Source organism: Agreia sp. Leaf244, assembly GCF_001422695.1.
Lineage (GTDB): Bacteria > Actinomycetota > Actinomycetes > Actinomycetales > Microbacteriaceae > Agreia.
In genome coordinates, this window is record NZ_LMLX01000001.1 from 1 (window position 1) to 57,671 (window position 57,671).

The following is a 57,671-nucleotide window of genomic DNA, read 5'->3' on the forward strand; positions in this document are numbered from 1 at the left end:
TCACGACCAAGGGCAAATACATCACCTGCGTCACCTCCATGCCCCTCGCCGGCAACGCCGCACCCGGAACCGTACTCGGCTGCACCACCCAGACCTACACACCCGTGGCTATCGCCCCGGTGGGAGCATACGAGAAGGCGACCGCCACGAACGGCACCCTCGCCCTCACCGGCTGGGCCGCCGACGCCACGTCACTGGCAGCATCCAACCAGGTCAAGATCGACGTCTACTACCCCAACGGGCAGGGCTCCGTCGCCACCGTCACCGCTTCGGTGCCGCGCCCGGAGCTGAACGTCGCCGTGCCAGGTCTCGGAGTGAACCACGGCTACAGCTGGTCCATGCCGATCACGCAGAAGGGCAAGTACGTCACCTGCGTCACCTCCATGCCCCTGCCGGGTAACCCNAGGTCTCGGAGTGAACCACGGCTACAGCTGGTCCATGCCGATCACGCAGAAGGGCAAGTACGTCACCTGCGTCACCTCCATGCCCCTGCCGGGTAACCCCGCACCCGGAACCGTACTCGGCTGCACCACCCAGACCTACACCCCGGTCTCGATCGCCCCGATCGGGGCATACGAGAAGGCGACCGCCACGAACGGCACCCTCGCTCTCAGCGGCTGGGCCGCCGACGCCACGTCACTCTCGAGCTCCAACCAGGTCAAGATCGACGTCTATCTTCCCAACGGCACCAACACCACCATCAGCACCACCGCCTCGGTGCCACGCCCCGAGCTCAACGTCGCCGTACCCGGCCTCGGAGTGAACCATGGCTACAGCTGGTCCATGCCCATCACGACCAAGGGCAAATACATCACCTGCGTCACCTCCATGCCCCTCGCCGGCAACGCCGCACCCGGAACCGTACTCGGCTGCACCACCCAGACCTACACMCCGGTCTCGATCGCCCCGATCGGGGCATACGAGAAGGCGACCGCCACGAACGGCACCCTCGCCCTCANGTCGCCGTGCCCGGTCTCGGAGTGAACCATGGCTACAGCTGGTCCATGCCCATCACGACCAAGGGCAAATACATCACCTGCGTCACCTCCATGCCCCTCGCCGGCAACGCCGCACCCGGAACCGTACTCGGCTGCACCACCCAGACCTACTGAGCGGGGGCGTCACGCCCAGTCGTCCGGGTCCTGCCCATATCTGCTGAGCACGAGGCTGCGGGCCACGGCGGCGTCGGGGAAGACGTCGGGATTGTCGATGAGAATCCGCTTAACGAAGGGGAAGCCGGCTTCGAGCAGGCGTGACCCTCCGATCGTCGTCGGATTTCCCCCCTCGGGGACGATCTGCTCGTGAGCGAACCACGGACGGCTGACGAAGCCTTCCGTCGCGAGAAGGCGGCTGAGACCGATCTCGTATCGCAAGACGATCGCATCCTTGTCGTCGAGGTCGCGAACGGTGCGCCAGAACGTCTGCACGGCCCGATGTCTCAGAACGCCCGTCTTGAAGCCGAGGAGGAAACTCTGCAGGTGCGGCAGGTATTCGAGTGTGTCCGTCGCCCCCCAGACGTCGCAGGGCGAGGCCTCGAAGTCCGCGACAAGGGGGGCGAGGGAATCGAACGGACCCAGAAGGCTGTCGTTCGCAAAGATCACGAACGGCTTGTCCGCGAGCTCCGGCACAACCGCGAGCGCCGTGGCCCACGAGCCAAAGTCGTAGCCGATATTGGGCTTCGTGATCACGAAGGACGGGCGACCCGCAGCGTGCGGCCACACCAGCGGCTCCGTGGCCTCGGACGCCCTCACCAGCAGCACGCGATAACCGTTCGACTCGAACTCCGCGACCAGCGTCGACAGCGAGCGGGAGACCCTCTGGTCGCTGCCATAGCTCGCGATCACGGCCACCCGGTCACCGCCGATGAGAGCCGCACGCTCGCCGGATGTCGTCACCACAGGGAGGATGGAATCGAGCGCCCGCACGGGCCTCGATGGCGCACGGCGGTCTGCGACGAGCCTGCGTGCGAAGTGCTCGGCACGACGTATCGGAGCACCGAGTCTCCAGCGCAGGGTGCGGCGCCGTCGACGTGCGCTTTCGAGTTGATCTGACACGACACGCCTCCCGGATGCGGACCCCCAAGAGGATACCTCGATCGAAGCCGTGGTCTAGAGTCGGGGGCAGTCGCTTCTGACAAGAGAGAGTATGCATTGAACGCCAAAGTCGCCATTGTCACCAGGACCAAGAACCGCCCGGTCATGCTCACCCGGGCATTGGACAGCATCACCGGGCAGAAATTCACGGACTTCGTTCTGGTCGTCGTCAACGACTCCTCAGAACGCGAACCGGTCGACCAGCTGATCGAGTCGCGTGGACAGGCGCTCGAGGGGCGCGTGGTGGTCATCCACAACGATTCTCCAGCGGGCCGCTGGGGTGCCATGGACAACGCGATCGCCGCGGTGGAGTCGGACTACGTCATCCTTCACGACGACGACGACACCTGGCATCCGGAATTCCTCGAGCAGACGGTGCGACACCTCGACACCACGCCGGATGACGCGGCGGTCGGCACCCGGACCGAGCTCATCTTCGAAGAGGTGCGATCGCACAAGATCGTCGAACTCCGCCGCCAGCTTCTCGCAACAGACCTCAACACCGTCTCTCTCCTCGAGATGCTCAAGCAGAACTACGTCCCTCCCATCGCGCTGCTGCTGCGCCGATCGGTCTTCGCGGAGATCGGCTCCTTCGACAACACCCTGCCAGTGCTGGCCGACTGGGACTTCACACTCCGACTCGTCAGCCGATTCAGCGTCGGCTTCATCGATGGCAAGCCGCTCGCCTACTGGCACCACCGCGAAACCTCGATGGGCGACGAGGGCAACAGCGTCGTGGCCGACGCTCAGAACCACCAGCGCTACAACCTGAGGATCCGCGACAAGTTCCTGCGCGAAGGCCTGCAGAACGGCGACAATCTCGGTCCGATGCTTCTCGCGGCAGAACTCTTCAGAGAGCTCGACACTCGCGCCACGCTGGCGCGGGCGGAACAGTCCCGCGTCTTCGACGAGACCCGGCGGCTCAGCGCGGACCACCTCGAGGTCGTCCACGCGAGCATCGTCACCGAGCTCTCCACCCTGCACCACGAGATCGCCGGCCTTCGTGCAGACGTCGCACGCATGATCAGCCTTCAGGAGACGCCGCCTGCGAAGCCCCGCTTCTCCGATCGTGCTGTGGGACGGATTCGTCGAGTACTCGGACGTCGGTGAGAGCGTCGCCGCAGCACTGAAGCCGGCCAGAGGTGCCTCTCGGCACCGCCGGGTATCCTTACGGCGCATCACATTCTCAAGGAAAGCCACGGCCCAGCATGCGACGAATCATCTTTTACCTGTTCTTCGATCCCCAGGGCGTTGTCGACGACTACATCACCCACAAGCTGTCCCGTCTGAAGAAGCAGGGCGACTACGTGTTCGTCGTCTCGAACTCCGCGCTCGACACGAACAACCGGGCGAAGCTCGAGGAGCTCGCGGACACGGTCTGGGAACGAGAGAACGTGGGCTTCGACGTCTGGGCCTACAAGGAGGCGATCGAGACCTTCGGTTACGACAAGCTCGCCGACTTCGACGAGCTCATCCTGATGAACTACACCTTCTTCGGTCCGATCACGTCCTTCGATCCGCTCTTCGAAGAGATGGATGCGAAGACGGTGGATTTCTGGGGAATCACGGACCACGCCGAGGTCATCCCTCATCCGCGAACGGGCACGGGGCGGATGCCTCGGCACATCCAGTCGCACTGGATCGCCGTGCGTCCCTCGATGTTCCTCTCCGACGCGTTCCGCGACTACTGGAGCACCATGCCGGCGATCACGTCGTACGACGAGTCCATCGACCTGCACGAGGCACGCTTCACCCAGCATTTCACCGATCTCGGATTCAGCTCCGACGTGGCCTTCCCCGAACACAACTACGCTTCGCAGCATCCGATCTTCGATGACGCCGTGCAGATCCTCCGCGACGGCTGCCCCATCATCAAGCGTCGAATCTTCTTCCACGACCCGCTGTACCTCGATCGCAACGGCATCATCGGCAAGGACGTTCTCGACGTGATCGAGGAACGCGGCTACCCCACCGACCTGATCTTCTCCAATGTCGTCCGGTCGTCGAAGCCACGTGTGCTGAAGACCAACTTCTCGCTGCTCGAGGTTCTGCCCGAGAACGATCTGGGCTACGACCCGACGCGTCCGCTCAGGGTGGCCGCCGTGGCTCACATCTTCTACGAGGAGATGGTCGACGAGATGGTCGATCGATTCGACACCCTCCCCGACGGCTTCGACCTCTTCATCACCACGTCATCCGAGGAGAAGAAGCGCTCGATCGAGGAGGCCCTCGGCAGGCGGGGAGTCAGCGGTGATGTCCGGGTCGCCGAGAGCAACGCGGGTCGCGACATCTCCGCATTCTTCATCGGTTGCCGCGACGTCATCGAGAGCGACGACTACGACCTCATCGTCAAACTGCACTCGAAGAAGAGCCTGCAGAACACTCCGGGCGTCGCGAACCTGTTCAAGCGGCATCTCTACGAAAATCTCCTGTCGTCACCCGGCTACACGAAGAATGTCCTGAGGCTGTTCCAGCAGCACCCGACGCTGGGAATGGTCTTTCCGCCGATTATCCACATGGGAGTCCCCACGCTCGGACACGCGTGGTTCGGAAACAAGTGGCCCGCACAGCAGGAGGCGGAGAGGCTCGGATTCACGATCCCCTTCGACGACTCGACCCCGCTGTCGCCATACGGGAGCATGTTCATCGCCCGCCCGAAGACGTTGCGCGCCATTGCCGCCGCCGGTTACACGTACGACGACTTTCCGAACGAGGGCGGGTACTCCGATGGCTCTCTCGCGCACGTGCTCGAGCGTCTGATCAGCTACGGGGCGCTCAACGAGGGATATCACATCCGAGAAGTGCTCACCACACGCTTCGCGAGCATCTACTACTCGTTCCTCGAGTACAAGCTGCAGGCGATCGCGGAGCACTTCGATTCCGGATATCCCGCAGAACAGATCCACGAACTCGTGACGCCCAGGGCCGAGCCCACGACCCTCGAGTTCCTCAAGGGCCGCTTCACGAAGCGCTTCCCGAAGGCCAAGGTCGCTCTGCGCCCCGTCTACACCATCGCTCGGATGTCAGCTCGACGTGCGCGTTCCGTCGTCCGTCGAACCCGCGCCTGAGTCGACCCCGCCGATCGTCCTGTAGATTTGACCACCATGCGCCGCGTTGTCTTCTACCTCTTCTTCGATCACGACGGGCAGGTCGACGACTACGTGCTCCACGCGCTCGAGAACCTCCGATCTCACAGCGAGCACATCTTCGTGGTCTCGAACTCCGAGTTGGACGCACACAATCGTGCGCGCCTGGAGACCGTCGCAGACACCGTCTGGGTTCGAGAGAACGTCGGATTCGACGTCTGGGGCTACAAAGAGGCGATGACGGAGTTCACCCAGGAGCGCCTGGTCGAGTACGACGAGATCATCTTGATGAACTACACCTTCTTCGGACCGGTGAAGTCGTTCGATCCTCTCTTCGAATCAATGGATGCGCAGCACGACCTGGATTTCTGGGGCGTGACGAATCACGGTGAGGTGGTTCCCCATCCCTTCAATGCCGATCTCGAGCGTATGCCGATGCATATCCAGTCGCACTGGATCGCCATACGGAAGTCGCTCTTCGCATCCGACGACTTCGTGACGTACTGGGCGACGATGCCCATGATCACCTCCTATAACGAGTCGATCGACTACCACGAGTCTCGTTTCACGAAGCATTTCTCCGATCTCGGCTACACGTTCGACGTTGCGTATCCCGAGTCGGACTACCCCTCGATCCACCCCGTCTTCGACAACGCGACAATGATCCTCCGCGCGGGGTGTCCGATCGTCAAGCGGCGCACGTTCTTCCACGACCCGCTCTACCTCGACAGAAATGCGATTCTCGGGCGAGAGATAGACGAGATCCTGATTGCGAACGGGTATCCGACAGAGCTCGTCTACTCGAATCTCGCCCGCACGACGCAGGCACGTGTGCTCGCGACCAACCTCTCACTCGTCGAGATCCTGCCTGAAGAAGATCTCGGCTATGACGAGTCGAACCCGCTCAGAATCGCAGCGGTCGTGCATCTCTACTACGAGGACATGACCGACGAGATCCTCGATCGGCTCCAGATGCTGCCGGGATCATTCGACCTCTACATCACGACGACCGACTTCTCCAAGAAGAGCATCATCGAGGCGACCCTCGCGCGACGCTCGGTCGTCGGTGAGGTGCGGGTTGTCGAGAGCAACCGCGGCCGCGCGGAGTCCGCGTTCTTCATCGGCTGTCGAGACGTCATCCAGAGCGATGCCTACGACCTGATCGTCAAGCTCCACTCCAAGCGGAGCCCGCAAGACGATTTCGCCAAGGCCGAGCTGTTCAAGAGGCACCTCTTGGAGAATCTGCTCGGATCGCCCGGATACACGGCGAATGTCCTCCGACTGTTCCAGCAGCATCCGACGCTCGGCATGGTCTTCCCTCCGATCATCCACATGGCGTACCCCACCCTTGGGCATGCCTGGTTCACGAACAGGGAGGCTGCGGCAGTCGAAGCGAAGAGACTCGGAATCACCGTGCCTTTCGACGAATCAACGCCTGTAGCCCCCTACGGCACGATGCTCATCGCCCGCCCGCAGGCGCTTCGCCGCATTGCAGACGGCGGTTACACCTACGACGATTTTCCCGATGACTCGAACTGGGGTGACAGCAATCTCCCCCACGTGCTCGAACGATTGATGGGGTACGCGGCACAACAGGACGGATTCCACATCCGTCAGACTCTCAACATCAAGTTCGCCTCGATCTACTACGCCTTCCTCGAGTACAAGCTTCAATCCGTCGCGGCGCTCATGCCGGCATACCCGGAAGAGCAGGTGGCGTTCCTCCGTGAGGTGCACAGACAACGAGCAGCCGGCGTGTTCCCTCATGCATTGACCGTGCATGACATCGCCGAAGTTCCGACCCTCGCGATCCTGAAGTATCGTGTGATGCGTCGTAGTCCCAGGCTCGGCATCGTTCTCCGTCCCGGCTACCAACTCGCGCGTGGAGCACTCCGACGGCTCAGGCGAGCAGTCGTTTCGCGCAGACACTAGATTCGAGCAACAACCCGCCATGCCACTGACCCTCCAAGAGGCGTTCAACCCTCGAGCCAACAGCATCGGGTTCCTGCGTTGGCTCATGGCGTTCCTCGTGATCTTCTCTCACGCCGGTCCTCTCGGCGGTTTCTACGACAGCCGCGACCTCGGGGCTGCAATCAGCACGGAACAATCCATCGGCGGCGTCGCCGTTTCGGGCTTCTTCTTCTTCTCCGGGTTCCTCATCACGAAGAGCCGAATGGGTCGGTCGACGATCTTCCGTTATTTCTGGCGTCGAGCCCTGCGCATCATGCCTGCGTTCTGGCTGGCGATGCTCGTGACGAGCCTCATTCTTGCGCCCATCGCGTGGATCAAGACCACCGGCAGTATCGCCGGGTTCTGGAACCCGCCAAGCGAGTCGCCGCTCACCTATTTCGTGAACAACATGTGGCTCTTCATGGGACAGCACAACATCGCGGGAATGGGTGCTTCCACTCCGCTGGGAGCGATCGGCGGCTTCGATTGGAACGGATCGGCGTGGACGCTCTACTACGAGTTCCGTGCCTACATCCTCGTGGGACTGATGGGCCTGTTCGGGCTGCTCGCACACAGGTTCCTCGCGTCCGGCATCGCCGTCCTGATCATCGTGCTGAACAGCCTGCAGTGGTCCGGAGTTCCCGTCGGCGCGCAGAATGCCTTCCTTGCCAATCCTTACAACATGATGCTCCTCGCTCCCTTCGCGTTCGGCATGCTGTTCGCTCTCTGGGGCGACAAGATCCGGATCGACGACCGGATCGCGGTGTTCGCGCTCGCCGTGTCGATCTTCACGTATTCGGAGGGCGGCTGGAACGTCCTCGGACAGTACTGCTTCCTCTACGTGCTCATGTGGGTCGCGATCCGAGCCACGAAGCTCAACAATTGGGAACGCTTCGGAGACTTGTCATACGGCATCTACATCTTTGCCTGGCCGGTGATGCAGTTCGGTGCGTACTTCCATCTTCAGGATCGCGGATGGTTCGTCTACCACCTGACCGTCGTCGTCGCGGTTCATATCCTGGCGTTCTTCAGTTGGCACCTCATCGAGAAGCCCGCCATGTCGCTCAAGAACTGGACGCCGAAGCCTCTCGAGGCCGCAATCGAGCGCGGCCGGCCCTTCGTCGATTCGCTCAAGCGTCGCGTCGTGAGCAGGCGGTTCTCCTCCTCGAACTTCGCCGCGAAGCTACGCCGTGAATCCGCTGTTCAGAGTGGGGCGGGCACAGAATGAGCGACAAAGGTGTTCGACCGCTCCCGGTGGAGGGGGCCCGAGGGCGCAGCGGTCTGCTGGTCTGGTACCGCTACATTCCGCTCGTGCTGCTTCTGATCGCTGTCGTGGTGATGGCCGGCGTGGGCATCACCACGAAGGCGCAGTCGACACCAGCTGCGCCCGCCGCGGTGGCCGAGCAGGTCGCACCACCAGGCCTTCCCGAGGTCTGCTCGCCCGGTGTCGATCAGGGGCTCGTCGCGGAGCCCTGGCTCGACCCGGCACTGCTCGACTCATCGGAAGCGCAATTCCAGGCGGCGACGCAGAACGCAGACCCGGTCTACGTGACGGGCAGAGACGGCTGGGCGTTCTGGAACGACGGCCAGGTCAACGACCTGTCCCAGTCGCTGGGACGCGTCAGCCTCGATCCCGCCGGAGTAGACGCGTGGGCCACCTACTTCTCGACGCTGCAGACCATCGCCGCCGAGAGCGGCAGCTCCTTCTACGTGGTCATCGCCCCCGCGAAGTGGGATGTCTATCCGCAGCAACTGGCCGACTGGGCCCAGCCCCTCCGAGGCACCGTCTCGTTCGACAAGCTTCTCGCGGCCCACCCCGAACTTCCCCTCATCGACACACGGACGGCCCTCCGGGAGGCGTCCGAGTCGACGAATACCTACACGCCGCTCAACAGTCATTGGAACGGATACGGTGCGTACGTCGCCTGGGATCAGATCACCCAGTGCCTCACGACGAACGAGACCGCCCTCGCCGGCATCTCGGCACCCGAGATCTCGGGCATCTCGGGCGGCCCCGACCACAATGAGTACGCAGCCCAAGGGCTGGTTGCTGCCGGTTCCGATGACTGGAAGACGCCGGATTACGAGCACCTGCCGACGACCGTGACCTCACTCGAGAGCGGCACCGCGATCGCAGACATCCCCGACAACATCGTCGACCTCACCCTGCTCCCCGTCAGAACCCACACCGATGGAGCCCAGAGCGACAAGGGGCTTCTGGTCATCAGCGATTCGACGTCGACGTCGTTGTCACCGTTGATGTCGCAGAGCTTCGCCGACACGGTGATGTACCAGCACAACGTCGGAGTCCCCGCGCGCGATGTCGACTTCCGCCGGATAGTCAGTCAGCACCCGTCCGATGTGACCCTCTTCGTGATGACGGAACGCTACCTCGGGTTTCCTCCGCCCATCATTCCCGGCGCTCCTGCGGTTTGAGACCTTCGAATCGGCACGTAGTACCCTTGTTCCGGCCCCACACCAAGAACCTGGCGTAGGCGGTCGCAATCACACGTCGTTCTAGGAGTTCTGATCTCATGACCACAACCGTTCTCGTCACGGGAGGTGCCGGCTTCATCGGCTGTGCGCTGTCGAAGCAATTGCCCGATCACTTCGACCGAGTGGTGGCATTCGACAATCTCCACCCGCAGATCCACCCGACGGCAACGCGCCCGGCCGACCTCGACGAGAGAGTCGAGTTCATCAAGGGCGACGTGACGGTCGCCGAGGACTGGGACCGGCTGCTGGCCGACGTCCGACCGAACGTCGTCATCCATCTCGCCGCCGAGACGGGAACCGGCCAGTCGCTGACCGAGGCCACGCGGCACGCGAAGGTCAACGTCGTCGGCACGACGGAGCTGCTCGACGCTCTGGTTCGCCACGAGGCCCTGCCCGAGAAGATCGTGCTGAGCTCCTCCCGCGCCGTCTACGGCGAGGGCGCCTGGGTCGACGCCGACGGAGTCGTGAGCTACCCCGGCCAGCGTTCCGACGCGATGCTGGAATCCGGTCAATGGGACTTCCCCGGACTCACGGTTCTCCCGTTCGAGTCATCGAAGGTCTCCCCCAACCCCACCAGCGTCTACGGCTCGACGAAGCTGGCGCAGGAGAACATCCTCCGGGCGTGGTGCCTGGCGCTCAACGTGACACCTGTTCTCTTCAGGCTGCAGAACGTCTACGGGCCGGGCCAGTCGCTCAGCAACCCGTACACCGGAATCGTGTCGTTCTTCGCGCAGAAGGCGAAGGCCCTCGAGGTGATTCCCGTCTACGAAGATGGCGAGATCATTCGTGACTTCGTCTACATCGACGACGTCGCGAACGCCCTCGTGCAGGGCGTGCTGCACTCGGGCGCGAACGAACATGCCTACGACATCGGGTCGGGTGAAGGCACGAGCATCCTTCGCATCGCGGGTCTGATCGCCGACTACTACGGCGCCCCCGCACCCCAGATCAACGGCAAGTACCGCAACGGCGACGTGCGAGCGGCAAGCTCCGAGATCGGTGCGTCAGAGGCCGCCCTGTCGTGGAAGCCCGAGGTCATGGTCGCCGACGGCGTCGTGCGGCTCTGCAAGTGGATCGACGCCGGAGCACCGGCCCTCGTATAAAACGGTCCGGGATGCTGCCAGCACGGCGGCATCCCGGCTGTCGCGGCTCAGCCGACGACGATCTCGGTCTCTGCGTGAACGGTGCCCACAGCAAGGCTGTAGTACGGCACATTGAACGACAACACCTGCACGAGGTCGTGCATGTGCACTCCTGATGTGTCCATCAAGGATGCGCTGATGAAGTACTTACCACTGCCGAAGTTCGAGTTCTTCAAGACGAACGTGACCGTCTGAGCTTCTCGGAGGGGACTGAGCTTTATTCCGGCTCGCTTTGTGGTCGACCCGTAGACGACCTGGCCGGAGACGCTGTCGATCTGGAGTGCCGCCATCCAGTTGGGCATGCCCGTGTCGTGCTCGAAGGTCATGGCGACCTCGATGTCGTCTCCGGGTTCTACGGCTGCGCCCTGCTCGCGCCCGACGACGGTCATTTTGACATCGAGAATACGACCCTGGTTGATGGGCTCGTCGGCGTGAGCCGCCACCTCTTCGAGACGCCTGTCTTCGAGGATGTCCCGGAACGTGGCCGTGGCCTTCTGCGGCTCCCCGTCGAAGACGACAGAACCCGCCTTGAGCAGCACGGCGCGATCGCAGAGCTCGTTGACCTGCCCGAGCGAATGGGTCACGAGGATGATCGTGCGGCCCTCTGCCTGGAACGAACGGATCTTGTCGAGGCACTTGCGCTGGAAGGCCTCGTCTCCGACGGCGAGCACCTCGTCGACGAGCAGGAGGTCGGGGTCGACGTGGATGGCGACGGAGAACGCCAGTCGCACGTACATGCCGCTCGAGTAGAACTTGACCTGTGTGTCGATGAAGTTCGCGATGCCGGAGAACTCGACGATGTCGTCGAAGTAGAAGTCGGTCTGCTTGCGGCTGAGGCCGAGAATAGAGGCATTCAGGTAGACGTTCTCTCGACCCGTCAGGTCGGGATGAAAACCGGCGCCGAGCTCGAGCAGGGCGGCGAGGCGTCCGCGCCGCAGGACCGAACCGGAGGTCGGCTCGATGATGCCTCCGATGGCCTTGAGCAGCGTGCTCTTGCCTGAGCCGTTCGACCCGATGAGGCCGATGGTGCTGCCCGACTCGATTTCGAGGCTGATGTCCCGGAGCGCCCAGAAGTCTTCTCTGAACTTCGCGGAGCGGCCCGCGTTGACGATGCGCTCCTTGAGGCTCTTCTCCTTGCGAATGACGAACCGCTTCGAGACGTTCGACAGCTGGACGACGGGTACTGACTTCACCATGTTCTAGAGCTCCTGAGCGAAGTTGCCCTGCAACCTCGAGAAAACGCGCTGCGCACCGAACAGAAGAGCCACTCCGACGACGCCGGCGATCAGCAGGCGAAGCGCGAGCAGTGGCAGCGGTTCAGCATCGCTGTTCGGGGCCCAGAAGGCCTCCTGGAAGCCGATCACCGCGAGGGTCACCGGGTTGTTGAGATAGATCTCGGCCAACCACGGGGGCATGCGGTCCGTGGCGAACGACCAGTGGTACAGGATCGGCGTGCCCCACATGAACAGCATCAGAACGACCTCCACGAGGTACTGCACGTCGCGCAGGTAGACATTCAGCGCAGACAGCAGGATGCCGATGGCTGTCGCGTAGATGAGCACCACCGCGAAACCACCGAGACCGTAGAGAAGATGAGGCCCGAAGGTGAGGGTGCCGAACACCGCCGCGGCGATGAGGAGAATGACGAACTGGATGAGGAAGTTGAAGATGGCGGAGCCCACCGCAGACAGGGGGAAGATCTCGCGGGGCAGGTAGACCTTCTTGACCAGGCCCGAGTTCGCGATGATCGACGACGTGGCGCCTCCGACCACCTCGCTGAAGAGGAGGTAGATCGTGAGACCGGCGAAGAGATAGATGGCGAAGTTCTCGACGTTGCGCGCCGCTCCGAGGAACTCCCCGACCACGATCGCGTAGATGAGCAACTGCGTGAGCGGTTTGATGAGGCTCCAGAAGAAGCCGAGGGTGCTGTCTTTGTAGCGGGCCTTCAACTCGCGGCGGGTCAGGAGACCGAGCAGCTCGCGGTGCCGCCAGATGTCGACCAGCTGCGAGGTGGTGCGCCCGATTCCGACGCCCGGAGATCCTGCGCCCTCCCAGGGAAGGGAGTCGAGACGTTCTATGCGCTGTGCAGGGGACTCTTGAATGCCAGCCATCTTGTTGCGGCCTCCAAGCCAATAAGTGCGTCAGCCCGGTGAGTAGGCCGCTTTAGAGGATACAACAGTCGAATGAGTGCATCGTCGAAGGCACGGGCACGACCATTCGCGCCGATTCAGGCCCGCAGAGAGGCGTAGAAATCAGGCTTGAGGCTTGCCTGGCTGTAGAACTGGTTCGTCTCATCCATCACGAAATCGATGTCGACGTCGAGCTTGGCCAGCGTGTAGCCGTGTCGGGTGGCGAAGTAACTCAGCCAGATGTCGTCGAGCATCCAGTATTTCTCGGGAATCGTCGTGAAGAACGTCTTGTCGGCGAAGATCCGCGACGAACAGATCATGCCGCCCGGCCCGATGTGGTCGACATGCTCACCGGGCTTCGCCTTCTGTCGTTCCCAGTAGGAGTCTCCGACGGTCCAGGCCCACCACGCCGAGATGGTGTCGGGCCGGTAGGCAGCGATCGCCTTCGAGACGAAGGTCGGCGCGATGTCCTGGTCGTCGTCGATGACGATGATGGGTTCACCATCGGCAGAGAGCTTGCGCGCCCAGTAGAAGCGGGCGATCGAGCCGAGGTTGTACGGCGTCTTGACGAGATCGACCGTCTTCAGCGCGCCCTTCGCGGTGAATTCGGCGATGGCCCGGCGATACACCTCATGCTCGCTCTTGTTGTTGTTCCAGAGGTACAGCCGGATGCCGGGGGCGAAGTCCTGGGAATCGAGAAGCTCCAGGATGTCGGTTATACGCGAAGACCTGTTCCACAGGCAGATGAGGACTCGCGCCTCGCCTCCTGCGACCGGGGCGAACTCCGTGGATTCGGAACGGAACCTGCCTGCCAGCAGTCGCCTCTTGATGACTCGCTTGACAAGGGTCTCCAGTGGCTGTCTTCCGATCACCCCCACAGCCTATTACGTCACCGCACCCGACGATCGAGGATCGAATCCGAGCAGCCGACGCGCACGGCCGATGTCTGCAACGCTCAAGCTCGGCCGCCCGGGCGTCGCCGAATAGTAGACCGGAGAGACCAGCGACAGGTTCTGCACCAGTTGACGGGAGGTCAGTCCGATGCCCGATCCGATATTGACCGTGGCATGCGGCATGCCGAGGTCGACCGACAACGAGAGCACGATCGCGTCGACGACGTCGTCGACGTGAACGTAGTCCCGCACGAACTCGTCCATCGCGCGGAGCTCGACAGGACGGTCGGGCGTGGACTGCCGCAGACGCTCGACGAGCGACGCATCGAACCCCGGCCCGAACACATTGAAGATGCGGAGCGCGACGGAGGTGAAAGACGCGTCGGATTCCCGGGCCGTGAGAGCCAAGAGTTCTTCCGCGCGCAACTTCTGCCGACCATAGGTGCTCGGAGGAGCAGTCACGGCGGACTCCGCAACAGGGCCGGAGAACCCGTCGCCGTAGACCGCAGCAGTCGAAGCGAAGACGAAACGCGTCTGCCCACGGCTGGCCAGAGAGCGGGCCAGAACGCCGGTGCCGTCGACATTGACGCGCGCCGCCATCTCAGGATCCTCATCGCAGCGAGCCCCGACGGCGGCCCCGAGATGCACGATCGCGTCTGGCCTCGCATCCTCGACCATCCGCCGCACGAGATCGGCGTCGGCAAGATCGACGCGCGGCAGCACGCCACTCCCGGACTCAGCCGTGCCGCCGACCGCCACCACGTCGTACTCGGGCTTCAGCCGAAGCGCTGCGACGACGCGGCGGCCGAGACGGCCGCTCGCGCCGGTCACCAGCACCCGGGTCGGCGTGGGGGGCCCGGCGGTCATTGGATGGCGAAGCCCAGTGACCGCAGTCGCTCCACCGTCTCGACCGAGTCGATCGAGTACGATCGCGTCGCTGCGAGGAGGTCGCCGACCTTGTTCATGAAGTCCACGGTGTCGAAATCCTGGGCATCCCTCACGACGAAGATCTTGCTGTTCGGTGTAGCCGCTACCTTGTCCGGCTCGTAACTGAGTTCCTCGAACATCTTCTCCCCCGGCCGCAGTCCCACGAACTCCACAGAGAGTGTGGGGTCGACGGCGTGGATGAGACTGGTCGCGAGGTCGAGTATCTTCACCGGCTCCCCCATGTCGAGCACGAAGATGTCGCTGGCTTCTCCCACGATCGCCGACTGGATGACGAGGTGGCTCGCCTCGTCGATGGTCATGAAGAAGCGCGTGATGTCGGGATGCGTGACCGTGAGCGGCTGTCGTTTCGCGATCTGGGAACGGAAGGTCTGCATGACGCTGCCGTTGCTCTGGATCACGTTGCCGAACCGCACCGCGTTGAAGGCCGTCTCAGGATGGTCTGCGGCGATGGCCTGCATCATCATCTCGCCGATCCTCTTGGTCGACCCCATGACGTTCACCGGATTGACTGCCTTGTCGGTGGAGACGTAGATGAAGTTCTCGACCGCGAACCGAGTGGCCAGCTGCATGAGGTTGAGCGTGCCCCAGACATTGTTGTTGACCGCCTCGATGGGGTTCGCCTGCATCAGCGGAACATGCTTGTACGCGGCCGCATGGAAGACGACCTGTGGGCGGTATCGCTCGAAGAGCTGGGTGAGAAGAAGGTCGTTCTTGATATCGGCGATGTGATATTCGATGCCGGATGCGGCACTGCCCAGCTCTTCGCTGAGGAAGAAGATGCCGTTCTCCCACCAGTCGACGCAGACGACGACCTCTGCCCCCATGCCGGCGAGCTGCTTCACGAGACGGGATCCGATCGAGCCGGCCGCGCCCGTGACGAGCACCCGTTTGCCTCGAACGAACGCCTGCGCCGACAGCACATCGTGTTTGACCGGCTTTCGACCGACGAGGTCGAGCACGTCGACATCGGTCAGGTCGTTGATGTCGACGGTATCCCTGGTCAGGATCTCGTGCGTGCGGGGAATGATCGCGATGTCGACCCGACTGACGTCGACGGAATTGATGAAGTCGCGCACGGTCGCCGCGTCCACCGAAGGGATGGCGAAGTAGGCGAGGTCGACGTCGTACCGTGCCACCACCTCGTTGACATCTGCCAGGGTGCCCAGCACGTCGGGGCCGGAGACCAGGTCGTCGAGGAATCCCACGACGGTGCCGCCTCGCTGGGTGATATCGGCGGCCAGCGCCTTGCCTGCTGTGCCGTGGCCAACGATCAGTATTCGACTATCCATCCCCACGACCCTAGTTCACGTGCGGCCACACGGCTGGCCTATACGCGCTCTCAGCAGCCGGTCAGCGATTCCACGTTTGCAGAGAGCGTGGCGGTGCCACCGAGCAGCGTGACCGAGGTCGTTCCCATCTTGGCGATGTCGGACAGCACGTCGACGGGAACACAGTCCTGGCGCACCATGTAGACAGGGGCGCCTTGCTTTCCCGCCAGGGCAGCGCCCGCGAGCGCGTCGGGGAAGTTCAGACCGGTGGCGAGATAGACCGTCGGTACAGGGGCGGTCTTGAACGCGTCACGGTTGATGTTGACCGATGCCTCGAACCGGTCGGCGCCGCTGAGACGGATGACGTCGCCCACCTCACTGGAGAGTCCGGCTTCGATGCCGGGCGACACCGATGCCGGGCCCCCGGCGATGCGGACGGACGACACACCGAGGTCGTTGATGAGCGCCATCGTGTCGGAGTCCACAGAGGAGGCGGCCCCGTTCACGAGAATCACCGGCGAACCGGACTTGCCGCCGGCTGCACTGGCCGAGAGGGCGTCGGGAAAGTTTGCTCCGGTCGAGACGTAGGCCATGGAGGCCGTGGTGAACGCGTACTCCACCAGCGCGCGCGACACGACATACCGGTCGGCACCGTCGACACGGTGGATCGAGTCCGACGCGAGAGTCCGCAGCTGCTCGAAAACGGCGGGAGAGACGGAGTTCGGCCCGCCGACCACAACGATCTTCGTCGGCTGGAGTCGCTGGATCTCGTCACGGACCACGTCGGGGAGGTCTCCGGGCCGAGTCAACAGCAGCGGCCCGCCCTCTTTCACCGCAGCCGGCGCCGCGCTGAGCGCATCCGGGTAGTTCGCACCTGTCGCGACGTAGACGACGCCGGCCTGACCGGCGAACGCCCTCTGCGAGATCGCCACGGCGACGTCGTAGCGATCCGCTCCGGCGATCCGATCGACCGCGGGCGCCGCGACGACCGTGAACGAGCCGGTGACGGTCGCCGACTCGGAATAGGTGTTCCATGTGGCGCGTGCGGTGTAGCTGTGCGAACCCAGCGAGAGCGACCCCACGGGAAGCTGCCACCGGCCGTCGGACCCGACGGACACCGTGCGGGTCGGCACGGTGTCGCCACTGATCTCGATCTTGATCCTGTTGGTCGCGTTCGCCTTGGCCAACGTGCCCCGCAGGCTGCCGCCCTGGCTGACGTTCTGACCGTTCGACGGGTTCGTCACGACGGGCGTCGCGACGGTCACCAGCGGCTCCCAGCCCGGCTGGTTCGAGTTGACGCTCGTCTTCTTCGCGCTGGAGACCATGGGGAAGTACGAGGAGAAGTAGTCGGAGCTGCCGCACGGGGTGACGGACGTGTCCGGGCCGGCAGACGTCAGTCCCACGGCGGTCGTGCCGGAAACGGCGGCACCGCCGCTGTCGCCGTGGTCGGCGCAGGTGTCCGCGATGATCGAATTGACGACCTTGCCCCCGACCGACAGGTCGTAGTCGACGGCCAGAATCGTTCCGCAGCTCCATCCGGTGCGCTCGCCGGACTTGCACAGGCTGGCTCCCGTCACTGCGGCGCGGCTGTCGGTCAGCGACAGTGGAGCCGAGGCGAGAGCGGCGCCCTTCGCCCCGCCCCACGTCACCACCTGCGGCTTCAGCGTCCATCCCGACTGAACGGTGACCAGACCCGAGTCGCTGCCGCCGCCGAAGCGGAACGAGGACGCGACCGGTGAGCCGACATCGGCTCCCTGACTGACATTCGCCCCGGCATTGCTCTGGTTCAGCACGAATGCCTGACCGGAGATGGTCGTTCCGGGAGGATAGCAATGCCCGGCCGTGACGAATTGATTGGTAGAAGCGGCTCTGCCTACGAAGCCGACCGAGCATGCCGACCCCTGGTTGGATGTGTCGAAGTAGCCCCAACCCTGACCCCCGTAGAGGTCGGCGAGGGGAACGGCGCCGGAGGTGTCGATCGAGAGAGCCGGCGGATCGCCGAACGCGACCGTGGCTCCCGTCGCTTCGACGGCGGCTGCGGCCGTCGAGTCGTCGGAGTCGACGTAGACCGTGAGCTCTGTGCCCTCCATCTGCGAGCCGCGGACGCCGTATCCGTCTTCGGTGAGGTTCTCGACCACGTACGACGCATCGGCGGCCGCATCCGCGTTCGCGAGGTACTCCTCGCCGCTCTCGCCGAGATCGCGGGCCACCGCATCGACGAGCCCGGGGTCAAGAGACGAGACGTCGGACGAGTAGGCCTCCGCGGGATACTCGCCCATCGTGGCCACCGGTGGAACGACCGGATCGGGGTCGACGGCCGCAGCCGGCGACAGACCCGCGGACAGAACGACGGCGCAGGCGAGAACCGCCACGCTGGAAGCAGAGAGAAAGCGACGCACAGAACGGCCCCTAATATTCACAGTGAATGGATCCCCTTGGCAGAATCATGGCGGCAGCCGCCGATAATTCCTAATCGGGTTTCCCGAAGACCCTCAGGGCTCCCGATCTACCTTGCGGCTGTGCTCCAGGGACCCCGCTCGGATCGCAGCGCCGTCGCTCAGGTCGACAAGCGTCGCGGCTCTGTAGGCGCGCCACTTCGCCCTGTGGAAGCGCGGATTCACGAGCAGCCAGCGAAGCGTACCGACCCGGGAGTAATCGTCGCGCACGATACGGATGCTGTCGGCGAGGATGCCTCGAACGGTCATGCGCAGCTGGGCGCGACGGCGCATGGGCGGGATCGGTTTGCCGATCTGGCGTAGCGCCACCGTCTCGTCGAACATGCGCTTGCCGTACTCGTCGAGCGTGAGGTCGTTGGAATGGATAACGGCTCCGCGGGGAGCATAGGCCTTCTTGTAGCCCGCCTCGATGATGTCCTGCCCGAACATCATGTCTTCTGAGTAGCGCACGTCTCGATAGGGAATCTCATTCCTCAGGAACGCTGTGCGCGTGGCCGAGTTGACGTCGGAGTAGAACGAGAGGGCATCGATGAGTCCTTGTTCTGTGGCCGTTCCGTCGTCGGAGAAGACCGTCGTTCCGAAGTCCGGCCCGAACCCGGCGAACACACCCTCGATCTCGTACTTGAGAAGGGGGAAACAACCCGGGCGGGGAATCTGCTTGCCCATGACCGCCTTGATGTCGGCGGCCGTGTCGCGCAGCGGCGCGAGCAGCTCGCGCAGCCAGCCGTCCGTGGCCGGGATCGCGTCGTGCGTGAGGTAGGCGATGAACTCGCCCCTCGCGAGGCGGGCCGCCAGGTTGCGTGTCTTGCCGTGCCCGAATTCGGAGTTCGGGATCTGGTGGAGCCGAACCGCGGGGTGCCTCGCCACGATGCCGAGGGTTCCGTCTGTCGATCCCGAGTCGATCACCAGGATGTCGACCTCGCCGTCGATGGCCTGGCCCTCTACGGCGCTCAGGATCTGCTCGAGGTACGTCTCGCCGTTGTAGGTGAGCACCGCGACGGTGGCCAGAACATCGGGCTCGACGTTCTCGGGCTGAGTGACGGTCATCGAGACTCCCCCGTCACGTGTCCCCAGGTATCGGCGATGCCGCGTTCGAGACTAACGAACTCGTCGTAGCCGAACTCCGACGTGAACCGACTCGTGTCGAGCACGACCCGGTCGAGAAAGGTCGAAGGAACAGGCTTCACCTCGATGTCGGGCTCGATCCCCGTGACCCTGCGCGCCACGTCGAGCAGTTCGCTCACGCTCGTGCCGGTGCCGCTGCCGATGTTGTAGACGCTCTCGTTCGAGTCGCCGCCGACGGTGTCGCCGATCATGCGCACTGCATCCCTCACATAGAGGTAGTCGCGCACCATCGAGCCGTCGCCGTAGACGGTGAGCGGGAGCCCCCTCGCCATGCGGGACAGGAAGATGGGGATGACGCCCTGCTTCTTGTTCGCGCGTTGCCGAGGTCCGTAGGGATTCGAGATGCGGAAGGAGATGGAGTCGAGTCCGTACTTCTTGCCGAAGTACCGCAGGTACCCCTCGATCGCGAGCTTGCCGATCGCGTAGGGCGATACCGGCAGGGGCGACACGGTCTCAGAGAAGGATGTGCGGGGCTGGTCACCGTAGATCGCCCCGCCGGTCGAGGCGAAGAACAGCTTCTGCACTCCGGCGTCGACGCAGTGCTGGAAGAGCTCGATGCTCGACGCGATGTTCGTTCGCACGTCGAGCGTCGGATCGTTCTCCGCGGTCACCGGAGTGGTCGTCGAGACGAAGTGGAAGACGAACTGCGCTCCCGCGACGGCCTCGGTCACGTCGGACTGGTTCATGAAATCGCCCGCGATCTGCCTGACGCCGAGGGCCGAGTACGCGGCCTGCTGGCTCGAGAACCGGTCGAAGGCCGTGACCTCGTGCCCGCGCGAGACGAGCTCGTCGACGAGGTGCGAGCCGAGGAACCCGTTGGCCCCGATGACCAGGCAGCTAGCCACGGACGGCGTCCTCGAAGAGCTTCACGAAGGTTGCGCCGGCGGCGTCCCAGTCGGCGCCCTGGACGCTCTCGGATGCGAGGCGTGCGTGCTCCGGCAGGTCGGCGCGATCGACGACCTCGATGAGGCGTCGGGCGAGCGCCTTGGGAGACGGGTCGGCGTACTCGATGAACGGGTTGTCGCTGACGAGACGGTTGTTCTCGCCGTCGTTCACCACGGGGATGACGCCCGAGGAGAGCAGCTCGAGGGGCAGCAGCGACATGTTGGTGAGCGAGATCACGAGACCGGCAGCGCACCGGTTGTACACGTCATTGAGCTGGTCGATGCGCAGGTCTTGAAGGTTCACGTATGGGAAGGGGATCTTGTACGTGCTCACGTCCCAGCCGGCGAGGTTGATCACGTAGTCGGGCCGCTCACGGGCGAAATGCGCCAGCGCGAGGATGCCCAGCTCGAAGCCGCGTCGCTCGGTGACCGGCCTCGCGTAGAAGAAGATCTCTTTTCGGCGGCCCTTGTTCGTGATGTTGTACAGCGACTTGTCGGCGCCGAAGTCGTAGTGCGCGGCGGTCATTCCGTACTCGGTCGAGAGCTTGTGCGAGAGGAACCCTCCGGCGGTGATGCCCTGGAAGCCGAAGCGGTAGGTGTTCTCGGCGAGCACCGAGGCCGAGCCCACCGGCGTGAAGTACGGCTCGAAGTCTTGAACGAAGTAGAAGCGGCGTGCGTTCGCCTGGTCGCGGAACGACGCGTAGGCGGTCTCCCACCCTGTGGCGAAGATGGCGTCGACGTCATCGCCCACGCTCTGGCCGGTGTGCGCCTCGATGCTCGCCTTCAGCTTCGGGTAGGAGGGCGACGACGCGAGCATGTCCTTGACGATCGCCACGGTGAAGGGATGCAGCGAGCTGTACAGGTAGATCTTGACCGTGTGCCCGGCCGCCTCGAGGTAGCTCATGAAGCGGAAGATGTTCTGGTGGCCGCCGCTCGACTCGCCGGGGGGCGACATGATCCAGGCGACGGTGAGCTTGTCGCCCGTGACGACGCGAGGGGCGACGACGGCCGGATGCGGAATGCTCCAGTCGACCTCGCTGGCGTCTTCGGTCTTCACCAGCAGACGGATCGGCACGGAGTTCGGCATCGGCTTGATCGACCGCGCTATGCCGCGCGCGACCCGGGCGAACAACGCCAGCGGCCCCTGTTCGCGCAGAACCTGCCAGACCCTCTTTAGTGAACTCACCGTGCCATGGTACTTGGCCCCTCGGCCATGGCCCGGTCGAAGGCCTCGATGAACATCACTCCCGGGTCGGCCCAGTCGATGCGCGCGACCGACTCGGCCATCTCCCGCGCGTGCTCCACCTGGCGGGCGTCATCCACGATCTCGATCATGCGGCGGGCCATCGCACCGGGTGACAGGGGCTGGTAGTCCATGTACGGGCTCTCGAAGATCTCGCGCGTGTTGGGCCCGTCGTTCACGACAGGCACGACTCCGCTCGACATGACCTCCATCGGCAGCAGCGACATGTTCGTGAGCGACAGGATGAGCCCGGCCGCGCAGCGGTTGTAGACCTCGTTGAGCTGCGAGATGTCGAGGGCGGTGTGGTTCACGTAGGGGAACGGCACCCAGTAGGGCGAGATGTCCCAGCCCACCATGTTGATCGTGATCTCGGGACGCAGGCGGTGCAGCTCGGTGAGCACGAGCCGACCGAACTCGAAGGCGCGGCGCGATGTGGGCGGGCGGGCGTAGAAGAGCACCTCGCCCCGGCGCGACGTGTTGGTGAACGAGTAGTGCTGCTTGTCGACGGCGTAGTCGTAGTGGTCGCCGGGCATGCCGTAGTCGTCGGTGAGCTTCTTCGACAGCCACTTTCCCGCCGAGATGCCGTGGAAGCCGAAGCGGTAGGTGTTCTCGGCCAGCACGTAGTCGCTGCCCGAGGCGTAGAACGCGGGCTCGAAGTCTTGCGTGAAGTAGAAGCGGCGGGCGTTCGACGGATGCCGGTGGGCCGGGTATGCGGTCTCCCATCCGGTCGCGAAGATGGCCTGGGTGTCGGCATCCAGCCCGACGGCCTGGTCGTAGATGCGCAGCTCGCCGCGAAGGTCGGGATACGCGCTGGTCGTCTGCAGCATCAGCCGGATCGCCGCGAGGTCGATCGGCTTCGACTCCGTCGTGTAGAAGTACACCGTCACCGAGTGGCCGGCCTTCTCGAGGAAGTCCATGAAGCGGAAGGCGTTCTGGTGTCCACCGCTCGTGCGGCCGGGAGGGGAGATGATCCACGCCGTCTTGACGTTCTCGGTGACAGGCTGCGGCGGGTCGGTCTCGAACAGGGCGGGCACCGTCCAGTCGACGGCGACGGCGTCGTCGGGGTGCACCAGCGACTCGCCGGGCTTGTTGGTGTTCAGATCGATGGCCAGTCGGTTGAAGACACGCGATGCGGCTTGGCGCGGACCTTCCGACTTCAGCGATGTGACAGCGCGAGAGAACAGGCTCACGAGGGGCTCCTTCGACAGTGTTCTCGTGCTCGGCCCCGATCGGCGGCCGCGGAACAGCTAGTAGCCTAACCATGTGCCGATCGACCGAGGAGAAGCCATGCCGCACGACACGTTGCGGGCGACCGTCATCGTCGTGAACTTCAATGGCGGCGCCTTCGTGCTCGAGTGCATCGAGTCCCTCTCGCAGCAGAAGACGCCGGGCGTCGACGTCGAGGTGGTCGTCGTCGACAACGCCTCGACCGACGGATCGGACCGCGAGATCGCGCAGTTCTACCCGGATGTGCGCATCATCCGCAGCCCGAAGAACATCGGCTTCGCAGGCGGCGTCAACCTCGGAATCGCGAATTCCACGGGCGACGTCATCGTGCTGATCAACAACGACGCCGTCGCCGCTCCGGGCTTCCTCTCGGCCATCGTGGCTCCCCTCGCCGACGACGGCAACGACCGCGTCGCCGCCGTGACCGCCCGCATTCTTCTGAGCGGGAGATTCGTTCCCGCACCGGGCTCCCCGACGGCGTACGTCTCGGCATCCGGCCAGCGATGGGAACGCGTGGCGCGCAATGCGACCCCCGGCTCGGGCATCGCCCTGATCAACAGCACCGGAAACCAGGTATCGCGCTCGGGCAACGGGCGGGACCGCTCATGGCTCGACACCACCGACGACGAGAACAGCCCGGTCGAGGTGTTCGGATTCTCCGGTGGCGGTGCGGCCATTCGACGAGCGGCGCTGGAAACGGTCGGCCTCTTCGACGAGCGGCTGTTCATGTACTACGAGGACACAGACCTCGCCTGGCGCCTGCGCCGGGCGGGCTGGAGCGTGCAGTACGCGCAGGGCGCCACGGTGTGGCACCGTCACGCCGCGTCGAGCGGCATCCGGTCGCCCTTCTTCCTGCGGCACAACGTGCGCAACCGCATCCTGGTCACCGCCCGCAACGGAACCCTGCGCATGCTCGTCTCGGCGGTCGCTCGCACGGGCGGCAGTCTTTTCAAGGCCATCAGGCGGGCCGTCGCGAACAAGGGCGACGCGGATGCCCGTGTGCAGGTCAGGGCAACGGCCCTCGGCCTCGTGCAGGCGCTGGCGATGATTCCCGGCTACGTCTCGGACGGTCGCCTGCGCGACGCCGGTTCACGACTTCCCCGCTCCTTCATCAAGAAGTGGACGGTCGACGATTGACGTCGGAGACCCGCCCGGCATGACCCTCGACATCCTCATGCCGTTCTACGGCCGCGTCGATCAGTTCCGAAGCGCGGTCGAGAGCGTGCGCGCGCAGACCTCGGCCGACTGGCGTCTGGTGATCGTCGACGACGTCTACCCGGACACCTCGGCGGGCGAGTGGGCGCTCGGGCTCGACGACCCTCGAATCAGCTACCTGCGCAACGAGCGCAACCTCGGCGTGAGCGGCAACTTCAACCGCTGCGTCTCACTCATCGAGAACGACTTCGCCGTGATCATGGGCTGCGACGACGTGATGCGGCCCGGCTATGTGGCGCGCATCGAGCAGCTGCGCTCCCGCTTCCCGGATGCCGACCTGCTCCAGCCGGGCGTCTCGGTGATCGACCAGAACGGCGATCCCGCGCTCCCGCTCGCCGACCGCGTGAAGACGGTTCTGCGCCCCCGAGGCCCTCGCCCGCGAGTCCTCGGCGGCGAGGAGCTCGCCGCCAGTCTCCTGCGCGGAAACTGGTGCTACTTCCCCTCGCTGTGCTGGCGCAGCTCTCGTCTGCGCGAGTTCGGCTTCAGGGAGGACCGCCGCGTGGTGCAGGACCTCACGCTGATCATGCAGATCGTGCTCTCGGGCGGCAGCCTCGTGCTCGACGACGAGGTCGTCTTCGACTACCGCAGGCACGCGGCGAGCGTGTCGTCGCAGGGCGGCGTCGACGGATCGAAGTTCGCCGAGGAGCGCGAGGTCTTCTACGAGGCCGCGGACCGCTGCGATGCCCTCGGCTGGCACCGCGCCGCCCGGGTCGCCCGGCGGCACGTGCCGTCGCGACTCAACGCGCTGTCGGAGCTGCCCGCCGCCCTGCGGTCGGGCGATTCGGATGGCCGGCGAGCTCTGCTGCGGCACGTGCTCGGCGGACGCTAGCGCGCGCCGATCGCCGACCGGATCTCGGCGTCGAGCCGAGGAGCGAGAAGTCGGCCGAACGTCGCGGTGATATGAGACGTGGGCGAGTCCTGGTAGATGATGGTGCGGTCGCGAACCGTTCGGCAGACGTCGTCGTCGCAGAACTCGTCTGTCAGATCGATGAAGGGGATCTGGAACTGGTCGGCCAGTGACGTCACCCGATCAGGAACCGAGTTCAGCGCGACATCGGCCGGAGTCACGCACTGGCGTGCCGCCGCCGGGTCGCCATCACTCGCATCGATGCAGTCGAACGAGGCCTGCGGGTTCAATGGAACATCGGCGATCGGCAGAAGATTGACTCCTCCGTCGATGAGGGTCTTCCAGTAGGCGCCCACATCGACGGGGTCGGTGAAGGAATCCCTGTAGGCCGATGTGAGCACCACATCGTAGTCACCCGCGATCAGCTGGGACGCGTAGTCGGCACCACCCGCGCACTGCTCGACATCGAGCGCCGCGTCGCAGCTCACACCCACGAACGTCGTGAGGCTCCACCCGTTCTGCTCGACGATCTGAGTCAGTGCGGGGATGAACTGCGCCGCATGCGAGTCACCTGTTATCGCGATCCGAACGGGGGCATCGGTGAACCCGTACTCGCAGACATGGGGCGTGGTGTGATCGAGATCGAAGCAGTCGTACATGTTGCCTCGGTCCGTCGATCGATTGGCCAGGGTGGGAACCAACGGCGCCTCGCCGTCGAGGACTTCTCCGACGGAGGAAGAGGAGGGCGCGCTGACGGCGGCGACCGCCAGTCCCCCTCGTTCGATCATGGTGGCCGACAAGGTGGCGATGAGCGTCACGGCGAGCATGCCGACGGCGGCCGGATAGAAACCCCGGCGAACGGAGGAACGCCAGAAGGAGCCGAATCGGATCGGGTCCTCTACGAGCACCTTGCTGACACCGGCGAGAACGATCGCGATGAGCCCGATCACGAGCTTCTGCACGGTGGTGAGCGCGCCGCCCAGCACGAAGGGAGCCACGACGATGAGGGGCCAGTGCCAGAGGTAGATGCCGTAGGAGATGTCGCCGATGTAGGTGACCGGGCGCAAGCGCGCGACCACCGTGGGCGAATAGATCTTCTTGCTGTCGCCGGCCCACAGCGCGAGCATCGTGCCGAGAACCGGGAGGAGTGCGGCGGTTCCCGGGAAGGGCGCGCTGGCGGGCAGCAGCAATGCCGTCGCCGCGAGCGTGATGTAGGCGACCCAGCTCAGGAGGGATCGCGCAACGAGGCCGCCTTGCGTGGCGAACCAGACGGGCGACTTGAGTGCCGCAAAGGCCATGAGCCCACCGCCCGCGAACTCCCACGCCCTCGTCGTGGTCGCGAAGTACGCGAGGTCGGGCTGGCTCGAAGTGAGCCACAGAGAGAGCGCGAAGGAGAGAAGGGCGATCGCTGCCATGACTCCGAAGATCGCTCGTCGGATCGCGCGTGTGCGCGCAGCCGATTCGGCCTTCTTGCCGACGATTCGAACGGCGACGAAGGTCGCCGCGAGCAACAGGATCGGCCAGGCGATGTAGAACTGCTCCTCGACCGAGAGCGACCAGAAGTGCTGCGTTATGGGCGGGTGCTCGTCACGCGCGAGGTAGCTGACCGAATCACTCGCGAGCAGCCAGTTCTGCACGTACAGCGCCGAGCCCACGATGTTGCGGAGGGTCGACTGCCAGACCGATTGCGGCATCCAGACGATGACGGCCCAGATCGTCGCGAGCAGCACGAGACACGCCATGGGCAGCAGACGCAGGGCGCGATTGGCCCAGAATCGGAAGACCTTGATGCCGCCGGGCCCCTCGGCCTGCTTGAGCAGGTGAGACGTGATCAGGAAGCCGGAGATGACGAAGAAGACGTCGACGCCGATGAACCCGGCGGGCAGGCGGAGCGGCCACAGGTGATAGACGACGACCAGCGCGACCGCGACCGCGCGCAGGAGCTGGATGTCGAGCCGGAGATCTTTCACGTGCCCTTTCTGCGCGGGCGGCGCGGGGCGCACGCTGGAGGAAGTCACAGTGAGCCACTGTATACGCAGCCGCTGAGACCGGGGAATTGCCAGCGATGCGTGGTCATCAGGCGATCGAACGCGGAGGCCTGCGGCGCACCCGCCGCCGAGCGATCAGCATCCCCCGCGCCAGCATGAGCCGCGCTGTGAGGATCGTGCCGAGGGGGCGCCACTTCAGAGGAGTGACGTTGTTCTCGTGCAGGCGGCGCTCCACGACGACCTCGTCGAGGTGCGAGATCGACCGGGTCGCGTTGCCGAGAATGGCCAGCCACAGGTCGTGCGACTCGATGAAGATCTCGGGAAAGGGCACGAGATCGGGCACGAGCTCCCGGCGGAACCCCATCGCGCAGCCGAAATAGGGCCGGTAGCCCACGAGGATCGCGAGGGTGTTCCAGCCGATCTGCCGGTCGTAACCCGGTCTCAGGGGCCGTCGGGCGGGCATCCGGCCGTGTTCGCCGAGCACCGAGTAGTTGCCGGCGACGACGAGGCTGGTGCCGAGGTGCCGGATCATCAGGTCGAGCCGGCCGGGCGTCCACACGTCGTCTTGGTCGGAGAGGAAGATGTAGGTTCCGCGAGCGCGCCGAACAGCGTTCTCGAACGTCTTCACATAGCCGCGGTTGACCGGCTCTGCATGCAGGCGGATGCGGGGATCGTCGATCTGCTCGATGACCGCGACCGTATCGTCGGGCGATGCGTCGTCGACGATCACGAGTTCGTCGTCGTCGTGCAGCTGCTCGAGGATCGAGAGGATCTGCTCCCTCACGAACGGTGCGCCTCGGTAGGTGGCCATGCACACGCTCGCCCGGATCATGCCACCATAGTATTCGCCCGACGAGAAGGAGGCTTCGCGTGCAGCGCACAGACAGACCGGCCCCGTCGACCCGGGTCGTCGCGGTGATCTCGGCCTTCAATCCCGGCCCCGCGCTCGTCGACGCGTGCACCTCTCTTCTCCCGCAGACCGCGTCGGTCACGATCGTCGACGATGGCAGCACCGCAGACGTGGCAGAGATTCTGGATGCCTGCGCGGCGGCCGGCTGCCAGGTCGTTCTGCTCGGTCAGAACTCGGGCATCGCCGCCGCGCTCAACGCGGGCGTCGATACGGCGTTCGAGAGCGAGCCCGGCGCGGAATTCGTGCTGACCCTCGACCAGGACTCGACGCTGCAGGGCGACTACGTCGCGCGCGCCGTCGCCGCGCACGACGCGGCCACGGCTGCCGGGGTTCGCGTCGGCCTCGTCGCCCCGCACTCGGTCGAGGGACTGCCCTCTCGCGTGGCCGAGGTGCGCAACGGCGTGGTGCTGGGGCTCGAGCCGATCCAGTCGGGTCTGGTCATCCCCCGCTCGGTGTGGCACGACGCGGGACCGTTCCGCGCCGGCCTCTTCATCGACTCCGTCGACACCGAGTACTTCATGCGGCTCTCCGACGCCGGCTTCGAGACGGTGCTCGCCGCGGGCACCCACCTCGGCCACAGCCTCGGCGGCCGCTTCCATCCCACGATCTTCGGGCGGCGTCTCCGCATCGGCGGCCGCGACGTCTCACTCGTGCGCAGCGCCGAATTCCGTTACTACTACCTGGCCCGGAACCGCGTTCTGATGAACCGGGCGTTCGGCGCTCGTCACCGGGCCTGGTCGATGAAGGAGACCGCGCTCGACGCTCGACACTTCGCCATCGTGCTGGCGCTCTCGCCGAACAGGCTCACGCTCGCCCGTCTCATCGTCGCCGGCTGGCGCGACGGGGTGCGGGGGCGCCAGGGCCGTATGCCGGAGTCCGTCGAAGAGATCGCCCGGGCCTGATCGCGCTTCCGCTCCCCCGTCTTCACGGGCGCTTATGATGGTCGGATGCCCCGCCCCTTTGACGGCACACTCATTGTGATGCCCGCACTCAACGAAGAAGAGGCCGTCGGCAACGTCGTTCGCGAGGTCCTGTCCTCCTACCCCGGCATCGCCTGCCTCGTCGTCGACGACGGCTCGACGGATGCGACGGGTGCGGAGGCCGCTGCGGCGGGCGCGATCGTGGCAACGCTTCCGTTCAACCTCGGAGTCGGCGGCGCCATGCGCGTCGGCTTCAAGTACGCCCTCGAGCACGGCTACCGCAACGTCGTTCAGGTCGACTCCGACGGCCAGCACGATCCCGTCGGACTCCCCGCCCTCATCGAGCAGTTGAACTCCAGCGACCTCGTGCTGGGCGCGCGCTTCGCCGGAACCGGTGAGTACGAGGTTCGCGGCCCCCGCAAGTGGGCCATGCTCATGCTTTCCGGCATCCTGAGTCGTCTCGCCCGAACGCGACTCACCGACACGACGTCGGGGTTCCGCGCCAGCGGCCCCCGCGCGGTCAGGCTGTTCGCCGCGCACTACCCGGCCGAATACCTCGGCGACACGGTGGAGTCGCTCGTGATCGCCAGCCGGGCCAGCCTGCGGGTGAGCCAGGTGGCCGTCGCCATGCGACCCCGCGCGGGTGGACGCCCCTCCCACAACCCGTTCAAGGCGGCGATCTATCTGGGCCGCGCGGTCATGGCACTGTTCATCGCCCTGCTTCGGCCGCCCGTCATCCTGCCCTCGGAGGCGTCGACCCGATGACCATCGCCACATACCTGCTCGGAGTCTTCTCGGCCCTGCTCACACTCGGTGTCGTGATCGAGATGCTGCGCCGCAGACGCCTGCGCGAGCGGCACGCCGTCTGGTGGCTGCTCGCCGGATCGCTGGCGCTGATCGTCGGGCTGTTTCCCGACATCCTCGGCTGGGCGGCGGGCCTCGTCGGCGTCGCGGTGCCGACGAACCTCATCTTCTTCGTGAGCATGGCGGTGCTGTTCCTGGTGTCGATCCAGCACAGCGCCGAACTCACCGACCTCGAGACCAAGACCCGCGTGCTCGCCGAGACGGCTGCCCTCCAGCAGCTGCGCATCGACGAGCTCGAGAGGTCGATCAAGGAACAGTCGTGACCTTTATCGCTCCCCGCCCCGCTCGAGCACGATGGGGCGTCTTCGCCGGCGCCTGGATCGCCTTGGCCCTTCTCGCGTCGGCCTGGGCGATCGCGTCGCCGATCAGCTCGGGGCCCGACGAGCCCGCCCACCTGATCAAGGCCGCCTCCGTCGTGCGAGGCGAACTGGTCGGACCCCAGGGCAGCTACGGCAACGAGGTGACGGTGCCGAACTACGTGTCGTGGAGCAACGCCCAGACGTGCTTCGTCTTCAACCCGGAAGTGCCGGCGAACTGTGCACCGCCGCTCGTCGGCGACCCGGGTGAACTGGTCACGGGAACGACCACGGCGGGCTACTACAACCCGATCTACTACGCGATGGTCGGCTGGCCGACGCTCGTCTTCTCGAATGAGGTCGGCATCTACGCGATGCGCATCGTCAGCGCGATCCTGTCCTCGGCGATCCTCGCCCTGGCCTTTATGCTCGTGTCGACCTGGCGCAGGCCGACCATTCCTCTCATCGGGCTCACCGTCGCGATCACCCCCATGGTCATCTACGTCAACGGGCTGGTGAACCCGAGCTCGTTCGAGATCTCGGGCACCATCGCGGCATTCGTGGCGATGCTCACGATCGTCACACAGGCCGACGAACGGCTGCTACGGGAACGGGCCACGATTCTCGTGGTCGTCTCGGTGCTCGCCGCGAACACGCGCACGATCTCACCGCTCTGGATCGCGTTGGCGATCCTCGTTCCCCTCTTCCTGCTGAGCTGGCGCGAACTCGGCCGACTCCTGCGCCATCGGGTGGTGCTGGTGTCCGCGGCGATCATCGCGGTGGGAGCCGCGTTCGCGCTGGCGTGGACGCCGATCAGCTCGAGGCTCGCAACAGAGGCGACCGGCGGGGCACCCGCGACCACGGTCATCACGACGGTCTTCCCCGACGTGGGCCAGAGCCCGTTCTTCGGATTCGTGAAGATGATCACCCTCACGTTCACGAACGGCGCCGACATGATCGGCAACTTCGGGTGGATGGACACCCCCGTGCCCGCCACCACGATCGTGATCTGGACGATACTGCTCGGGGGCATCCTGCTCGCGGGCTTCACCCTGCTGCGGGGGCGTCGGGCACTGGTCGGCGTGATCCTGCTCCTGCTGGCCGTCTTCCTGCCGGCCCTCATCCAGGCGGCGTTCATCACCTCGGGCGGCTTCATCTGGCAAGGCCGATACGGTCTGCCGATCTTCGTGATGCTGATCATCGGCGTCGCCGCGCTCGTCGGCCTGAGCCTCGAGGAGCAGCCGCTGAGGGCCGCCGGCCTGACCCGCCTGGTGCTCGTCGTGCTGCTCGGCTTCATCGCCGGCCAGGGCTATGGATTCCTCAAGGCGCTCCGCCGCAACGTGATCGGCAGCGACACCTCGTGGAAGCAGCTGATCACCGATCCCGCCTGGATTCCGCCCGGCGGCATCGCCGTTCCGCTGGCGCTGTTCGCCGCCGGGCTCGCCGTTCTCGCCGTCGTCGCCCTGCGCATCCATTCGGCCGATCGCCGAGCACTGGTCGTCAGGCAGGAGGAGCACCGTGGCTCAGCCGCGCGTACTGTTTGACGCCACGTCGATTCCGCCCAGCCACGGGGGTGTTGCCCGGTTCATCTCCGGCCTGCTCTCCGGCCTGGAGCAAAACGGCGAGCTCGTCGAGGTCGTCGCGAAGCGACACGACATCCCTGCGCTGCACGCGGTCGCGCCCGGCCACACCTATCTCGTCGCTCCGGCACTCGTGTCGCTTCGGGGCGGTCGTTTCCTGTGGGAGCAGACCGGTCTGCCGGCGCTCGCCCGCCGTCGCCACGCCGACGTGATCTACTCCCCGCACTACACGTTCCCCCTTGTCGCGCGGGCTTGGCGGGTGGTCACCCTGCATGACGCCACCTTCTTCAGCTCGCCCGAGGCGCACTCCCGTCTGAAGGGCGTCTTCTTCCGCACCTGGATCCGCTGGGCCAACGCCCGGGCCGACAGGCTCGTCGCCGCCAGCCGAGCAACGGCCGACGAGGTGCAGCGCTTTGTCGCCCACGCGCAGGGCACGATCGATGTCGGCTACCTCGGCGTCGATCCCTCCGTCTTCGCGCCGCCCACCCCCGAAGCCGTCGACACGGCCCGGCGAGAAATCGGCCTGCGGCCAGACCAGCCGTGGATCGCCTTCCTCGGCACGATCGAGCCGCGCAAGAATATCCCCGCACTGATCGAAGCCCACGCGAGCCTCCGCGCCGCGGATCCCACGACTCCCGTGCTCGTGCTGTCGGGCGCCCGAGGCTGGGACGAGGCCGCTAACGACGCCCTCGACCGTAACGCCGGCCTGCCCCCCGATGAGCGGCCCGTCATCGAGGCAGGCTATCTGCCGCTCGAACTTCTCTCGGCCTTCCTCGGCGGCTCGGAGCTTGTCGTCTACCCGAGCCTCGGCGAAGGATTCGGGCTGCCCGTGCTCGAGGCCATGTCGAGCGGCGCGACCGTGCTGACGACCAGGCGCCTCTCGATCCCCGAGGTCGGCGGCGACGCCGTCGAGTACACCGAGACCGATTCCGAGTCGATCGCGACGCGGCTGCGTGAACTGCTCGACGACCCCGAGCGCAGGGCGGCACTGGCCGCGGCAGGACTCGCCCGCAGTGCGCGGTTCACCTGGAGCGAATGCGCGGCCGTCTACTCGCGCGCTTTCGCCGAGGCTGGAGCCTCCTCGTGAGCGCGGCCGGAGTCGTCACCGTCAGCTACGGCTCGGAGGGCGTACTCGACGGTTTCCTCGCGTCGCTCGAGCACGCGAGCGTCTCCGAGCTGCAGGTCGTGGTGGCCGACAACCGTCCGGATGCCGGCGGTCCCGTGCGCGAACTCGCCGAACGCTACGGCGTCGCCTACCTCCCCATGAGTGCGAACCTCGGCTATGGCGGCGCCATGAACGCGGCCGTTCGCAGCCTGCCGTCCGACGTCGCATGGGTTCTCGTGAGCAATCCCGACATCGAGATCCACCCCGGGGCGATCGACGAGCTCGTGCGGGTCGGTGAATCGGATGCCCGCATCGGCGCGGTCGGACCGCTGGTCGAGACCGACGGCGAGATCTACCCGTCGGCGCGGGCGATCCCGTCGCTGCGTATGGGGCTCGGGCACGCACTTTTCGCCAACATCTGGCCCTCGAACCCGTGGAGTCGCAAGTACCACAGCGACAACGAGCGTCCTCCCCGCGAGCGAGACGCCGGCTGGCTGTCGGGCTCCTGCCTGCTCATCCGCCGCGAGGCCTTCGACGCCGTCGGCGGTTTCGACGACCGCTTCTTCATGTACTTCGAAGACGTCGACCTCGGCTACCGCCTCTCGAAGGCCGGCTGGCGCAACAGGTACGCCCCGTCGGCCACGGTCATGCACTCGGGCGCGCACTCCACAGACGAGCACTCCACGAAGATGGTCCTCGTGCATCACGAGAGCGCCTACCGCTTTCTGTCGAGCAAGTACCGCGGCTGGTACCTCGCGCCCGTACGCCTGGCCGTGCGCGTCGGGCTGTCGACCCGGGCATATCTCGTGACGCGGGTCTTCAACCGCCGCTGACAGTTACGCTCAGCGCAGTCGGCGTGCCAGCGACGCCGGGATCACGCCCGTACGCCCCCGGAACGAATCCCGATACCCCGCGGCCATCGCCACCGCGATCGCACGCCGATTCGGGCTGAACGCGAGTCGAAGGAGGTGCGCCTTCGCCTCCTCGCCGAGCCTGCGCAGTACCCACGACGGGTCCTTCAGCAGGTAGCGCCTGGTGAGCGTCGTGCCGTTGCGCGCGATGTAATAGACACGCTGCGGCGAGTGATAGTTGTAGCTCAGTTCACGATCGAGCACCCGCAGGGGCCTGCCGAACAGCCGCGCTGGGTCGCGCCGTCCGAGCTGGTGCCGGATGTCGCATCCGGCCCCCACGAGCACGTCGAGACCCGCCGCGCGTGCCCGCGCCGTGTACTCGCTGTCGACGCCGTCGATCACGAGGCCCTCGTCGAGATGGCCGATCGAATCGAGGGTCTCGCGGGGGATCACAAAACCGGACTGCATGGGGTCGAACGCCACCGCGAAACCTGCGACGTCTCCGCGGGTGTGCACCGCGTTCCCGCTGTACGACGAGGCGACGACGACACCGACCCGTCGCCCTGCCGCGCGGGCATCGCTGTACGTGGACAGCGCTCGCTCGGCGTAGTCGTCGACCGGCACCGAGTCCTGGTCGAAGGTCACGACGAAGTCGGGCCGCCCGTTCTCATAGGCAGCCTGGATTCCGGCGTTGAGGCTCGCGGCGATGCCGGCGTTCTGCGGCCGCCGGATCACGGTGACCCCCGTCGCCTCGATCTCGTCGAGGCGCCCGGAGAACTCGACCGGCGATCCGTCGTCGACGACGATCACCCGGTCGAACTGCTGCCTCAGCTGCGCCGCCGTCGCCACCAGATCGGCGTCGGGGCGGTAGGAGGCGACGATCGCGACGACACTGTGCGACGAGGGAGGCTCAATCGACATGAGACTCCTCTTTCTCGTTCTCGCGGCGCAGCTCACGGAACGCCGGCACGGCCAGTGCCGCACAGAGCACCGCCTCGCTGAGCGCCATGCCGAGCGCGATCAGGGGCGCGTGGCCCGAGAGGCCGGCGGCGAGCATCGCGCCGATTCCGAGAACGGCCGAGACGAGCGTCCACCGCAGGATGAGCCTCTGTCGACCGGCAGGAATCAGCACGTTGCGCATGAGCGGCGTGCCGACCGAGAGGAAGAAGAAGGCGATGCCGTAGTAGAGGCACACTTCGACGGTGGCCCGCGCCTGACCGGCGAACAGAAGCTCGCTCACCCACGGACCGGCCAGCACCAGGATGACAAGGCCGGCGGCGCCGAGCCCGACGTGCGACCACAGGGCGAACGCGTGCCGCTGCCTTCTGTTCGCGATGCCCGGCTCGATGGTCCAGCTCTGCAGTGCGTTGCCCAGGGCCACGACCGTGAAGAGACCGAACCTATAGAGGGTGTCCGCTGTCGACAGGCTTCCGGATGCGAGGGGGCTGGTCGTCGCCGTCGCGATCGGCGCCGGGGTGGATGCGTACGCGCTGCCCGCCATGCTGATGCCGGCGGTGTGACCCTGCGATCGCAGATCGCGGAGCGCTGCGCCGAGCGGAGTCGGCAGCCAGACGCCCCCGCGCGAGAACCTGCGGTGGAAGAGGACGAGGCTCACCCCCGTGGCAGCGGCCAGCACGATCGTATAGCTCCACACCTGCTGCGTCGCCATGAGCAGGGGAACGGAGACGAGGGTGGCGAGGAAGCGCGGAATGGTGTCGTAGAAGGCGAGCAGCCTGGGCTGCCCGAGGCCGATGCAGAACCAGGCCGGCGACATGCCCACGAGGGCCGTCGCGAGTGCCATCGACACTGCCTCGACGCGGAACTCGGGCACGGCCACGAACGCCGCGATGACCGATGCGATGGGGAGCGCGAAGACCAGCAGTACGATGCGCGTACGCACGCTGCGCAGGTAGACCGTGGCCCTCTCGGCCGGAGTGGCGGCGCGCGCGATCAGTACGGGACCGTCGACATTCCAGCCCCACATCAACGCCGTCGCGGCGAACGTGCCGATCGCCTGGCCCGAGATCACGCTCGAGACACCCTCGCCTCCGACGATGGCCGAGACGATGGGAAGGAGGAGGAACGGGGTGATGAGCGACAGCAGAGGCAGCACCGTGAAGCCGGAGAGGCGCAGCAGCACGGTCTTCATGGGTGTTTCTTCGTCCTCGGGCGTCGGCGGAAAGCTCCCCCGATCTTAGCGATGCAATCCCGGACCCCGGGCGGGGACTCCCTGCTGTGGACGACGCCTCACCTGTGGAAAGAGGACACCGCTTCGATCACTCGGTCGATCTGGCCCTGGCTCATGTCGGCCCACAGGGGCAGGCGCACGAGACGGTCTGAGAAGTTCTGGCTCTGGGTGAGCTCGCGCAGGCGACGGCCGTGCCGCAGGCCTGCCGGGGCGGAGTCGAGCGGAATGTAGTGGAATGACGCGAAGACGCCGAGCGACCGCAGGTACGCGAGCAGCGCCACCTGGTAGTCGTGGTCGGGCGCCTGCAGAAAGAACAGGTGTGCCGGATGCCGCCGGTCGGCCGGTATGTCCATCAGCCTCACGTTCTCACCGTGCGCCCAGGAGGGCAGCCGGGTCGCGTAGCTGTTCCAGATCGCGTGCCTCTTCTGCTGGATGCTCGAAAACAACTCGAGCTGCGAGTCGAGGACAGCGGCGTTGTACTCGCTCAGAAGGTAGCTCGACCCGATGTCGACCCACGTGTACTTGTCGATCTGGCCGCGCAGGAAGCGGGCCCGGTCGGTGCCCTTCTCTCTCATGATCTCCGCACGGTCCATCAGGGACAGGTCGTTGATCAGGATCGCTCCGCCCTCGCCGCAGTGCACGTTCTTGGTGTCGTGAAAGCTCTGCACACCGACCACGCCGAACGTACCCAGCGCCCGGCCCCGGTAGGAGCCGCCCAGGCCGTGGGCGTTGTCTTCGATGATGGCGAGACCGTGCTCCTCGGCGATCGCCGAGATGGCTTCGAAGTCGACGGCGACCCCGCCGTAGCTGACCACGGAGATGGCCTTGGTTCTGGGGGTGACGGCCTCGGCCACCTGCTGCGGGTCGATGTTGCCGTGCCGCATGTCGACGTCGACGAACACGCAGGTGGCGCCCGTGAGGGCGATGGCGTTGGCCGCCGAGGGAAAGGTGAAGCTCGGAAGGATCACTTCGTCGCCAGGGCCCAGGTCGAGGAGCCGGCTAGCGAGTTCGAGCGCGTGCGAACCGGAGGTGGTCAGCAACGCTGCCGGGGCACCGGTGATGTCGGTGAGACGCCGGGTGGCGGAGCGGGTGAAACCGCCGTCGCCATGAGCGTGATCCCCGCGCACGACCTTGCGCAGATTCTCCATCTCGCGCGGTGCGTGAAACGGCCTCGAGAACAGGATGGCAGCGTCGTCTTTCGACACTGTGGAGGGCGACGACAACGCGCTGTGGTTCTGGTGCATGGTCTGCGAATCATCTCAGAGCAAACACATAGAAAGCTACATTCGACGCGTGTCGAAGCTGAAGATCATCCCCGAGTACTAGTGCCCGATCAGCGCGCGTCGAGAAGCGTGTTGAGGTAGGTCCCGTATCCGCTCTTCACGAGGGGTGCGGCAAGAGTGCGGAGCTGCTCGTCCGAGATCCAGCCGGCGCGCCAGGCGATCTCCTCGATGCAACCGATCTTGAAGCCCTGCCGGTCTTCGACGACGCGAACGAACTCGGTCGCCTGAACCATCGACTCGAATGTACCGGTGTCGAGCCAGGCCGTTCCGCGGTCGAGAACCTGCACCCGCAGGTTGCCCTGCTTGAGGTAGCGCTCGTTGACCGTGGAGATCTCGAGCTCGCCGCGGGCACTGGGCTCGATCGTCTTGGCGATCTCGACCACGGAGTTGTCGTAGAAGTAGAGGCCGGGAACGGCGTAGTTGCTCTTCGGCTCGACCGGCTTCTCCTCGATCGACACGGCGACGTTGGCGTCGTCGAACTCCACGACGCCGTAGGCGCGCGGATTGGCCACGTGGTACGCGAAGATCAGGGCGCCATCGAACGACGTGTTGTTGCGCAGGCTGGAGCCGAGGCCTGTTCCGTGGAAGATGTTGTCGCCGAGCACGAGGGCCACGCTCTCGTCGCCGATGAACTCCTCGCCGATGATGAAGGCCTGGGCGAGGCCATCGGGCGACGGCTGCACGGCGTACTCGAGGCGGATGCCGAGCTCGCTACCGTCGCCGAGCAGCGACTTGAACTGTTCGTTGTACTCCGGCGTCGTGATGATGAGGATCTCGTTGATGCCCGCCATCATCAGGGTCGACAGGGGGTAATAGATCATGGGCTTGTCGTAGATAGGCATCAGCTGCTTGCTGATGCCCTTCGTGATGGGCCAGAGCCGGGTGCCGGAGCCGCCGGCGAGAATGATTCCACGCATGGTCGAGAAGTCTACCGGGCGGCCTCTCAGGAAGCCTCATTGGAGGCTGATAGGGTCGGAGCCACGGACAGTTCGTCGTTTTGTTCGTTCCGCCCCGCGGCTTGTCCACCCGGTTTCTCAGACCTGTCGCAGGTCCCGAGCGGAATTCGAACCCGTGCGACGGTGTCCGGTGGGCTGCACTCTGTAGCGCACTCGGGAAGTATTTGGAGACTGATGACAACCCTCAGGGTGATCATTGATCAGATGGTGGCGACAGTACCGGGGGGCATCGGTCGCTATACGGAAGAACTGACACGTGAGTTGATCGCCACGGCACCTCGTGGGTGCGATGTCGAAGGCATCATCTCGAAGGTGCCCGACGAGACCTACGACGAGACCTTGGCCCGGCTGCCGGGTCTCGGCGGTCTCACGCGACTGTCTCTACCGCGTCGCGAGCTCGCGCGCGCCTGGCAGCACGGATTCTCGACCGGGGCGAAAGGCCGCGGCATGATCCATGCCACCAGCCTGCTCGCCCCTCTGCGCAAGATCGACCGCGTCAACTCCATCGGCGAGCAGGTCGCCGTCACGATCCACGACGTCGTTCCGTGGACCCACCCCGAGACGCTCACCAAGCACGGCGTCGCCTGGCACAAGGGGCTCGCCAAGCGGGCGCGGCGCTACGCCGACGCCATCGTCGTCCCCACCCACGCTGTCGCCGCGGAGCTGCGGGAATTCGTGAACTTCGGCGACCGGGTGCGTGTCATCGGAGGCGCCGTCAGTTCCAAGCTCGTCGTTCCCGAGAATGCAGACGAGCGCGCGTCCGAGCTCGATCTGCCCGCCGAGTACATCCTCACTGTGGGCACGCTGGAACCCCGCAAGGGTCTCGCTCCCCTGATTGCAGCACTCGCGCGCCCCGGCGTGCCCGATCTGCCCCTGCTCATCGCGGGTCCCGACGGCTGGGGCGATCTCGATGTCGCCCGCGTCGTCGCCGAGGCGGGGCTGCCCGCCGAGCGCGTGCGCACCCTCGGATTCGTCTCCGACTCCGACCTGGCGCTGCTGCTAGACCGCGCCTCGCTCTTCATCTACCCCAGCCTCGCCGAGGGATTTGGCCTGCCCGTGATCGAGGCCATGAACTTCGGCACCCCGGTCATCCACTCCGACGTGCCCGCGCTGCTCGAGGTCACCGCCGGAGCGAGCGTCTCGGTGGCGCGCGACGACCCCGCCGGGTACCCGGAGCGGATCGCCTCGGCCATCACCCGCGTGCTCGGAGACACCCAGCTCTTCGAACGGCTCTCCGTGGGCGGATACGACCGCGCCCGCGCATTCAGTTGGCGCGACTCGGCCGAGAAGGTCTGGCAGCTGCACGCCGACCTTTAACCGGCCGGCTGATCTTTGGCCGGCCGACCGCTGACAGGCCGGGCCGGCCGAGGCCGCCGTCGCCGCCTACTGCGTCTTCGACGAACTGAGCACGAGGGCGTCGGTCACGGACTGCCTCACGGTGGCCCAGTCAGGATCTTCGGGATCGATCAGCGGCGGAACGAGTTCGACGTTGTCGATCGGAAGGTCTTTCGTCTTGAGCGCGAGGTCGAGGAAGTACGCCAGGGTCGACTGCGGAACGTCGGTCTTCACCACGTCGGCGCCGGCCTGGGCGATGCCTTGGAACTTCGACAGCACGTTGGCCGGCTGGAACTGCGTGAGGATGGCCGTCTGCAGTTCGCGCTGGCGGCTCATACGGTCGTAGTCGCTCGTGGAGTGGCGGGACCTTGCGTACCAGAGCGCCGTCGTCCCATCCATGTGCTGCAGGCCGGGCTCGATCCAGCCCTCGACCTGCTCGAGGTTCTCGTCGCCGCCGATGGGCAGGCGCTCGGTGACGTTGATGTCGACGCCGCCGAGGGCATCGATGAGCTGCGCGAAGCCCTGCATGTCGATGAGCACGTAGTACTGGATGGTGATTCCGAGCGCGCCTTCCACCGCGTCCTTCGTGGCCTCGACACCCGGACTCGAGCCCTCGGCCTCGGCATTCGGGTAGAGGTCTTGGTCGTAGGCCTCGACGCGGGGGTAGAGGAAGCTGATCTGACAGTCGGAACCGCAGTCGTAGACGCCCGTGCCGTTCTCGTCGTAGTCGGAGCCGATGAGAGGCGAGCCCTCGGGGAAGGGCACCTGCTGCAGGTCGCGCGGCACACCGATCATCGTGGCGCGGCCGGTGTCGGCCTCGATGCTGACGACGGTGATGCTGTCGGGGCGCAGGCCGTCGCGGTCGGCGCCAGCGTCGCCTCCGAGAAGAAGGATGTTGTAGCGGCCGTCGACGGGAGGCTCGGCGTTCGCCTGGACCGCGAAGATCGAGGCCACGGTGTCGCGGGTCACGTTAACGAGGTAGGCGCCGTAGCCCGCGCCGCCAGCGAACAGCACGAGCAGCACGGTGGTGAAGGCCGCGATCCAGCCGCGTGCCTTCGGCCGTGTACGTACGAGGCGCACCAGGCGCAGGGTGTCGAGGGCGAGGATCACCCACAGCACGGCATAGGCGATGAGCAGGATCTGCACGGCCCACAGGCTCCACTCGTTCGTGAAGATCGAGAAGATGACCTGGGGCCAGATGAGATAGACGAGACCCGCCACGATGGCGAGCCCCACGAGACCGAGCGTGCAGGCCAGGCCGAAGCGGCCGAGGCGCCTGCTGCCGGCCAGCACCTGGGCGGAGCCGGGCAGCACGAAGTTCAGCACGACCAGCACCCAGGCTCGGGCGGTCATGACTTTGGGCGAGGCCACATCCGGATAGCGGATGGGTGCGTTGACAGTGGTCATAGGCGCGCTTGCAGGTCCTGGTTCTTCTGTTCGACAAGGGCGGTGAGCTCTTCGCGGTAGTCGCCGAGCTTGCCCGCAAGCGTGTCGTCGAAGGTCGAGAGGATGCTCACGGCGATGAGGCCGGCATTCTTCGCGCCGCCGATCGACACGGTGGCGACGGGGATGCCCGCGGGCATCTGCACGATGGACAGCAGGGAATCGAGGCCGTCGAGACGGGCGAGGGGCACGGGCACGCCGACGACAGGGAGGGTCGTGACCGCCGCGAGCATTCCGGGAAGGTGGGCGGCGCCACCGGCGCCGGCAATGATCACTTTGAGCCCACGCTCTCGTGCCGTACGTCCGTAGTCGATCATCTTCTCGGGGGTGCGATGGGCCGAGACGACCTGCACCTCGTGGGCGATACCGAAGTCGCTGAGCACGGCGACGGCGTCGGCCATCACGGAGAAGTCGGAATCCGACCCCATGACGACACCGACGAGAGGCATAAGAGCGGGCATTTGCCCATGGTAAAGGTCAGTTCTGCAAGAAAGCCGTTGCGGCACGCACCAGCAGCGATGGAACCTTTTTTCACCGACCGGACACTATGAGGTATGGGCACAGAACTAGTGAACGAGCCGGCCCTCTGGGAGCTGGCTCGCGGTGGCGATTCGGGGGCTTTCGCCATGGTGTACGACAGGCACCGCGATCGCGTATTCGGTCAGGCGTTGCGACTCATGCGTTCATCGCATGACGCCGAGGATGTGACCGCGATGGTGTTTCTCGAGCTCTGGCGGCGACGCAAGACCGTGACGCTCGTCAACGAAACACTGATCGGGTGGCTGCTCGTGACGACGAACAACGTGTCGCACAACTTCGTCCGCAGCGTGCGGCGCTACAAGGCCGTCATCGATCGCATTCCTCCGGCCGAGCCCGATGGCACTCACGATTTCGACCGTGTCGACGAGGAGATCGACTCCGCCCGCCGCGGCCGGAGCGTCGGCAGCGCATTCGCTCAGCTGTCTGCGAACGACCAGAACATCATCACCCTGTGCGTGCTCGAAGAATTCAGCCTGGCCGAGGCGGCAGTCGCGCTCCGGATTCCCGTCGGCACGGTCAAATCACGATTGTCCCGCGCCAAACAACGACTATCGGCGCTCACGACCCACGAAGTAGAACGAACCGCAATCGCCTCGGGAGGTGCAAAATGACTGAGACACCGATATTCGATCCCCAGCGCAGTGCTGCGATCCGGCACCTTCTCATCGAGAACGTCGAGGCGGAGCCGAAGCGTCGCACGAGGCACCTCCGGGCGTTGCTGGCCGGGCTCATCATCACGGGCGTCGTCGCCTCCGGCTCCACCGCCCTCGCCCTGAATCGCGACCACCTCTTCGGCGCGCCCACGGCCGCACCGCCCGCCTCGCCGACCAGCACCACCGGGCCGACAGCGTCGCCTGCGCCAACAACCCCCGCGACGCCCGATGAGATCGACTCATCAGGCCCGGCTGTGACAGGCGACCCGATCGCGCCTCGCGATGTCGCCTCCCCTCCGAGCGGCTCGGGATGGACCCTCGAGATGCCGCACTCGGCGGAGCCCTGTCAGGATCGACGGGCATACACGGTCGCCGACGGGTTGGCGCTTGTGCAGGTCGGGCCGATTCGTGCAGACGACAACCCGGGTTGCCTCCGGACGAACGACGGAATGACCCTCTCGCTCGTCGACACCTCGTCAGGCGGACTGCTGTGGACCCGAGACTGGAAATGGGACACCGAGATCGAAGGTCAGGGCTCGGCATACGTGGATACGTCTCTGCTCGGCACGTCGGGTCGGGTGCTGGTCGACTCCCAGATGGATCGATCGGGCCCCAGCGAAGTACTCGATCTGGCGACCGGTCAGACGGTGGCACCGTTCACCCCGAGCAGCGGAAACGAGCACGTCTACGAGGTGAGTCCCGTCCCTGGCGACTCCGGGGATGTCATCGCCACCTTCCGCGAGCTCGACGACGACGGGAACCAAGCGCCCTTCGGGATGGTGAAGCGCCTCGACCCGCGCGATGCTCAGAATCCGATCTGGAGCACTCGTGTCGAGGGAACAGACGTCTCGGCCCGGGAGGTCACCAACCAGATGACATTCACGTCACTCACCTACGCTCCGATCAGCCAGACCCGCTATGCATCGGCCGTTCTCGACCTCACCTCCGGTTCCGTCTCGCTCCGCGATGAGCGGACCGACTACGAGTTCTTCACGGGCTACACGATCCGCCCGTCGGATTACGACGAGACGGAGGCACCGCGCACCCTGAACGGCTCCGACGACAACGGGGACGAACTGTGGACACGAGCAGTGGGGCCGGAATCGAGCGTGAGCGAAGTACTGACGTCCTCGGTCCGCCCGGGCGATCCCGTGGACATCGGCCCGCGGGTGGGCAATGGACAATTCGTGATCGGCTCACCCACGAGCATCAGCCTTGTCGATGGCCTCACCGGTGAGACGGTGTGGGAGACGGATGCCACGGACTGCGGCACCCTTCCGGGTGCGTACGGACAATTCGCGGTTCGCCTGTCTCCTGACGGATCTGCTGTCACGATCGGCAACGACGTCGACCGCCCCTGCCGGTTCGACTCGGCAACCGGCGCCAGGCTGGCCGACTCGGCCGTTCCCCGGCATTTCTCCTCGGCCTACGGCACCGCCCTGAACTACGACATCGTCGACGGCGTCGGAACAGCAACCGATGCCCAGACCGGTGCGGTGGTCTGGAGCACTCCTACCGACGCGTTCTGGTGGTTCTATGCCGGCGGGTACCTCGTCTACTTCGACGGCTTCACCCTGCGATCCGTCGGCTGACCTCGGGTCAGTTCTGGAAGAAAGCCGCGGCGGCACGCGCCTCGAACACAACCTGGTCGAGGTCGTCGCCGCCCGCGGTCACGTGGCCCACCTTGCGGCCGGGTCGGGGCGCCTTGCCGTAGTTGTGGAATTTGACCGTCGGCTGGTCGGCGAACGCGGCGGCGTAGCGGTCGACAAGGGATCCTTCGGCCGGGCCGCCGAGCACGTTCACCATGACCGACCAGGTGTCACGACATCCGGTGGCGCCGAGCGGCAGGTCGAGGACCGCACGCAGGTGCTGTTCGAACTGGCTCGTGGTCGACCCGTCGATCGACCAGTGGCCCGTGTTGTGCGGTCGCATGGCCAGTTCGTTCACGAGGAGGCGCTCGTCGGTGGTCTCGAAGAGCTCGACGGCGAAGACGCCCGTCACCCCGAGTCCCTCGGCGATGCTGGTGGCGATGTCGGCGGCCACGTCGGCGACCCGGCCCGCGCTGCGCGGGGCGGGCGCGATGACCTCGGCGCACACGCCGTCTCGCTGAATGGACTCGACGACCGGCCAGAGCTGCATGTCTCCCGAGGGTCGACGCGCCACCATCTGTGCCAGTTCGCGACTGAATTCGACCCGCTCCTCCGCCAGGAGCGCTCCCCCGTTGCCGTCTTCGGCGAGGGCGAGGAACCAGTCGGCCACCTCGTCGGCATGCGTCACGACGCGCACCCCCTTGCCGTCGTAGCCGCCGCGAGGAGTCTTCACCACCGCGTGCCCGCCGTTGTCGGCGATGAACGACGCGAGCTCGTCTGCGTCGGAGACCGCGGCCCAGATCGGAACCGGGACGCCCAGCTGCTCGAGCTTCTCGCGCATGAGGATCTTGTCCTGCGCGTAGAGGAGAGCGTCGGGGCCGGGGTGCACGGCGTGGCCCGCCTCGACGAGCGCGCGCAGGATCGGCTGGGGAACGTGTTCGTGGTCGAAGGTGACGACGTCGACAGTCTCGGCGAACGCCAGCACGGTATCGCGATCGAGGTAGTCCCCCACCTCGCTGGCCGCCAGTGCAGCCGACGACCCCTCGTTCTCGGCGAGCACCCTGAGGTCGAGACCGAGGTTCACCGCCGCGGGAATCATCATTCGAGCCAGCTGACCGCCACCGATAACACCTACGCGATAGTCCACCCGTACAGCTTAACGAATTCGCTGGTGATCCCTTCGACAGGCTCAGGGAACGGGCGGGCCGGTTCGGGCGACGGGATCAGAACGGGCGGGGCCTATCGGGCGACAGGCTCAGGGAACGGGCGGCTTAGTTCGGGCGCCCCAGGATGTCGTCGGAGTGCTGCGCCACCCAGAGCTCGGCGAGGTGCAGGTCTGCCGCCTGATGGATCTCGACCCCGTCGACCGCCTCGATGATGAACGGGCCCTCACCGTGGCCTGAGGCCTCCCGGATGTTCGCCACGTGCTCGTTGCCGACCCAGACCTGTTCGAGCTTCTCGCCCTTGAATTCCAGCATGCCCCGAGGCTACTCCGATCGGGGCTGCGACTGCTCGTCCCACCAGGGATTGTCCTGATCCGGTCGGTGGAACCGCACCGCGTGGGAGGGAACGTGCTGCGACTCGAGCAGGTCGCCGATCACCTCGGATACCAGATCGGCACGCGGAACATCGCGGAGGACGGAGAACTCCCCCGGTCCGGTGCCGATGCGCACATCGCCGGAGCGGAACATGGCCTGCAGCAGCGACTTGCGAACCGTGATGTCGCCGGCGCGCACCAGCATCAGCTCACTCCGGGTGTTCACGAGCAGGCCGCGGCGCAGAATGATGCGCCTCGTCGTGATCACGTAGCGGGTGCTCAGCCACCGCACCGCGGGAACGAGGAAGAAGAGCACCGCCAGCAGCGCGCCCGCCGCGAGGACGGCCCAGTTCTGCCACTCGACAGGAAACCAGCTCGAGAAGTACCCCGTCGCCCCCGCGACGGCGATGAGGAAGATCGTGGGAAAGAACAGGCGTCGACCGTGCGCTCGGAACTTCGCGACCACCCGCTCGGGCTCGGCCGTCTCGTCGGCCGCACCCGCGGCATCCGGTGCGACCTTGGCCCGAGACCCCGGCCGATGCGGGGGCCGGATGCGTTCGGTCGCGACCGTCTCGCCGTATGCCGACGACACAGCCGCCGACGGCGCGGGGGCCGGGGGCAGCGGCCCGGAGCCGCCGGCCGCGATGAGCTCGGTGGGCGCGTCGGAGCCGTGAATGAGCGCGCCGAAGCTCGGACGCGGCTGCTTCGAGGCGGGCATGGGCCTATTAAACCTTCAGGTGGGTGATATCCCCTGCGGCCACGACGACTCTCCAGCCATCCGAGTCCCGATCGATACCGATGCGGCCCAGCTCGTCGATCTCGCGCGCGATGCCCGACACCACCTCGCCGTCGGGCAGCTCGGCCAGCACGGGCGAACCGAGCGTGCTGCAGAGAGCCGTGACCTGGGCGTGCAGCCCGCTCCGCAGCGCGTCTCCCTCGAAGCGCACGAAGTCGCGGTACAGGCGGGAGAGGTTGATCAGGTAGCCCGCGAGCGCAGCGTCGAGCGATGCGTGACTCACCCCGGCGATGAGAAGGGAGGTGGCCGTCGGAACCGGGAGATCGTTCTCGTCCAAAGAGATGTTGAGGCCGGCGCCGACGATGACTCCGGTCTCAGGGATCAGCTCGCTGAGGATTCCGCTGACCTTCGCGCCGTCGATGAGAACGTCGTTGGGCCACTTGAGCGACGCGACGGGGTGGTGGTGCACGCGGGTCGCGTGGCCCACCTCTCCCTCGATGAGGGAGCGTACGACCTTGGTCATCGCGGCACCGGCCATGAGCGGCAACCAGCCCAGGCTGTCGGGCGGCAGAGTCGACCCGTCGCCGATCGGCTGTCGTAGCAGAACCGAGACGGCGAGGCACTTGCGGGCCGGCGCGGTCCACGTTCGCCCGAGGCGCCCACGGCCCTGCGTCTGGGTGTCGGTTGCGACCACCGACAGATCGGGCCAGCCCGAGGCATCCGGGCCCGTCGCATGCTCGCGCAACACATCGTTCGTGGACCCCGCTCGCGGAAGCCACTCGAGGCGCTCGGCGACAGCGGAACTGAGGGGCAGTTTCATAGGCATCACCCTAGGCGCAGCGTCGCGGCGATCCGGCAGGACCCACGGGCGAGAACCAATGGATGCGCGGCAATTTTGTAGCAATCAACCAACGGTTGGCGGCGATGGCTGGCCGGTAGAGTGAACCGGTGAGCGAAGACGTAACTGCACAGGCGCCGGACATGTACACCACGGCGGGCAAACTGGTCGACCTGAAGAACAGGTACCACGAGGCCGTGACCGCGAGCGGTGAGGCCGCGATCGCGAAGCAGCACGCCAGGGGCAAGAAGACCGCGCGCGAGCGCATAGAAGAGCTGCTCGATGCGGGCTCGTTCGTCGAGATCGACGAGTTCGTGCGCCACCGCACCGTGGCATTCGGCATGGAGAAGTCCCGCCCCTACGGCGACGCGGTCGTCACCGGCACGGGCACCATCCACGGGCGCCAGGTCGCCGTCTACTCGCAGGACTTCACGATCTTCGGCGGCTCGCTCGGCGAGGTCGCGGGCGAGAAGATCATCAAGGTCATGGACCTCGCCCTGAAGACCGGCGTGCCGATCATCGGCATGCTCGACTCCGGTGGAGCCCGTATTCAGGAGGGCGTCGTCGCCCTCGGCAAGTACGGCGAGATCTTCCGCCGCAACACCCAGGCCTCCGGTGTGATTCCGCAGATCTCGATCATCATGGGCCCAGCAGCCGGCGGCGCCGTGTACTCCCCCGCCCTCACCGACTTCGTGATCATGGTCGACAAGACCAGCCAGATGTTCGTGACCGGCCCCGACGTGATCAAGACGGTCACCGGCGAAGACGTGGGAATGGAGGAGCTCGGCGGTGCGCTCACCCACAACACCGTGTCGGGCGTCTCGCACTACCTGGCGAGCGACGAGGAGGACGCGCTCGACTTCGCACGCGGCCTCATCAGCTACCTGCCCGACAACAACCTCTCCGACCCGCCCGTCTACGACAGCGAGGTCGACCTCGAGATCACCGACGCCGACCGTCGGCTCAACACGCTCATCCCCGACTCGCCCAACCAGCCCTACGACGTGCACACCGTGATCGAGCACATCGTCGACAACGGCGAGTTCCTCGAGACCCAGCCGCTGTACGCACCCAACATCGTCGTGGGCTTCGCCCGGGTCGAGGGCCGTTCCGTGGGAATCGTGGCGAACCAGCCCAACGCGATGGCCGGAACACTGAACATCGAGGCCGGCGAGAAGGCCGCCCGCTTCGTACGCTTCTGCGACGCGTTCTCCATCCCGATCCTCACCCTCGTCGATGTTCCCGGGTACCTTCCCGGAACCGACCAGGAGTGGACGGGCGTCATCCGCCGCGGCGCCAAGCTGCTCTACGCCTACGCCGAGGCCACCGTTCCCCTCATCACCGTCATCACTCGCAAGGCGTACGGCGGCGCCTACATCGTGATGGGCTCCAAGCAGCTCGGAGCGGATATCAACCTCGCGTGGCCGACGGCCGAGATCGCCGTCATGGGCGGACAGGGCGCGGTCAACATCCTGTACCGCGGCGAGATCAAGCGTGCCGAGGAGGCCGGCGAAGACGTGGCAGCCGTGCGCACGAGACTTGCCAACGAGTACACCTACAACGTGGCGTCGCCGTTCCTGGCGGCCGAGCGCGGCGAGCTCGACGGCGTGATCGAACCTGCGGCCACCCGCGTCGCCGTGGTGAAGGCGCTTCGGGCGCTCCGCACCAAGCGGGCGAGCCTGCCGACGAAGAAGCACGGCAACATCCCGCTGTAGCCGTCACGGCTCCCTGAGCCTGCCGAAGGACAAGCTCAGGGAACGACGGGCTCGGGCAGCGACGACCGCTACTCCGTGGCGGCGCCCCGCCAGTCGTCCGTCGTGATGTGCGACCCGCCCTGCGGACCCATCTGCAGCATCCCGCCATCGACGGCCCATGACGCACCGGTGACGTAGCTCGACGCGGGTGAGGCAAGAAAGCCGATGACGGCGGCGATCTCTCCCGCAATTCCCGAGCGCCCCAGCGGGATGCCGGGCCGGTGGGTCTGAAACGCGTCCTCGTCGGTCATGTCGTTCATCGGCGTGGCGATCTCGCCCGGTGCCACCGCGTTGACCGTGATGTTGTGCTGTCCGAGCTCGAGCGCGGCCGTCTTCAGCAGGCCGCCGAACCCGTGCTTCGCGGCGTCGTAGGCGCTGGAGCCGACACGAGGCTGGTGTTCGTGCACGCTGGTGACTCCGATGATGCGCCCGCCGGTTCCCTGCTCGACCATCGTCTTCGCGGCGGTCTGGATGCAGAGGAACGCGCCGTCGAGGTCGGCGGCGATCGTGTGCCGCCAGGTCTCCAGCTCCATCTCGAGGAACGGTGCGACATCCATGACCCCGGCGTTGTTGACGAAGACGTCGATGCCTCCCAGCTTCTCGATGAGCGAGGAGATCGTTCCGGGCACGGAGTCGAGGTCGCCGGTATCGAGCTGGGCGATGTGCGCGTCGCGTCCGAGCGCGCGCACCATGGCGGCCGTCTCCTCGGCGCCGTCCGAATCCGAATGGAAGGTGATGCCGACATCCATGCCCGCCTCCGCGAGCGCCAGGGCCGTGGCCCTGCCGATTCCCGAGTTCGATCCGGTGACGATGGCGCGGCGGGGCGAGAAGTTCGAAGTACTCATGCATTCGACGCTACGGCGATCCGTCGTCAGCACGGGAGGGCTTGACGCGATCTGCCTGTGAAGCCGAGCGCGCCCATAGCGGGCGAGAGCGCCGTCGCCGCCGGCGCGCTCGCCCCGCTTGAGGCGCGCTCGACCGCACGCCGCTCCCCGGGAGCCTCTCCTCCCCCGCGTGAGGAAGACGTTGCTCGTGCACACCGCAGCCGCCGAGCACATGAATCGTCGCGTCAGCGCGCCAGTCTGCTGCGATGCAACCAAACAATCCAGAGGACCGACTCCTCTTCGTCCGCGACCGCACTCTCCTCATCGGAGACGATTCGGCGCTGCGCCGTAGGGCCACGCGCGGCGAGCTCAGGCGCGTTCATCACGGCGTCTACGCGACCGAGCAGGACTGGAGCCGCTGGAACTCGGAGGAGCGCTATCGAGCTCGTGTCTTCGGCATCGGCCAGGGTCGACGGTCCGACGTGGTTCTCCAGGGCTACTCGGCAGCAGCGCTCTGGCGCCTGCCGATCATCGGCGCCTGGCCTGCCGAGGTTCACCTGCTCACCGAGAAGGCGGCAGGCGGCAGGTCTCATGCTCGAATTCGACGTCACGCCGTCGGATTCGAGCATGCCGGCATAACGACGATCGACGGCCTCCACGTGACCGGGGCCGCTAGAACGGTCATCGACCTGGCCGCTGTGGCACCGTTCATGACCGCTGTGGCAACCGCAGACTTCGCGCTGCACACCGAGCTGACCACTCGCGGCGAGCTCGCCACGCTGCTGCAGACAATGGGCCGATTCCGGGGGTCGGCCCGGGCGGCCCGCGTCGTCGACTTCTCGACGCCCCTGGCGGAGTCCGTCGCGGAGTCGGCGAGTCGAGTCACGATGGCCCGCTGCAGATTCCCTGAGCCGGAACTGCAGAAGGAGTTCTGGGGCCCGAATGGCGAGCACGCCTTCGTCGACCACTGGTTTCGCGGAGTCAGAACGATCGGAGAGGTCGACGGCCGATCCAAGTTCGAAGATCCCCGCTTCCTTCGGGGCCGAAGCCCCGAGCAGGCCCTGTGGGATGAGAAGCAGCGCGAGGACTGGCTGCGGCTGCAGAGCGACGGATTCGGTCGATGGGACTGGTCGATTGCGGTCTCGCCGCGGCGTCTGACACAGCGACTTCTCGAGATGGGAGTGCCGCAGCTCCCGCCGAACCACCCCGAAGCCTTCCGCATCCGCCCCTTGGAGGACGAGAAAGGAGGCCGAGCGCGCCGTTAGCGGGCGAACGCGCCTTCGCCGCCGGCGCGTTCGCCCGCTAGAGGCGCGCTCGGTGCCCGGTGCCAGGCGCCCGGTCCACGGCAGCGCGCCCTCCCCCTGTTCGGGGTCCTCCTGTAGCCTCGAGGGCGTGACTGCATCGACACCCCGCCACGCCGCCGATCCCGAGCCGATCGACTTCACCATCACCACGCCGAACCTCGAGGCCGAGGAGATCGCCGCCGTGACGGCCGTGCTTCAGGCGGCGCTGGCGAACGCGGGCGACGCGTCGCCCGCGGCGACCGCAGCGCCGGCGAGCGGCTGGCAGAAGTCGCGCCGCGACCTGCGCACGCCCATCCACCCCGGGCCCGGAGAGTGGCGTCGCGCAGGGTAGCGACGCGTGTCCTCATTTATGCCGACTGGTGCCCCGTGGGCCCGTCGCGTCATGATGGCTCTGCTAGGTGTTCTCCCTCGGGATGAGCATCGCCAGTTCATCGCCATCTAGGGTAAGCGGGCATGAACTGGGGGCGAGTCAGGGCACTATTCGGGTTAGTGCTCTGACTCGGATTCGTAGCTGTGGGGCCGATGGAGTACCGTCGGCCCCACTTCTGCGTCTGCCGAGTGAACCTCCGCGACCCGAGTCGCTCGCGCAACCGTCAGGCCGTCAGGCCGTCAGGGTCGACGGATCTCGTGCCACAGGGTGACTTCGTCTCCGCCGTCGTCGTCTCCGAGCGCCGCTGCCGTTCCGTCGCCGCCCGTGTCCTTCAGCCCGACGACGGAGACCGCGGTGCCCGACCCCTCGGTTCCCGTGCGGATGATCAGCCGATCGGCCTCAATGCCGTCGACCAGGTCGACGAGTTCGGCGAGCGTCGTGAGCCTGTCGGTCTCCGAGAGTGCGTCGAGGCCCCCGTCGTCGAGCATCGTCACATGCACTCCCCGGCGTCGGGCGGCCATCACCTCGGCGCGCACCTCATCGGTGAGCAGCAGCCTGCCGCGGATCTCGTCGCGGATCGCGGCCTCGAGATGAAGGCACTCCCGCCGCTCCTGCTCGCTCAGCTCTCCGCCCGAGGCGACGATGCGGCGCAGCATCGGGGCGGCGAGCTTGTCCATCTGCTCGAGACGACGCCTGCGCTCGAAGAGGAGCGCCTCCTGGTTGGCCTGCCACTCGGCCGCCTTGATGCCTGCGCGCGCATACTGGGCCGCATCCTGGTCGGCCCGCACGAGCGCGACCGAGAGGGCGTGCGCGATGGCGACCCAGAGCGCACCGCCGATGACACCGGTGGTGGTCAGCGCCAGGGGCGTGCTCCAGGCCGCGACCGAGAGCACGGTGACGCCGACGCCGATCCACGCGAAGATCGGCTGCCCGCGCACCACGGTGATGACGAGCAGGGTGAAGATGGCGGCCACGAACCAGGTTGCGTAGCCGTTCGCCGCCTGCGGGTCGAGTTGCGAGAGCACCAGCATGGTGATCACGAAGCCGACGGCCACGTTGAGGGCGGCGTTCCAGCCGGGCATCGGAGCAACCGTCGGCGCCCACAGGCTGATGACGGTGACCGCCGCGTAGAGGATCATGGCGACGATGACCGGACCCGGCTCGCGGGGAACGGAGAGGGAGGAGAGCGCGAGCACGAGGTGGTACGCGGAGAACAGGGCCGCGAGCCCGATGAGGAGGAGCCGAGGTGAGGAGATCATGTGCCCTCCGCACGCAGGTCGAACGAGCGGCGCACATGCTCAGCCGTCGTCTCACGGTTCGGGTCGGGCCATACGATCACGATCGAGGCGCCGCCTCCGGGAACCGATTGCACCTGAACCGCGCCGCCGACCGTGGCGACCCGCTCGCGGATGCTCACCCGGAGCCCCAGCCTCTCCTGGGGCACGGCGGCCGGATCGAAACCCACGCCCGTGTCAGAGACCTGCACGGTGAACCCCTCTCCCTGCAGCGGATGCAGTGAGACCGTGCGCTCGATCGACACCGGCACAGATGCGGCCTCGGCGCCGTCTGCGTGCTGCAGGCTGTTCACCATCGCCTGCACGGCGGCCGAGAAGACCGCCTCCGCGACATCGCTCGGTACCGACTGCCCCGTTATGGACTGCTGGGCGTAGTCGAAGCCCGGTGAGAGAACGCGAGCCGCATTCGCGAGGCGCTCCGCCAGCTCGCCCAAGGGCACCTCGAAGCCGGGGTCGCCCGCTTCGCCCGAGGAGTGGAGCGCCCGCAGCGCGTCTCGCGCCATCCCGACCACCAGGTCCCGTTCCATGGCGCTCGAACTCTTGGCTGCCGACAGCAGGGTCGTGAGCACCCGGTCGTGCACCAGGGCGTCGACGTGCAGGCGCTCCGCCTCCATCGCATCCTGCTTGACGGCGACCGAATAGCGCAGCATCGCGGCCTGCTGCGCCCTGTCGACCCGATCGGCGGCCCTGCGCAGGGTCGTGACCAGAACGAGGTTGACCGCGCCGAGGATGAAGACGTACAGGGCGTCGAGGGCAGCGAGACCGGCGCCCGCCTCGCCTCCGGAGGGGAGGGAGCGCAGGACCGCGTAGATGAGGGAGACCGCCACGATGTAGCAGCCTGCGAGCCACATGTTGAACGACACCACGGCGCACGCCATGGAGACCACCATGATGTACCAGAGCCAGGGCTCCGAAGGAGCCACCTCGTTCGGCTGCAGCACCGCCGCGGGCCAGAGTACGAGCGACAGAACGAACACGCCGGCCGCCACTCCGCCGGCGACGGCCACTCCCCGACCGATAATGCTGGTCACGACCACCCCGAGGATGCCGGCGAAGACGACCACGGGAAGGGCCACGGCCCAGGCGGGCCCGACGTAGCTCTGCGCGGCGATGACCGCGGGCAGGGATTGCAGCGCGAACACGAATCCGAAGATGCCCGTGACCCGGCTCGCCACCGTCTCGATGCGCGATCTCGAGATGGAGCCGCGCATGCGGTTCAGAACGCCCGGCGGTCCGAATGATGTTCTGGGGCGGGTCTGACCCGGCCCTACCGATGCGGACACGTCGTCACCTGCCGCCGGGGGTCTCGCCGAGAGCCAGGATGCCGTCTTCGACGGCTCGCTTCAAAAGGTCGACCTTCGTCGGCGCCGGACGGCCGACCTGAACGTACTTCGCACGCACCCGGTCGAGATACTCGCGGGCCGTCGGGGTCGCGATGCCCAGCTGCACGGCGACGAGCTTGAGCGGCAGTCCTGCGGCATAGAGGTGGAGAACGTCGCGCTCCCTCGCGGTGAGCCGTGCCCGCGAGAACTCGGCGTCGGCGTCGATCGCACTCGCCCATTCGAGGTTGTTCAGCACACCGCCGCCGGCGACCGTCGCGATCGCGGCTATCACGGTGCTCGTCGCTGCGGACTTGGGGATGACCCCTGCCGCGCCCGCAGCCAGGGCCTCGCGGACGCTCGCGGTGCGGTCGGCGATGCTGTGCACCAGCACCGACGCCCCGGTCTTGAGCGCGGCCTCGACGTTGTGGGTGATGCTCAGCCCGTCACCGATACTGAGGTCGAGAACCACGACATCGGACGGCCTGCTGCCCAACGCCCGGATGAGGTCCGGAACGGTGAGCCCGACCGCGACGACCTCGTATCCGGCCTCGAGACACGCCGCCTTCAGACCCAGGAGCACCGACTCGTGGTCGTCGACGATCGCGACGCGCACGGGCGTGGCGGTGGATCGATCTGCCGGAGCTGCGGGATCTGGGGGAAACATGGCGACCTTCCCTGCGGGTGGTTCTGATCGTAACGGAAAGGGGCCGGCCGGCCTCGGAGCGTCAGTCCTTCGTGAGCACCGCCACCGATTCGACGTGGTGGGTGTGGGGGAAGAGATCGAAGGCGCGGAGCGAGCGCAGGTGGTAGCCGCCGCGCTCGAACTGGCCGGCGTCGCGGGCGAAGGCGACGGGGTCGCACGCCACGTAGACGACCTGGGCCACGTCGAGGGCCATCAGGGAGTTGACGACCTGCTTGCCGGCGCCGGCGCGGGGCGGGTCGAGGATGACCGTGGCCCGCGACAGTCGCTCCCGCTCGGCCGCCTGCGCCGTCTTCTCGAGCTGGCGCAGGTACCTGTCGACCCGGTTCGTCTCGGCGTTGGCGCCGATCCACTCGCTGAGGTTCTCGGAGGCGTAGTCGGTGGCCAACTCGTTGCCCTCGACGCTCGTGATGCGCAGGCCCGCGCCCACCTTCTCCCCCAGCGCCGCGGCGAGAAGCCCGACGCCGCCATAGAGGTCGAGGTTGAACGCGCTCGCGTCGAGACGCTCGTCGAGCACCTCGCTGCGGATCGCGCGCGACAGCGTCGAGGCGGCACCGCGGTGCACCTGCCAGAACCCCTGCTCGTCGAGGCGGAACTCGCGACCGTCGACGACCTCGGTGATGCTGCGGCCGCGTCGTGCGGCCGTGCGAGAACCGCGAGACTTCTCGGGCGTCTCGCTCGACGTGACGAACCGGGGCGCGCCCTGCGAGGGCGCAACGAGGTCGATCCAGCCGCCGGCGGGAAAGTCCGACCCGTCGATTCGATCGCCGAGCGGGGCCTCGTTCTCGAGGGCGGGCGTCGCCAGCGGCAGGTCGTCGACGGAGATGACCCGATGCGAGCGCGCGGCGAAGGGTCCGACGCGACCATCGGCATCCACGTGCAGTCGCACGCGCGTTCGCCAGCCGAGGCCGCCCCGCTCCTCGTCGCCGTCGACCGCCTCGACCTCCACGTCGCGCTCGAGACCCGCGAAGCGCTTGAGCGAGTCGACGATGACCTGGCGCTTCAGCTCGCGCTGCCAGGCGAGGTCGATGTGCCCGAATTCGGCACCGCCGGCCCTGTCGTCGGGATCGCGATCGATCGACGCGGCCTGCCAGACATGCGGCACCCGGTGCGGCGACGCCTCGAGCACGCGCACCGTCTCCGCGCGCCAGAACGAGGCGTGCTCGTCGTCGGTGATGCGGGCCAGCACGCGCTCGCCGGGAAGAGAGTCCGTGACGAACACCACGCGGCCGTCGAGTCGTGCGACCGAGATTCCTCCGTGGGCTACGTTGGTAATCTCCAGCTCGACCTGTGTTCCCTGCGCGTCAGCCATGCTTCGAGCATCCCACACGAAAGGGCGGTGCTCCTCGTGCGCCTCTACCTCGCATCCACCTCGCCGGCACGCCTCGCCCTGCTCAGGCAGGTCGGAATCGAGCCGGTCGTCGTGCCGTCGAACGTCGACGAGGAGGCCGCCGTGCGCCTCGCGACCGACTCCAACGGCGAATTGGATGCCTCGGCGATGGTCACACTGCTGGCCCGGCTGAAGGCCGAGGCGATTCTCGGGCAGCGACCGGATGGCGAGGAGATCGACGGTGTGATCCTCGGGGGCGATTCGGCCTTCGAACTCGGCGGCGTCATCTACGGCAAACCGCACGAGCCGCAGATCGCGCGCGAGCGGTGGCTCGAGCAGCGCGGCAAGACGGGAACCCTGCACTCGGGGCACTGGATCATCGAGGTGAAGAACGGCCAGGCCGCCCGGGCCCTCGGGGCGACGGCGCACGCCTCCGTGGAGTTCGCCTCGGACATCAGCGACTCCGAGATCGACGCATACGTCGCCAGCGGAGAGCCTCTCCAGGTCGCGGGCGCCTTCACGGTCGACGGACTCGCCGCGCCGTTCATCCGCTCGGTCACCGGTGCGCCCTCGACCGTGATCGGCATGTCGTTGCCGACGCTGCGCACCATGCTCGCCGAGCTCGACATCGACTGGATGTCGCTGCGGGCGTAAGCGATCCGTTCCCTGAGCTCGTCGAAGGGAAGGCTCGGCGCGGTTCCCTTCGACAGGCTCGGGGAACGGCGAGAGTGGAGGTTCCCACAGGGACTCGGCCGCTTTTTTGTTCGCGCCTGCCAAAGGAGCACGCCCTCGGCCCAATAGGCTGGGTGGATTATGCCGCGCATCACCAAGGTACTCATAGCCAACAGAGGCGAGATCGCAGTCCGGGTCATCCGGGCCGCCAAAGACTCCGGAATCGGATCGGTCGCCATCTACGCAGATCAAGACCGAGACGCCCTTCACGCGCAGCTCGCCGACGAGGCGTATGCGCTCGAGGGCACGACCAGTGCCGAGACCTATCTCGTCATTCCCAAGATCCTCTCGATCGCCCGCAGAAGCGGCGCCGACGCCGTTCACCCGGGGTATGGATTCCTCGCCGAGAACGCCGAGTTCGCGCAGGCCGTCATCGATGCCGGGCTCACCTGGATCGGCCCGTCACCGGCCGCCATCGAGAAGCTCGGAGACAAGGTCACCGCCCGTCACGTGGCCGAGAAGGTCGGCGCGCCGCTAGCCCCCGGCACCATCGACCCGGTGAACGGGGCCGACGAAGTTCTGGCCTTCGTCGCGGAGCACGGCCTCCCCGTGGCCATCAAGGCGGCCTTCGGCGGCGGCGGACGCGGACTCAAGATCGCATACACCGAAGACGAGATCGTCGAACAGTTCGAATCGGCCACCCGCGAGGCGATCACCGCTTTCGGCCGGGGCGAGTGCTTCGTCGAGAAGTACCTCGACAAGCCGCGCCACGTCGAGACCCAGTGCCTCGCAGACGCGCACGGCAACGTCGTCGTGGTCTCCACCCGCGACTGCTCGCTGCAGCGCCGCCACCAGAAGCTCGTCGAGGAGGCCCCGGCCCCGTTCCTGACCGACGCCCAGAACGCCGAGCTGTATCGCGCATCCAAAGCCATTCTCAAGGAGGTCGGCTACGTCGGCGCCGGCACCTGCGAGTTCCTCGTCGCGGCCGACGGAACGGTGTCGTTCCTCGAGGTCAACACCCGCCTGCAGGTCGAGCACCCCGTGTCTGAAGAGGTCACCGGCATCGACCTGGTGCGGGAGCAGTTCCGCCTGGCCGAGGGCGGCGTGCTCGACTATGACGACCCAATTCCCCACGGTCACTCCTTCGAGTTCCGCATCAACGGCGAAGACGCCGGGCGCGGATTCCTTCCGAGCCCCGGCCCGATCCACACGTTCAACGCCCCGGGCGGACCGGGCGTGCGCATCGACACGGGAATCCGGGCGGGCGACGTGATCTCGGGCTCGTTCGACTCGCTGCTCGCCAAGCTCATCGTCACCGGCAGCTCACGCGAAGACGCGCTCGAGCGCTCGCGCCGCGCCCTCGACGAGTTCGAGGTTCTCGGGCTTCCGACGGTCCTGCCGTTCCACCGGTCCATCGTGCGCGACCCCGCCTTCGCTCCGGCCGACGGACAGCCCTTCAGCATCTTCACGCGCTGGATCGAGACCG

At 66.3% G+C, this 57,671-nt stretch carries 50 protein-coding genes (1 of these 50 running past the window's edge); 22 read left to right on the forward strand and 28 right to left on the reverse strand.

Going from position 1 to position 57,671, the window contains the following annotated elements; translation table 11 throughout:
• Window positions 1-1,121: 1,121 nt before the first annotated feature.
• Entirely contained in the window at window positions 1,122-2,054 is a 933-nt protein-coding gene (locus ASF06_RS00015) for a rhamnan synthesis F family protein (RefSeq protein WP_235500846.1), read from the reverse strand.
• 96 nt (window positions 2,055-2,150) lie between these two features.
• Between ASF06_RS00015 and ASF06_RS00020 the strand changes: the two genes are divergently transcribed.
• From ASF06_RS00020 to ASF06_RS00045, 6 genes are all read left to right on the forward strand, one after another.
• The gene (locus ASF06_RS00020; protein ID WP_157439017.1) at window positions 2,151-3,203 is read left to right on the forward strand and encodes a glycosyltransferase family 2 protein; all 1,053 of its coding nucleotides are present in this window, start codon (window positions 2,151-2,153) and stop codon (window positions 3,201-3,203) included.
• A 98-nt stretch (window positions 3,204-3,301) separates the two neighbouring features.
• Entirely contained in the window at window positions 3,302-5,161 is a 1,860-nt protein-coding gene (locus ASF06_RS00025; protein WP_055941786.1) for a rhamnan synthesis F family protein, read from the forward strand.
• Between the two features lie 36 nt (window positions 5,162-5,197).
• Window positions 5,198-7,111, forward strand: a complete 1,914-nt coding sequence (locus tag ASF06_RS00030) for a rhamnan synthesis F family protein (RefSeq protein WP_055941789.1) — start codon at window positions 5,198-5,200, stop codon at window positions 7,109-7,111.
• 19 nt (window positions 7,112-7,130) lie between these two features.
• Window positions 7,131-8,357, forward strand: a complete 1,227-nt coding sequence (locus ASF06_RS00035) for an acyltransferase family protein (RefSeq protein WP_055941792.1) — start codon at window positions 7,131-7,133, stop codon at window positions 8,355-8,357.
• On the forward strand, window positions 8,354-9,565 hold the full coding sequence (locus tag ASF06_RS00040) for an alginate O-acetyltransferase AlgX-related protein (RefSeq protein ID WP_082500585.1): 1,212 nt from the start codon (window positions 8,354-8,356) through the stop codon (window positions 9,563-9,565). The genes ASF06_RS00035 and ASF06_RS00040 overlap by 4 nt, the downstream gene beginning before the upstream one ends.
• 98 nt (window positions 9,566-9,663) lie before the next feature.
• Window positions 9,664-10,728 carry an NAD-dependent epimerase/dehydratase family protein gene (locus ASF06_RS00045; RefSeq protein WP_055941797.1) on the forward strand — a complete coding sequence of 355 codons (1,065 nt, stop codon included), beginning with the start codon at window positions 9,664-9,666 and terminating at the stop codon, window positions 10,726-10,728.
• Window positions 10,729-10,775: 47 nt separating this feature from the next.
• Here ASF06_RS00045 and ASF06_RS00050 read toward each other — a convergent pair whose 3' ends face one another.
• The 10 genes from ASF06_RS00050 to ASF06_RS00095 all read right to left on the reverse strand — a co-directional run bounded on the left by ASF06_RS00050 (window position 10,776) and on the right by ASF06_RS00095 (window position 22,903).
• Window positions 10,776-11,963, reverse strand: a complete 1,188-nt coding sequence (locus ASF06_RS00050) for an ABC transporter ATP-binding protein (RefSeq protein ID WP_055941800.1) — start codon at window positions 11,961-11,963, stop codon at window positions 10,776-10,778.
• A 3-nt stretch (window positions 11,964-11,966) separates the two neighbouring features.
• Window positions 11,967-12,878 carry an ABC transporter permease gene (locus ASF06_RS00055; protein WP_055941802.1) on the reverse strand — a complete coding sequence of 304 codons (912 nt, stop codon included), beginning with the start codon at window positions 12,876-12,878 and terminating at the stop codon, window positions 11,967-11,969.
• A gap of 116 nt (window positions 12,879-12,994) precedes the next feature.
• A complete protein-coding gene (locus ASF06_RS00060; RefSeq protein WP_055941805.1) occupies window positions 12,995-13,768 on the reverse strand; it encodes a hypothetical protein in 774 nt (257 codons plus the stop codon).
• 12 nt (window positions 13,769-13,780) lie between these two features.
• A complete protein-coding gene (locus tag ASF06_RS00065; protein ID WP_055941808.1) occupies window positions 13,781-14,656 on the reverse strand; it encodes an NAD-dependent epimerase/dehydratase family protein in 876 nt (291 codons plus the stop codon).
• Window positions 14,653-16,026 (reverse strand): polysaccharide biosynthesis protein, encoded by a 1,374-nt coding sequence (locus ASF06_RS00070; protein WP_055941809.1) that lies wholly within the window; start codon window positions 16,024-16,026, stop codon window positions 14,653-14,655. Before ASF06_RS00070 ends, ASF06_RS00065 begins: the two co-directional genes overlap by 4 nt.
• Before the next feature lie 50 nt (window positions 16,027-16,076).
• Window positions 16,077-18,377 carry a cell wall-binding repeat-containing protein gene (locus ASF06_RS00075; RefSeq protein ID WP_055941814.1) on the reverse strand — a complete coding sequence of 767 codons (2,301 nt, stop codon included), beginning with the start codon at window positions 18,375-18,377 and terminating at the stop codon, window positions 16,077-16,079.
• 120 nt (window positions 18,378-18,497) lie between these two features.
• Window positions 18,498-19,508, reverse strand: a complete 1,011-nt coding sequence (locus ASF06_RS00080; protein ID WP_055941818.1) for a glycosyltransferase family 2 protein — start codon at window positions 19,506-19,508, stop codon at window positions 18,498-18,500.
• Window positions 19,505-20,431, reverse strand: a complete 927-nt coding sequence (locus ASF06_RS00085) for an NAD-dependent epimerase/dehydratase family protein (protein WP_055941821.1) — start codon at window positions 20,429-20,431, stop codon at window positions 19,505-19,507. Before ASF06_RS00085 ends, ASF06_RS00080 begins: the two co-directional genes overlap by 4 nt.
• Window positions 20,424-21,656, reverse strand: a complete 1,233-nt coding sequence (locus tag ASF06_RS00090) for a rhamnosyltransferase WsaF family glycosyltransferase (protein ID WP_082500586.1) — start codon at window positions 21,654-21,656, stop codon at window positions 20,424-20,426. The genes ASF06_RS00085 and ASF06_RS00090 overlap by 8 nt, the downstream gene beginning before the upstream one ends.
• The gene (locus ASF06_RS00095) at window positions 21,653-22,903 is read right to left on the reverse strand and encodes a rhamnosyltransferase WsaF family glycosyltransferase (protein ID WP_235500847.1); all 1,251 of its coding nucleotides are present in this window, start codon (window positions 22,901-22,903) and stop codon (window positions 21,653-21,655) included. Before ASF06_RS00095 ends, ASF06_RS00090 begins: the two co-directional genes overlap by 4 nt.
• A 97-nt stretch (window positions 22,904-23,000) precedes the next feature.
• Here ASF06_RS00095 and ASF06_RS00100 point away from each other — a divergent pair, with 97 nt between their 5' ends.
• Window positions 23,001-24,077: a glycosyltransferase family 2 protein gene (locus ASF06_RS00100; RefSeq protein ID WP_055941830.1), complete on the forward strand. Its 1,077-nt coding sequence runs from the start codon at window positions 23,001-23,003 to the stop codon at window positions 24,075-24,077.
• 19 nt (window positions 24,078-24,096) lie between these two features.
• Window positions 24,097-24,984 (forward strand): glycosyltransferase family 2 protein, encoded by an 888-nt coding sequence (locus tag ASF06_RS00105; RefSeq protein WP_055941835.1) that lies wholly within the window; start codon window positions 24,097-24,099, stop codon window positions 24,982-24,984.
• On the opposite strand, the gene ASF06_RS00110 is transcribed toward ASF06_RS00105, so the two are convergent.
• Complete coding sequence (locus ASF06_RS00110; protein WP_082500587.1) at window positions 24,981-27,020, reverse strand: acyltransferase family protein; 2,040 nt, start codon at window positions 27,018-27,020, stop codon at window positions 24,981-24,983. The two genes, ASF06_RS00105 and ASF06_RS00110, sit on opposite strands and share 4 nt — an antisense overlap.
• A 58-nt stretch (window positions 27,021-27,078) precedes the next feature.
• Window positions 27,079-27,822: a glycosyltransferase gene (locus tag ASF06_RS00115; RefSeq protein WP_055941841.1), complete on the reverse strand. Its 744-nt coding sequence runs from the start codon at window positions 27,820-27,822 to the stop codon at window positions 27,079-27,081.
• Window positions 27,823-27,860: 38 nt separating this feature from the next.
• Between ASF06_RS00115 and ASF06_RS00120 the strand changes: the two genes are divergently transcribed.
• From ASF06_RS00120 to ASF06_RS00145, 6 genes are all read left to right on the forward strand, one after another.
• A complete protein-coding gene (locus ASF06_RS00120) occupies window positions 27,861-28,802 on the forward strand; it encodes a glycosyltransferase (RefSeq protein WP_055941844.1) in 942 nt (313 codons plus the stop codon).
• A gap of 78 nt (window positions 28,803-28,880) precedes the next feature.
• Window positions 28,881-29,585, forward strand: a complete 705-nt coding sequence (locus ASF06_RS00125; RefSeq protein WP_235500848.1) for a glycosyltransferase family 2 protein — start codon at window positions 28,881-28,883, stop codon at window positions 29,583-29,585.
• A complete protein-coding gene (locus tag ASF06_RS00130; RefSeq protein WP_055923517.1) occupies window positions 29,582-29,947 on the forward strand; it encodes a DUF2304 domain-containing protein in 366 nt (121 codons plus the stop codon). Before ASF06_RS00125 ends, ASF06_RS00130 begins: the two co-directional genes overlap by 4 nt.
• Window positions 29,944-31,524 carry a DUF2142 domain-containing protein gene (locus ASF06_RS00135; protein WP_055941851.1) on the forward strand — a complete coding sequence of 527 codons (1,581 nt, stop codon included), beginning with the start codon at window positions 29,944-29,946 and terminating at the stop codon, window positions 31,522-31,524. Before ASF06_RS00130 ends, ASF06_RS00135 begins: the two co-directional genes overlap by 4 nt.
• Complete coding sequence (locus ASF06_RS00140) at window positions 31,499-32,647, forward strand: glycosyltransferase family 4 protein (RefSeq protein WP_055941854.1); 1,149 nt, start codon at window positions 31,499-31,501, stop codon at window positions 32,645-32,647. The genes ASF06_RS00135 and ASF06_RS00140 overlap by 26 nt, the downstream gene beginning before the upstream one ends.
• Window positions 32,644-33,498: a glycosyltransferase family 2 protein gene (locus ASF06_RS00145; protein ID WP_055941857.1), complete on the forward strand. Its 855-nt coding sequence runs from the start codon at window positions 32,644-32,646 to the stop codon at window positions 33,496-33,498. Before ASF06_RS00140 ends, ASF06_RS00145 begins: the two co-directional genes overlap by 4 nt.
• 9 nt (window positions 33,499-33,507) lie before the next feature.
• Here ASF06_RS00145 and ASF06_RS00150 read toward each other — a convergent pair whose 3' ends face one another.
• From ASF06_RS00150 to rfbA, 4 genes are all read right to left on the reverse strand, one after another.
• The gene (locus ASF06_RS00150; RefSeq protein WP_055941860.1) at window positions 33,508-34,437 is read right to left on the reverse strand and encodes a glycosyltransferase; all 930 of its coding nucleotides are present in this window, start codon (window positions 34,435-34,437) and stop codon (window positions 33,508-33,510) included.
• Window positions 34,427-35,665: a lipopolysaccharide biosynthesis protein gene (locus ASF06_RS00155; protein WP_055941862.1), complete on the reverse strand. Its 1,239-nt coding sequence runs from the start codon at window positions 35,663-35,665 to the stop codon at window positions 34,427-34,429. Before ASF06_RS00155 ends, ASF06_RS00150 begins: the two co-directional genes overlap by 11 nt.
• A gap of 98 nt (window positions 35,666-35,763) precedes the next feature.
• Window positions 35,764-36,948 carry a dTDP-4-amino-4,6-dideoxygalactose transaminase gene (gene rffA, locus ASF06_RS00160; RefSeq protein WP_157439019.1) on the reverse strand — a complete coding sequence of 395 codons (1,185 nt, stop codon included), beginning with the start codon at window positions 36,946-36,948 and terminating at the stop codon, window positions 35,764-35,766.
• Window positions 36,949-37,037: 89 nt separating this feature from the next.
• Complete coding sequence (gene rfbA, locus ASF06_RS00165; RefSeq protein WP_055923541.1) at window positions 37,038-37,904, reverse strand: glucose-1-phosphate thymidylyltransferase RfbA; 867 nt, start codon at window positions 37,902-37,904, stop codon at window positions 37,038-37,040.
• 243 nt (window positions 37,905-38,147) lie between these two features.
• On the opposite strand from rfbA, the gene ASF06_RS00170 reads away from it, so the two are divergent.
• Window positions 38,148-39,260: a glycosyltransferase family 4 protein gene (locus ASF06_RS00170; RefSeq protein WP_326940957.1), complete on the forward strand. Its 1,113-nt coding sequence runs from the start codon at window positions 38,148-38,150 to the stop codon at window positions 39,258-39,260.
• Between the two features lie 66 nt (window positions 39,261-39,326).
• Here the strand turns inward: ASF06_RS00170 and ASF06_RS00175 are convergent, their stop codons facing one another.
• Together ASF06_RS00175 and purE are read right to left on the reverse strand one after the other, a co-directional pair.
• Complete coding sequence (locus ASF06_RS00175) at window positions 39,327-40,685, reverse strand: LCP family protein (protein ID WP_055941873.1); 1,359 nt, start codon at window positions 40,683-40,685, stop codon at window positions 39,327-39,329.
• Window positions 40,682-41,182: a 5-(carboxyamino)imidazole ribonucleotide mutase gene (gene purE / locus ASF06_RS00180; RefSeq protein WP_055923551.1), complete on the reverse strand. Its 501-nt coding sequence runs from the start codon at window positions 41,180-41,182 to the stop codon at window positions 40,682-40,684. Before purE ends, ASF06_RS00175 begins: the two co-directional genes overlap by 4 nt.
• 93 nt (window positions 41,183-41,275) lie before the next feature.
• Here purE and ASF06_RS00185 point away from each other — a divergent pair, with 93 nt between their 5' ends.
• Both ASF06_RS00185 and ASF06_RS00190 read left to right on the forward strand, forming a co-directional pair.
• On the forward strand, window positions 41,276-41,872 hold the full coding sequence (locus ASF06_RS00185; protein ID WP_055941876.1) for an RNA polymerase sigma factor: 597 nt from the start codon (window positions 41,276-41,278) through the stop codon (window positions 41,870-41,872).
• Window positions 41,869-43,506 carry a hypothetical protein gene (locus tag ASF06_RS00190; RefSeq protein WP_055941879.1) on the forward strand — a complete coding sequence of 546 codons (1,638 nt, stop codon included), beginning with the start codon at window positions 41,869-41,871 and terminating at the stop codon, window positions 43,504-43,506. The genes ASF06_RS00185 and ASF06_RS00190 overlap by 4 nt, the downstream gene beginning before the upstream one ends.
• 7 nt (window positions 43,507-43,513) lie before the next feature.
• Here ASF06_RS00190 and ASF06_RS00195 read toward each other — a convergent pair whose 3' ends face one another.
• The 4 genes from ASF06_RS00195 to ASF06_RS00210 form a co-directional block, all read right to left on the reverse strand.
• Entirely contained in the window at window positions 43,514-44,650 is a 1,137-nt protein-coding gene (locus ASF06_RS00195; protein WP_157439020.1) for a 5-(carboxyamino)imidazole ribonucleotide synthase, read from the reverse strand.
• 124 nt (window positions 44,651-44,774) lie between these two features.
• Window positions 44,775-44,981, reverse strand: a complete 207-nt coding sequence (locus ASF06_RS00200) for a hypothetical protein (protein WP_055923563.1) — start codon at window positions 44,979-44,981, stop codon at window positions 44,775-44,777.
• Between the two features lie 9 nt (window positions 44,982-44,990).
• On the reverse strand, window positions 44,991-45,758 hold the full coding sequence (locus tag ASF06_RS00205; protein ID WP_055941884.1) for a PH domain-containing protein: 768 nt from the start codon (window positions 45,756-45,758) through the stop codon (window positions 44,991-44,993).
• A gap of 7 nt (window positions 45,759-45,765) precedes the next feature.
• Window positions 45,766-46,596, reverse strand: a complete 831-nt coding sequence (locus tag ASF06_RS00210; RefSeq protein ID WP_055941887.1) for a biotin--[acetyl-CoA-carboxylase] ligase — start codon at window positions 46,594-46,596, stop codon at window positions 45,766-45,768.
• A gap of 161 nt (window positions 46,597-46,757) precedes the next feature.
• Between ASF06_RS00210 and ASF06_RS00215 the strand changes: the two genes are divergently transcribed.
• Complete coding sequence (locus ASF06_RS00215) at window positions 46,758-48,329, forward strand: acyl-CoA carboxylase subunit beta (RefSeq protein ID WP_055923573.1); 1,572 nt, start codon at window positions 46,758-46,760, stop codon at window positions 48,327-48,329.
• Window positions 48,330-48,397: 68 nt separating this feature from the next.
• Here the strand turns inward: ASF06_RS00215 and ASF06_RS00220 are convergent, their stop codons facing one another.
• Window positions 48,398-49,213 (reverse strand): SDR family oxidoreductase, encoded by an 816-nt coding sequence (locus ASF06_RS00220; RefSeq protein ID WP_055941890.1) that lies wholly within the window; start codon window positions 49,211-49,213, stop codon window positions 48,398-48,400.
• A 245-nt stretch (window positions 49,214-49,458) separates the two neighbouring features.
• Here ASF06_RS00220 and ASF06_RS00225 point away from each other — a divergent pair, with 245 nt between their 5' ends.
• Both ASF06_RS00225 and ASF06_RS00230 read left to right on the forward strand, forming a co-directional pair.
• The gene (locus tag ASF06_RS00225; RefSeq protein WP_055941893.1) at window positions 49,459-50,457 is read left to right on the forward strand and encodes a hypothetical protein; all 999 of its coding nucleotides are present in this window, start codon (window positions 49,459-49,461) and stop codon (window positions 50,455-50,457) included.
• Window positions 50,458-50,584: 127 nt separating this feature from the next.
• Window positions 50,585-50,827: an acyl-CoA carboxylase subunit epsilon gene (locus ASF06_RS00230; protein WP_055941895.1), complete on the forward strand. Its 243-nt coding sequence runs from the start codon at window positions 50,585-50,587 to the stop codon at window positions 50,825-50,827.
• A gap of 278 nt (window positions 50,828-51,105) precedes the next feature.
• Here the strand turns inward: ASF06_RS00230 and ASF06_RS00235 are convergent, their stop codons facing one another.
• The 4 genes from ASF06_RS00235 to ASF06_RS00250 form a co-directional block, all read right to left on the reverse strand.
• Window positions 51,106-52,125, reverse strand: coding sequence for a hypothetical protein (locus ASF06_RS00235; protein WP_055941898.1), 1,020 nt, complete (start codon window positions 52,123-52,125; stop codon window positions 51,106-51,108).
• Entirely contained in the window at window positions 52,122-53,444 is a 1,323-nt protein-coding gene (locus tag ASF06_RS00240) for a sensor histidine kinase (protein ID WP_157439021.1), read from the reverse strand. The genes ASF06_RS00235 and ASF06_RS00240 overlap by 4 nt, the downstream gene beginning before the upstream one ends.
• A gap of 4 nt (window positions 53,445-53,448) precedes the next feature.
• Window positions 53,449-54,147, reverse strand: a complete 699-nt coding sequence (locus tag ASF06_RS00245; protein WP_055941904.1) for a response regulator transcription factor — start codon at window positions 54,145-54,147, stop codon at window positions 53,449-53,451.
• A 61-nt stretch (window positions 54,148-54,208) separates the two neighbouring features.
• Entirely contained in the window at window positions 54,209-55,495 is a 1,287-nt protein-coding gene (locus ASF06_RS00250) for a class I SAM-dependent RNA methyltransferase (protein ID WP_055941907.1), read from the reverse strand.
• Between the two features lie 36 nt (window positions 55,496-55,531).
• Here ASF06_RS00250 and ASF06_RS00255 point away from each other — a divergent pair, with 36 nt between their 5' ends.
• Window positions 55,532-56,167, forward strand: a complete 636-nt coding sequence (locus tag ASF06_RS00255) for a Maf family protein (RefSeq protein ID WP_082500694.1) — start codon at window positions 55,532-55,534, stop codon at window positions 56,165-56,167.
• A gap of 159 nt (window positions 56,168-56,326) precedes the next feature.
• Window positions 56,327-57,671, forward strand: partial view of an acetyl/propionyl/methylcrotonyl-CoA carboxylase subunit alpha gene (locus tag ASF06_RS00260; protein ID WP_055941911.1) — the 5' portion only. The gene runs 428 nt beyond the window's last position; 1,345 of the gene's 1,773 nt are visible here — the first part of the coding sequence; its start codon is at window positions 56,327-56,329; its stop codon lies off the right edge, out of view.

What these genes read in the sequence shown, in the direction of transcription:
- ASF06_RS00025 (WP_055941786.1), top strand. Translation starts at nt 3,302, where the DNA reads ATGCGACGAATCATCTTTTACCTGTTCTTCGATCCCCAGGGCGTTGTC.
- ASF06_RS00030 (WP_055941789.1), top strand. Translation starts at nt 5,198, where the DNA reads ATGCGCCGCGTTGTCTTCTACCTCTTCTTCGATCACGACGGGCAGGTC.
- ASF06_RS00035 (WP_055941792.1), top strand. Translation starts at nt 7,131, where the DNA reads ATGCCACTGACCCTCCAAGAGGCGTTCAACCCTCGAGCCAACAGCATC.
- ASF06_RS00040 (WP_082500585.1), top strand. Translation starts at nt 8,354, where the DNA reads ATGAGCGACAAAGGTGTTCGACCGCTCCCGGTGGAGGGGGCCCGAGGG.
- ASF06_RS00045 (WP_055941797.1), top strand. Translation starts at nt 9,664, where the DNA reads ATGACCACAACCGTTCTCGTCACGGGAGGTGCCGGCTTCATCGGCTGT.
- ASF06_RS00050 (WP_055941800.1), bottom strand. Translation starts at nt 11,963, where the DNA reads ATGGTGAAGTCAGTACCCGTCGTCCAGCTGTCGAACGTCTCGAAGCGG.
- ASF06_RS00055 (WP_055941802.1), bottom strand. Translation starts at nt 12,878, where the DNA reads ATGGCTGGCATTCAAGAGTCCCCTGCACAGCGCATAGAACGTCTCGAC.
- ASF06_RS00065 (WP_055941808.1), bottom strand. Translation starts at nt 14,656, where the DNA reads ATGACCGCCGGGCCCCCCACGCCGACCCGGGTGCTGGTGACCGGCGCG.
- ASF06_RS00070 (WP_055941809.1), bottom strand. Translation starts at nt 16,026, where the DNA reads ATGGATAGTCGAATACTGATCGTTGGCCACGGCACAGCAGGCAAGGCG.
- ASF06_RS00080 (WP_055941818.1), bottom strand. Translation starts at nt 19,508, where the DNA reads ATGACCGTCACTCAGCCCGAGAACGTCGAGCCCGATGTTCTGGCCACC.
- ASF06_RS00100 (WP_055941830.1), top strand. Translation starts at nt 23,001, where the DNA reads ATGCCGCACGACACGTTGCGGGCGACCGTCATCGTCGTGAACTTCAAT.
- ASF06_RS00105 (WP_055941835.1), top strand. Translation starts at nt 24,097, where the DNA reads ATGACCCTCGACATCCTCATGCCGTTCTACGGCCGCGTCGATCAGTTC.
- ASF06_RS00115 (WP_055941841.1), bottom strand. Translation starts at nt 27,822, where the DNA reads ATGATCCGGGCGAGCGTGTGCATGGCCACCTACCGAGGCGCACCGTTC.
- ASF06_RS00125 (WP_235500848.1), top strand. Translation starts at nt 28,881, where the DNA reads ATGCCCGCACTCAACGAAGAAGAGGCCGTCGGCAACGTCGTTCGCGAG.
- ASF06_RS00130 (WP_055923517.1), top strand. Translation starts at nt 29,582, where the DNA reads ATGACCATCGCCACATACCTGCTCGGAGTCTTCTCGGCCCTGCTCACA.
- ASF06_RS00150 (WP_055941860.1), bottom strand. Translation starts at nt 34,437, where the DNA reads ATGTCGATTGAGCCTCCCTCGTCGCACAGTGTCGTCGCGATCGTCGCC.
- ASF06_RS00155 (WP_055941862.1), bottom strand. Translation starts at nt 35,665, where the DNA reads ATGAAGACCGTGCTGCTGCGCCTCTCCGGCTTCACGGTGCTGCCTCTG.
- rffA (WP_157439019.1), bottom strand. Translation starts at nt 36,948, where the DNA reads ATGCACCAGAACCACAGCGCGTTGTCGTCGCCCTCCACAGTGTCGAAA.
- rfbA (WP_055923541.1), bottom strand. Translation starts at nt 37,904, where the DNA reads ATGCGTGGAATCATTCTCGCCGGCGGCTCCGGCACCCGGCTCTGGCCC.
- ASF06_RS00170 (WP_326940957.1), top strand. Translation starts at nt 38,148, where the DNA reads ATGGTGGCGACAGTACCGGGGGGCATCGGTCGCTATACGGAAGAACTG.
- ASF06_RS00175 (WP_055941873.1), bottom strand. Translation starts at nt 40,685, where the DNA reads ATGACCACTGTCAACGCACCCATCCGCTATCCGGATGTGGCCTCGCCC.
- purE (WP_055923551.1), bottom strand. Translation starts at nt 41,182, where the DNA reads ATGCCCGCTCTTATGCCTCTCGTCGGTGTCGTCATGGGGTCGGATTCC.
- ASF06_RS00185 (WP_055941876.1), top strand. Translation starts at nt 41,276, where the DNA reads ATGGGCACAGAACTAGTGAACGAGCCGGCCCTCTGGGAGCTGGCTCGC.
- ASF06_RS00190 (WP_055941879.1), top strand. Translation starts at nt 41,869, where the DNA reads ATGACTGAGACACCGATATTCGATCCCCAGCGCAGTGCTGCGATCCGG.
- ASF06_RS00200 (WP_055923563.1), bottom strand. Translation starts at nt 44,981, where the DNA reads ATGCTGGAATTCAAGGGCGAGAAGCTCGAACAGGTCTGGGTCGGCAAC.
- ASF06_RS00205 (WP_055941884.1), bottom strand. Translation starts at nt 45,758, where the DNA reads ATGCCCGCCTCGAAGCAGCCGCGTCCGAGCTTCGGCGCGCTCATTCAC.
- ASF06_RS00210 (WP_055941887.1), bottom strand. Translation starts at nt 46,596, where the DNA reads ATGAAACTGCCCCTCAGTTCCGCTGTCGCCGAGCGCCTCGAGTGGCTT.
- ASF06_RS00215 (WP_055923573.1), top strand. Translation starts at nt 46,758, where the DNA reads ATGTACACCACGGCGGGCAAACTGGTCGACCTGAAGAACAGGTACCAC.
- ASF06_RS00220 (WP_055941890.1), bottom strand. Translation starts at nt 49,213, where the DNA reads ATGAGTACTTCGAACTTCTCGCCCCGCCGCGCCATCGTCACCGGATCG.
- ASF06_RS00225 (WP_055941893.1), top strand. Translation starts at nt 49,459, where the DNA reads ATGCAACCAAACAATCCAGAGGACCGACTCCTCTTCGTCCGCGACCGC.
- ASF06_RS00235 (WP_055941898.1), bottom strand. Translation starts at nt 52,125, where the DNA reads ATGATCTCCTCACCTCGGCTCCTCCTCATCGGGCTCGCGGCCCTGTTC.
- ASF06_RS00245 (WP_055941904.1), bottom strand. Translation starts at nt 54,147, where the DNA reads ATGTTTCCCCCAGATCCCGCAGCTCCGGCAGATCGATCCACCGCCACG.
- ASF06_RS00250 (WP_055941907.1), bottom strand. Translation starts at nt 55,495, where the DNA reads ATGGCTGACGCGCAGGGAACACAGGTCGAGCTGGAGATTACCAACGTA.